The following is a 45,371-nucleotide window of genomic DNA, read 5'->3' on the forward strand; positions in this document are numbered from 1 at the left end:
TCCAAATATCCGCGCTGGGCCGCCTCAATTCCTTGCATACACCCAGTCTTAAGGACCACTGCGCGAAGTCCAGCAGGCGCGCCTTAAACCACCCAAATTGTTCAGCGCAGTCCTAGCGTTGCAGGCGAAAGACCGTGCCCGGTAATCTGTTCGGTATGCCTAAATTTTTGTTTCGGTGCGCCAAAATTGTCCGCCGAACTGCCGGAGCCGCCGCCGCCGCCGCCGCCGCCGCGGTTCTCTTCCAGGCTGCTGAGGGAGCTCGCCTCGGAGGGCTGCACCGTCCTCATTTCCACCCATGACCTGCACGCCCTGCGCCAACTCTGCGACGAAGCCGTGCTGTTGATGCGCAAGGTCCTGATGCACGGCCCGCCGGAAGAAAGCAGCCGTGCTTGCCGCATGATCGGGATCCGACGGGCGGTGCGTCGCTTGACGTTGCCACCGTCGCCGGGCAGGCTGGACGCCTACTTGCGAGGACTCCTTGACTGAACATCTTCACCTTTCGGGCGTATCCCACGGCTACGGGGACCGCCAACTCTTTGACGGCGTCGAACTTGTCATCACCTCGGGCGAACACGTGGCGATCGTGGGCGAAAACGGGGCCGGAAAATCAACGCTGCTGCGGATCCTGGCCGGGCTCGAGCCGCCCGACGCGGGCACCGCCGCCAGGCACGGCCGCGTAGGCTACCTCGCCCAGACCCACGGCCTGCCGCCGTCGTTCACAGTGGGCAACGCGATCGACGACGCCCTGGCGGCACTGCGGGGCATCGAGGCGGAACTGGCCCGGCTGGAAGTCGGGCTGGCCGGCGCCGAAGCGGACGTCCTGGAGAGCTACGGCAGGCTGCAGACGCAGTACCAGCTGAGGGAAGGCTATGCCGCGGATTCCAGGGTGGAGGCGGCGCTGGACCGGCTCGGCCTGGGCGGGCTGGACCGGGAGCGGACGCTGGGATCGCTGTCCGGCGGGGAACAGGAACGGGTGGCGCTGGCCTGCGTGCTGGCCGATCCTGCGGACATCCTGCTCCTGGACGAACCCACCAACCATCTTGATGCCCGCGGCACCGCCTGGCTGGAGGCGCGGCTGGCAGCGCACCGCGGCACGGTGGTGGTGGTGTCCCACGACCGCGTGCTGCTGCGCAAGGTGGCCTCAACTATGATCGAAGTGGATGCCGAACGCCGCACGGTCAACCGCTACGGCAACGGTTACGAGGGCTACCTGCGGGAAAAGGCGGCGGAACGCCAGCGCTGGGTGCAGCAGTACCACGGTTGGCTGGATGCGATGGCTGCCGAACGGCTCCAGGCGGACACCGTGGCCGGGAAGATGGGCTACGCCCGCCAGCGCGACGGGGACAAGATGGGGTTCGACTTCAAGGCCGGCACCTGGCAGCGGGCAGCCAGCAGCAAGGTCCGCAATGCCCGGGAACGCCTGCGCCGGCTTGAGGCCAGCCCTGTTGACCGCCCGCCGGTTCCCCTGAGGCTGGCAACGGTTCTGTTGGCGGACGTTGCAGCGGGACCCGCCCTTGAAGCGAAGGGAGTGATGGTGCCCGGCCGCCTGGGACCAACGGATTTCCGGGCGGAGGCGGGCCAGAAGATCCTGATCACGGGACCCAACGGTGCAGGCAAGTCCACGCTGCTCGCCGTCCTCGCGGGCACGCTGGAACCGGCCGAAGGCGCCGTGATGAGGCCGGGCCGGATCGGCTACCTGCAGCAGGAGTTGGAACTCCCGCAGCGCCCGGGGCTGCGTCTTTTGCCTGCTTTTGCTGCTGGGCTGGGCGGCAACATCGATGAGCACGCCGAGGCGCTGCTGCGCCTGGGGCTCTTCCGGACTAGCGAATTCCACGTTCCAGTGGGAAGCCTTTCCGCCGGACAACAACGCAGGCTGGCGCTTGCCCGGCTCCTGCTGGGCGGTTTCGGGACGATGCTCGTGGATGAGCCCACCAACCACCTGGCACCCGTACTGGTGGAACAGCTTGAAGCCGCCCTTTCGGACTTCGCCGGGACACTGATCATGGTGAGCCACGACCGCGCGCTGGGGGAATGGTTCAGCAACTGTGCCCGGGAGGCCGGGAACGAGCGCGGCGCCGGGGCCGGGAACTGGCTCCGGTACGCCATGCGGGACGGCGCCCTGGCGTAGCGGTACTGGCTGGGGGCGTAGCCTCCGGAAACGGTGAGATTTGCGTTAAGGGATCGTTACGCCCTGCCCGCCGGGCCGAAACAACCGCGGAGCAGGATGGACGTGAGTCAGTGATTCCCACGCTCATGTAGCGCCCGTGCGGCTCTCCCGCGGGGGTGTACTCAGCCGGCCGAAAGGATCTGTCCCGTGATCACGAAGAACCTTTTCCTGCAGGGCGTCTTCCCCTTTGAGGGAGCCGGACTTGAAAAGCCGGTTCCCATCCACATGGGGCTCGCGCACTTCGTTCCGCACGGGGTCATCAACCAGACCCTTTATTTTCGCGGCGGCAACTCCTGTTCGGAGCTGATCACCATCGTCCTGATGCGCGACGGCGTGCCCATGCGCTATTTCCCCATCGGCGCCAAGAGCGACGTGCACGTGCCACTCAGGGTGGTGGAGGACATCGAGGGCGGGTCGGTGATCGAGCTGTTCCTCCTGGCAGCGGACGGCGTCAAGGGAGCCGTGGTCATAGACCTGGGCATGGTGGAACACTGATGACCACCGTCGCAGACAAGCCCCAGGACACGCACCAGCGCAAGCCCCAGTCGCGGCAGGGGAAGCCCGCCGCACGCCGCCGGCTCGTGGTGATCGGCAACGGGATGGCCGGGGCCCGTGCCGTGGAGGAAATCCTGGCGCGCGGCGGTGCGGAGCAGTTCACCATCACGATGTTCGGTGATGAGCCCTACGGCAACTACAACCGGATCATGCTCAGCCACGTCCTGTCCGGCGAGGAAAGCGACTCGGACATCTTCCTGAACTCCCTGCACTGGTACCAGGACAACAACATCACGCTGCACGCGGGCGTCCGGGTTGAACGGATCGACCGGTTCACCAAGTACGTCTTCGCCAACAACGGCCACGTCGTCCCCTACGACGTGCTGATCATTGCCACGGGCAGCCAGTCCTTCATGCCCCCGATGGATGGCCTCTACACTCCCAGCGGATCGGTCAAACCAGGGGTGTTCACCTTCCGCACCATCGATGACACGCGCAATATGGTGCAGCACGCGCAGTACGAGCACCACCACCGTGCCGTCGTGATCGGCGGCGGGCTGCTGGGCCTGGAGGCGGCCCGCGGCTTGCAGAGCCACGGCATTGACGTGGACGTGGTTCACTCCGGCGGGCACCTGATGAACGCCCAGATGGGGCCCGAGGGCGGAGCAATCCTCCGCCGGAGCGTGGAAGCCCTCGGCATCAGGGTGCACACCGGAAGCCGCACCACCGCCGTCCTCGGCACAGTCGGCACAGACAAGGTCTCCGGGGTCCGGCTGCGGGACCAGCCGGACATCGACTGCGACATGGTGGTGGTGGCCGCAGGCATCCGCCCCAACGTCGATCTCGCCGTCCTCAGCGGGCTGCCGGTGGAACGGGCCATCGTGGTCGATGACCAGCTGCGCGTCCTGGACGAGGACGACATCTATGCGGTGGGTGAATGCGTCCAGCACCGCGGGGAGGTGTACGGGCTCGTGGCACCGCTGTGGGAGCAGGCCGTCGTGCTTGCGGACCACGTCACCGGCGCGGATACCTCCTCGGCCTACCTCGGCTCCCGAACGGCCACCAAACTCAAGGTGGCCGGCGTCGAGGTGGCTTCAATGGGACTGCGCGGCCCGGAGCGCGAGACAGACGAACACATCGTCTTCTCCGAACCGAGCCGCGGGGTGTTCAAATCCATCGTCATCCGCGACAACAAAATGGTGGGTGCCACCCTGCTCGGTGACAGCCGCAAGGTCGCCTATCTGACGCAGGCCTTTGACAAGGGGCTGCCGCTGCCCGAGGAACGGATCTCGCTCATGTTTGACCTGGGCGCCCCCGCCGAAGACGAAAGTGTTGCTGAACTGGACGACGACGCCCAGGTCTGTAACTGCAACGGCGTCAGTAAGAAATCCCTCGTGGCCGTCGTCAAAGGCGGGTGCAACACCGTCGCGGGCGCCATGGATGCCACGCGGGCAGGCAAGGGCTGCGGTTCCTGCAAGCTGCTGGTCAAACAGGTGGTGGAATGGGCGGCCGACGGTGCCGTAGAGGAGGATCCGGCGGCCAGCTACTACGTGCCGGGCATTCCGCTGGACAAGCCGTCCCTGATGGCCGCCATCCGGAAGCAGGGCCTCCGTTCGGTGTCCGCCGTGTTTGCCGCCCTGGCGCCGGACAGCGGAGAAGGCGCGAAGTCGAAAATGGGCCTCGCCTCGCTGATGAAGATGATGTTGGCAGACCAGTACATTGACGAGCGCGATGCCCGGTTCATCAACGACCGCGTGCACGCAAACATCCAGCGCGACGGCACGTTCTCCGTGGTTCCGCAAATGAAGGGCGGCGTGACCTCTGTACAGCAACTGCGCCGGATTGCCGACGTCGCCGAAAAGCACAACATCCCCATGATCAAGCTGACCGGCGGTCAACGCATCGACCTCCTGGGCGTCCCCAAGGAGGACCTGCCGCAGGTCTGGGCGGACCTGGACATGCCCTCCGGTTACGCCTACGGCAAGAGCTTCCGCACGGTAAAAACCTGCGTCGGAAAGGACTTCTGCCGCTACGGCACCGGCGATTCCACCAAGCTGGGGATCGAAATCGAGTCTCGGTTCCAGGGCATCGAGTCGCCAGCCAAGCTGAAGCTCGCCGTCTCCGGCTGCCCCCGGAACTGCGCCGAATCGCTGGTCAAGGACGTCGGCGTGGTGGCCGTCGAGGGCGGCCGCTGGGAAGTCTACGTCGGGGGAGCGGCCGGCGCCCATATCCGCAAGGGCGACCTGCTGGCCACCGTGGACGATCCCGAGGACGTCAAGCTGCTGACAGGCCGCTTCATGCAGTACTACCGGCAGAACGCCAACTGGCTTGAACGGACCTACGCGTTCGTTCCACGGGTGGGCATTGAGCACATCCGTGCCGTGGTGGTTGATGACGCGGAGGGCATCGCCGCGGAACTGGACGCCGCCATGCAGGCCTCCGTGGACAGCTACGTGGATCCGTGGAGTGAACGCGATGATCCGCTCACGCCGGGCCAGTTCCGTGCGTCCCTGCCGCTCACGGTCCTGCCGCAGGTGCCGGTCCGATGAGTACGCGTCAGGTGAGTGCCGGCCTCCACAACCTCGGTCCCGTCGATCAGATCCCTTTCGGGGAGGGACGGGCTTTTGGGGTCGACGGCGAACAGGTGGCGGTCTTCCGGCTCCGCGACGGAACCCTGCGCGCACTGTCCGCCGTCTGCCCCCACCGGGGCGGGCCGATCGCGGACGGCACTATCGACCAGCGGGTGGTGATGTGCCCGCTGCACCAGAATGCCTTCGAGCTGGACACCGGGTGCTCCACTACCGGGGCCGAGCCGCTGCGCAGCTACGAGGTTCACACGGACGCTGAACAGAACATTGTTCTGCGAACTGGCCGGAGTGGCGTCATTAATTAGGGATGGCGTCCGTTTGGTGTTGCCCGCGTCACGCACACCCGCCCGGGTCTTGTAAGCTGGGCAGGCCGCGCGAACCTTCGACCTTTGTGAGGTTTGGTATGCATTGTTGCCCCTTGTTGGGGGCTCAACCCGAATTTCGTGTACCGAATCCACGGTCCGGTCCCGGCCATTCCCCGACCCAGAAGGAACAGTTGTGCCACAAAGTACTTCAGAACTTCAGAGCGCGCCGGCGCAATCCGCCGTCGTCGACTCCACCCTCAGCGCCGAGGGCTACAAAAAGACCCTGAGCGGCCGCCACGTCACCATGATCTCCATGGGCGGCGCCATCGGCGTCGGCCTCTTCATGGGTGCCGGCGGACGGCTGGCCTCGACCGGGCCGGCGCTGATCTTCTCCTATGCCATTGCCGGCATCATCGCCTACCTGCTGATGCGGGCGCTGGGCGAGCTCATCATGTACCGCCAGACCTCGGGCTCCTTCGTCAGCTATGCCGGCGAAATGTTCGGCAAGAAGGGCGCCTTCCTGTCCGGCTGGATGTACTTCATCAACTGGGGCATGACAGGGATCGCGGAACTGATCGCGATCGGCCTGTACTTCCAGTTCTTCTTCCCCAACGTGCCCGTCGAGGCGTCCGCCATTGCGGCGCTGGCGCTGCTGGTGGCCGTGAACCTGCTCAGCGTCAAGGCGTTCGGCGAGTTTGAATTCTGGGCGTCCTGCCTCAAGGTCGGTGCCATCCTGATCTTCCTCGCCGTCGGCACCTTCATGGTGGTCACAAACGCCAAGGTGGGCAGCGGCCACGCCTCCGTAGCCAACCTCTTCGACGGCGACGGGGGCATGTTCCCCAAGGGTGCCCTCGTGATGGTGCTCGTGCTGAACGCCGTCATCTTCGCCTACAACGGCATCGAACTCGTCGGCATCACCGCCGGTGAGATGCAGAATCCGAAGCGTGAAGTGCCCAAGGCGATCCGCGCCGTCGTGCTCCGCATCGTAGTCTTCTACGTCGGTTCAGTCCTGCTCCTGGCCATGCTGCTGCCGTCCGACCAGTACAAGGCCGGCGTTTCGCCGTTCGTCACCGTGTTCGGCCAGATGGGCCTTGGCTGGGTGGGTGACGTCATGAACATGATCGTCATCACCGCCGCGCTGTCCTCCTGCAACTCGGGCCTGTACTCGATCGGCCGCGTCTTCCGCACCATGGCCAACAATGGGCATGCCCCGCAGTGGCTCACCAGGATGTCCTCGCGCCACGTCCCGTACGCAGCGATCCTCGCCATCGCCGCGTTCTACCTCGTGGGCATCCTGCTCAACATCTGGCTGGGCGGCTCGCACGCCTTCGACCTCGCGCTCAACACGGCCTCCATCGGCGTCATCTTCACCTGGGGCGCCATCTTCGCCAGCCAGATCGCACTGCGCCACCAGAAAGGCCGGATCTCCAGCCTGCCCATGCCGGGTTCACCCTGGACCAGCTGGGCCGGCCTGATCGCCCTGCTCGCCATCACGGTGCTGATCGGCTTCGACACCATGACGGACAAGGCGAGCGGCGAGGTGTTCCACCTGGGGCTGTGGACCCTGGCCACCATCCCGTTCTTCGCCCTGGTGCTGTGGCTCGGCTGGCAGAAGGTCAAGAATAACGAGCCCAAGAGCGAGCTCTTCAGCTAGTCGTCTCCGTTTCCCCGTCGGTTGCTCCGTAACTGCCGTTATGAGCGTGAATAAGGGCAGTTACGGAGCAACCAACGACGGCGGGCCCCCGGTGCGGGGGCCCGCCGTCGTTGGTTGCTCCGTAACTGCCGTTATGAGCGTGAATAAGGGCAGTTACGGAGCAACCAACGACGGCGGGCCCCCGGTGAGGGGGCCCGCCGTCGTGGTCTCGCCGCGGCTTAGCCGCCCGGTCCGCTGCGGACACGGCAGCGGCGCCGGAGATCCCCCAAGGGAAGTCCAGCGCCGCGGCCTGGTGAAGATCTGCAGGATCAGTCCTTCTTGAAGGTGTCCTTGACGTCCTCGCCGACCTTCTTGGCGTCGGCTACGACCTGGTCCTTCTGGCCCTCGGCCTTGAGGCGGTCATTGTCCGTGGCATTTCCGGTAGCTTCCTTGGCCTTGCCGCCGAGGTCCTCCGCCTCGTTCTGAATCTTGTCTCCGATACCCATGGTGCGCGCCACCTTTCGTTTCCGGTTGTAATTCAATGCACTTTCACACTAACACAAAGCATGCTTACTATCTCGAGGGGGCGGCCGGCCCAGGCGGTGCCGGCTCAGGGCCTCCGGGCTTCTGCACGGGGTGAAATATTCCGGGGAGCCCGGCTAGGCTCGAAGCCATGGACCATAAAACCAGTCTCACGCAGCACATCAAGGCCCCGGCGGACAGGGTGTGGGCGGTCGTTTCGGACATCCCGGGATCGGCCGCGACGCTGTCCGCCATCGATTCCGTCCAGATGCTCACCGCGGGCCCGTACGCCGAGGGCACGCGGTGGAAGGAAACCCGCACCATGATGGGCCGGTCCGAAACAGTGGAGCTGTGGGTCGCCCAATGCGAGCCCCCCTCTGCGGGTAGGGACGGCGGAGCCCGCGGCGGCACCACGGGCGGCAGTACCACGGTCAAGGCCCGCCAGGCCGGCGCCGACTACACCTCGCGGTTCGCCCTTGCGGAGCGCGACGGCGGGACGGACCTGACGCTCACGTTCGGCGCCGAGGTCATCAAGCCCACGCGGCTGAGCAGGATCATGATGGCGGTGTTCGGCCCGATCGGGATGCGCATCACCCGCAAGGCCCTCGCCAGGGATCTGGCGGAGATCGCAGCCAAGGCCGAGTCCCTGTGATGACGCGGGCCACCCCTGCCGCCAGGACAGCCAGGGCGGCCAAGGGGGCCAAGGCAACCAAGGTCACGCCGCCACGCCTGGCGCCCGTCCTGCTGGGGGAGCTGACGGACGATCCGGCGCCGGACCTCCAGCGCGGCGAGCGGTACGACGGCGTCCGGTACAGCCGAGCGTCCGCCGACGGCCTGGAGCTCAGCGGCACGGACTTCGCCGAGTGTGAGTTCGCCGGGATCTCCTTCAACGAGACGCAGCTGCGCGGCGCCACGTTCCGCGACTGCATCATCGCGGAGCTCTACGCCCCCGTGTTCATGGCAGCCCGGGCCACCCTGCGGGACGTGGAGTTCGGCAATCCGCGCTGGGGCTCCGCCGAACTCTACGAAAGCGGCTGGCAGTCGGTGCGGATCGACGGCGGCAAGCTGGACTACGTCAACCTGCGCGGCTCCAGGCTGACGGATGTCCAGATCAGCGACTGCATCATCAACGAACTCGACCTCGGCTCCTGCGCGGCCACCCGGGTGACGCTGAAAAACTGCACCATCGGCACCCTGGACCTCAGCGGCGCCAAGCTGAGGGACTTCGATCTCCGCGGCACCGATTTCCGCACCATCAGCGGCCTGGACAGCCTGTCCGGCCTCGTCGTCGACGATTACCAGCTGACCCTGCTCGCGCCCCTGCTGGCGGGACATCTGGGCATAGTGGTCGCGTAATCACGGGGGCATCCGGTTGACCCCGTTGCCCTGCCGTGTAATCTTTATAGAACGAACGGTCGGTAATGAACTTGCGCTACTTAACTGAAGGCGTGTTGCCGCCGCGGACAACAGTGCTGTTTATCGCGTGAAGGGTGTACCCATGGCATCAGCAGTTGCAGGACCACAGGCATTTCTCGTTGGCGGTGCCCGCACCGCCGTGGGCCGTTACGGCGGTGCCCTCTCCGCGGTCCGCCCCGATGACCTCGCCGCCCTCGTGGTCGGCGAAGCAGTGTCCCGCGCCGCCCTGGATCCGGACAGCATCGACGAGGTGATCCTCGGCAACGCCAACGGCGCCGGCGAGGAAAACCGCAACGTGGCCCGGATGGCGACCCTCCTGGCCGGCCTTCCGCTGCACATCTCCGGCATCACCGTGAACCGGCTCTGCGCCTCCGGCCTGAGCGCCATCATCATGGCCAGCCACATGATCAAGTCCGGCGCCGCGGACATCGTGATCGCGGGCGGCGTCGAATCCATGAGCCGGGCCCCCTGGGTGCAGGAAAAGCCCCGGACCGCCTTCGCCAAGCCCGGCGAAATCTTCGATACCTCCATCGGCTGGCGCTTCGCCAACCCGCAGTTCAAGAAGGGCGGGCTCTCCCGCGACGGCAAGATGACGTACTCCATGCCGGAAACGGCCGAGGAAGTCGCCCGGGTGGACGGCATCTCCCGCGAAGACGCCGACGCGTTCGCCGTCCGCTCGCACGAACGCGCCCTCGCCGCCATCGCCGCCGGCCGTTTCGCCGACGAGATCGTCCCCGTGACCGTCAAGTCCCGCAAGGGCGAGACGGTCGTGGATACCGACGAGGGCCCCCGCGCCGGGACCACCATGGATGTCCTCGCCGGGCTCCGCCCCGTCGTCGCGGGCGGCTCGGTGGTCACGGCGGGCAACTCCTCCACCCTCAACGACGGTGCCTCCGCGATTATCGTGGCCTCCGAGGCCGCGATCCGGAGGCTCGGCCTCACGCCGCGCGCCCGCATCATCGACGGCGCCTCCGCCGGCTGCGAGCCCGAGATCATGGGAATCGGCCCCGTCCCGGCCACCCAGAAGGTGCTGGCCCGGACCGGGCTGAACGCCGGTGACCTCGGCGCCGTCGAACTTAACGAAGCGTTCGCCACCCAGTCCCTCGCCTGCATGCGCCGGCTCGGCCTGGACCCGGAGACTGTGAACCGCGACGGCGGCGCGATCTCCCTGGGGCACCCGCTGGGTTCGTCCGGCTCACGGATCGCCATCACCCTGCTGGGCCGGATGGAGCGCGAAGACGCCAGGATCGGCCTGGCCACCATGTGCATCGGCGTCGGCCAGGGCACCGCGATGCTGCTGGAACGCGTCTAGTGGCGGCCCCCGAGGCAGGAATCAGCAAGGCAGGGCCCACCACGGCCGGGCTTAACCCGGCGGACTTCGGCACGCTGAAGGTCCAGGAGCTTCAGGACAGGGTGGTGGTGCTGCTCAACCGTCCCGAGGTCCGTAACGCGATCGACCAGCAGATGGTGGACGAGCTCCACGCGGTCTGCGCCGCCCTGGAGCAGAACCCCAGGGTGCTCATCATCGCCGGGACGGACGGGGTCTTCGCTTCCGGCGCGGACATCGCCCAGCTGCGCGAACGCCGCCGCGACGATGCCCTGCACGGTATCAACTCCGGCATCTTCGTCCGGATCGCCAAGCTGCCCATGCCGGTCATCGCCGCCCTGGACGGCTTCTGCCTGGGCGGCGGGGCCGAGCTGGCGTACGCGGCCGACTTCCGGATCGGCACGCCCGGCGTACGGATCGGGAACCCGGAGACCGGGCTGGGCATCCTCGCCGCGGCGGGCGCCAGCTGGCGCCTCAAGGAGCTGGTGGGGGAGCCCGTCGCCAAGGAGATCCTGCTCGCCGGGCTCGTGCTCCGCGCCGAGCAGGCCCTGGCCGTGCACCTGATCACCGAAATCCACGAGGCCCCCGAGCTGATGGACGCCGCCCATGCGCTGGCGGACCGGATCGCGCGGCAGGACCCGCTGGCCGTGCGGATCACCAAGTCCGTGTTCCATGCCCCGGCGGAGGCGCATCCGCTGATCGACCAGCTGGCCCAGGGCATCCTCTTCGAGTCCCAGGCCAAGTTCGACCGCATGCAGGCCTTCCTCGATAAAAAGGCCGATAAGAAGGCCGGCAAAAAGTCCGACGAGACATCAGACCGGAAGAAGCAGACATGAGCAACCCTGAAGTTTCGGACAAACTCCCGGCCAACCTTCCGGCCGCCAACCTTCCCGACTTCGTCGGAGTCCTCGGCGGCGGGCGCATGGGCGCCGGCATCGCCCACGCCTTCCTGATCAAAGGGGCCAACGTCCTCGTGGTCGAGCGCGACGAGGCCTCGGCCGAGGCCGCCCGCGAACGCGTGGAATCCGCAGCCGCCAAGAGCATCGAGCGCGGCGCCGTCGACGGCAACCTGGACGAAATGGTGTCCCGGCTCGCCGTGACCGTCGACTACGACGACTTCACGGACCGCCAGCTGGTCATCGAGGCCGTCCCCGAGGACTGGGAGCTGAAGGTGACAGCGCTGAAGGGGATAGAGGAGCGCCTCGCCGCCGACGCCTACCTCGCGTCCAACACCTCCTCGCTGTCCGTCGACGGACTGGCCCGCGAGCTGAAGCGGCCCCAGAACTTCCTCGGCCTGCACTTCTTCAACCCCGTGCCGGCGTCAACCCTCATCGAGGTCGTCCTCGGCGAGCAGACCTCCGAACCGCTGGCCCGGGCGGCCCGCGGCTGGGTCGAGGCGCTCGGCAAGACCGCCGTCGTCGTCAGCGACGCCCCCGGCTTTGCGTCCTCACGCCTCGGCGTGGCGATCGCGCTGGAGGCCATGCGCATGGTCGAAGAGGGCGTGGCGTCCGCCGAGGACATCGACAACGCCATGGTGCTCGGCTACAAGCACCCCACCGGCCCGTTGCGGACCACGGACATCGTCGGCCTGGACGTGCGCCTGGGCATCGCCGAATACCTGGCCTCCACGCTGGGCGAGCGCTTCGCCCCGCCGCAGATCCTGCGGGACAAGGTGGCGCGCGGCGAGCTCGGCCGCAAGACGGGCAAGGGCTTCTTCGACTGGACCGCCTGACGCCGTTCGTCCGCACCGTGGAGCTCTGACGCCTAGGCTGGTGCCGTGACATCCATCGAACCCATCACCTTGACCGGCAAATACGTGGTCCTGGAGCCCCTGAGCCAGGCCCATCACGACGGCCTCGTGGAGGCGGTCCGCGACGGGGACCTCTGGAAGCTCTGGTACACCGGGGTCCCGGCGCCGGAGGGGATGGCCGCCGAGATCGACCGGCGGCTGGAACTCCAGGAGCGCGGTTCCATGCTGCCCTTCACCGCCAGGCTGATCGATCCCGCCACCGGCGGACCCGGCAGCGTGATCGGCATGACCACGTATATGAACATCGATGCCAACACGCCACGGGTGGAGATCGGTTCCACGTGGAACGCGGCCTCCGCACAGGGCAGCGGCAGCAACCCGGACTCGAAGCTGCTGCTGCTGCGGCACGCCTTCGAAACCCTCGGCTGCCCCGCCGTCGAATTCCGGACCCACTGGCTCAACCACCAGTCCCGCGAGGCGATCGCCCGGTTGGGCGCCAAACAGGACGGCGTGCTCCGCAGCCACACCCGCACCGGCGACGGGGCGCTCCGGGACACGGTGGTGTTTTCCATCCTCGAGCATGAGTGGCCGATGGTCCGCAACGGCCTGGAGTTCAGGCTGGCCAAGGTCCGCTGAGGTGGCCGGTATCCCGGCCCGCTGTCCCGGCGGCCGGTCACGGAGAACATCCGCGACCGGCCGCCGATCAATGGATCAAGGCTCAGTACACCCCTGCCGCTTTCAGTGCGGCGTAGTACGCTTTGTAGCCCGCCGCATTCGGGTGGTAGGCGTCCGACGCCAGCGGAACCGACGGGTTGTTGATCCACGGGTCCCCCGATCCGATGCCGTGGCCGGCGAACGCGCCGGTCACATCGACGTACTGCGCCCCGGTCGCCGAGGCGGCCTGGAAGATGGACCCGTTGAGCGCATCAACGAACTGGTTGGCCTGGTCGGGGAGCCCCTGGGCGGACTCAAACAGATGCGGGTAGCCGGTCACGACAATCTTCGCGCGGGGGGCTTCGGCCTTGACGGCAAGGACCAGCCGGGCCACCCGCGAGGACAGTTCGCCGGTGCTGAGCAGGTTCTGGGCAGAGGCCAGCGACTGCTGGCAGGCCGGGCTTTCCAGCGCAGCCCCGCACAACACGGCGATAGCGCCTACGTTGAGGTCGTTACCGCCGGCGGTGATGGTCACCAGCTCGGTGCCCTTTTTGAGGCGGCGGAGCTGCGTCGCCGCGATGTCCGCGGTGGTGTTCCCGCTGCAGGCCGCATTGGTGGTCAGTTTGATGCTCTTTGCCTGGTCGGCAAGTTCCGCATAGCTGTTCTCGCTGCGGAAGCAGGCGTCGAGGTACGGACCTGCGCCCTGACCTGCGGCATAGGAATCGCCCAGGGCCACGTAACTGGTCTTTGAAGCGGCCTCCGCCGGGACAGCGGCCGCCCCCAGGACCATTGCCAGGGTGGCGAGGCCGGCCGCGATCGTCGAGCGCTGGCGCCGGAGTTTCAAAGTGCTCATGTGTTCCCCCATTTTTTCGAGTGAGAAAGCCGGTCCGGCGACCCGTGCCGAAACGCGGGCCCCGGGCCACCCTATGCGCGCGCCCGGGGCCGCGCCCCGTGCCAATGGTCCCGACTTGCAATTCTTTCGTGTGCGCGTGCAGTGAGCGTGTGGTTAGCTTTCGTAAGTGGAAGAGTCCGGGAAAACCGTGGGCTGGGACGGGGCCGTCAACGCCTGGCACGTCGCCGGTGATGTCTACCGCATGGGCCGCCGCGAGTGGCTCACCGAGGCCGGCTGGCAGCAGACGTACGACGGCGGCATCCGCACCGTCGTCGACCTCCGCAATGATGACGAGCGGCAACGCCGGGAATCCGATCCGCCGGTGAGTCCCGCGGTGCTGGCGGCGTTCGACGTCGTGCTGGCCCCCACGGAAGACCCCGGCAGCAGCGAGTTCCGCGCGATCTGCGGGCCGTACCTGAACAACCCGGCGTCCTACGCCGACAACGCCCGGCTCTTCCCGGAAAAGCTGGCCGGCGTCTTCAAGGCAGTCGCGGCAGCGCAGGGCGGCGTCGTCATCCACTGCTCGGCCGGCCGGGACCGCAGCGGCATGGTCGCGGCGATGCTCCAGGACCTCGCCGGGGACACCGACGACGCCATCGTGCTCGGCTACCAGCGCTCGATGCGGGGCATCAATGAATACCGCCGGCTGGCGGCAGTCCCGCATCCGCATGAACGGTATTTGCCCGATGAGGTCCTGGTCCCCCTGCTGGAATTCCGCGGCGGAAGCCTGCTGAAGTTCGTCCGCTCGCTGAAGACCGGCGAATACCTGCGCCGCCACGGGGTGACGGACACGGAGCTCACTGCCATTCTGCGCAAACTGGGGCGGCTACAGTAGCCGGGTGAAGACTACGAAGTTCCAGCACTCGGTCCAGGCTGCCGCGGCTCTCGCGATCGCGCTGGCCGGATCGTTCGCTGCCGTTCCGGCCTGGGCCGAAGCCGGAGCGGACCCGACGCCGTCCGCTGCGTCAAGCGCGGCGCCTTCCCCGGCGCCGTCGGTCAGCGCGGCCGGACTGGCGGAGGCCATCGGGCGGGACCTCGGCATGAGCCTCGAGGAATTCAACGCCGCCGGCGAGCAGGCCAGGCGCGCCGCCGACGCCGTGCCCTCCTTGCGCGGCCTCGCCGGCTATGTGGGGATCAGCCTGAAGGACGGGAAGATCGCTGTCGAAGGCGTCGGCACCGGGCTGCAGGCGCGGGTGGACCAACTGAACCGGGCCGCACCGGCGGACTTCGTGCTCGTGGCCCCGGCGGCCGCCACCCCTGGTTCCGTGCCCGCCACGCCTGGTTCCGGCCCGGTCAAGTCTGCCTCCGCTGTACCCCCGGCTGCCTCGGCCGCGGAGCTGGTGGCGTCCAGCACCGAGCAGCTGTTCCAGGCGTACATCCGTGACGTCGGCCCCGCCGGGCTGCAGGCCGTGGCCTACGCCGACGGGCATTTCGTCATCCGGACCGGCGGGATCAATACTCCCGAAACCGGGCTGCCGGCCGTCCTGGATCCACAGCTTCCGACGGCCCCGGCATCGACGGCCCCTGCCGGGACGGCGCAGTCGGCGCCCGGCAAGATTTCGCCGGCAGAATTCGTGGCCCGTTACGCCAACGTCCGGCTGCAAAAGGGCGCCCCGATTCAGACCGAAGAGGACCTCTTCGGCGGACAGGGCTACGTCATCGACCAGCTGGCCATCTGCTCGGCCGGCTTCGGCGCCTTCAGTCCGGCCGGGGAGCCGCTGGTGCTGACGGCGGGGCACTGCGCCGGAGACGGGCCGGCGAAAAAATCCGCGGACATCGAGACCCCGAGCGCCTCCACCGCGGGCGGCGCGACGACCGCCCTGACGCGCCCGCTCGCCCCGCTGGGGACCTTTGGATTCAGCCAGTTCGGCGGCCTGAACAACTCCTGGATCACAGGCACCGAGGCTGCCCCCGGCAACGTGGGTACCGACGTCGCCGTCATCGGGGCGCTGCGGGCCGGAGTCAACGTCCAGCCTGCCGCAACGAAGTGGGACAGCGTCGCCAGCCCGGGTCCGACGTCCGTGAAGATCATCGGCACGGTGGCACCCTTCCAGGGCCAGGCAGTCTGCCGCTCCGGGCGCACCACCGGCTGGTCCTGCGGCACGGTGAGCGAGCTGGGGACCTACGTCGTGGGCGGCAGCACGGCCGACCCTGCCGATCTCCGGGCCTTCAGCGGCTTCCTCTCCAAGGATGTCCAGTCCAGCGGGGGGGACTCCGGCGGGCCGTGGGTCAGCGGCAACTACGCCGTCGGCACCCACAGCGCCGGGGACGCTGCGGGATCCGCCGAGAACTTTGCCATTGCCACGACACTAGAGGACTCCCTGGCCCGGATTCCCGGCGGCGTGCAGCTTCAGCTTTTCCTGAACAAACCCGAACTGGTCGCGCCTGCGAATGCCACGTTCACCGCCGGAACGCCCGTCACGGGGCGCGTCCCCGCAGCCCCGGCCTCGGCCGTTGCCGCCAATTCGAAAGTGCACATCACCGTCGCGGGCCAGCCGCCGCTTGAGGTGCCGGTGGATGCCGCGGGCAACTGGACATTCCCTGCACCGTTGTCCACCGGCCGGCTCCAGTTCTCCGCCGAGACAGTGAACGGCTTCAGCCGGTCAGGGCAGGCCTCCCTGTCCGTCAACGTCTCGGACCTGCCAGCACCGGTGATAAACCAGCCGTCGGAGGGCGCAGAACTGACCGGTGCCGGCAGCATTGACGGCACCGGAACGCCCGGACTGACGGTGCAGCTGTCCGGGAGTATCACCGCATCCGCGGCGGTCGGCCCGGACGGCAAGTGGAGCATCCCGCTGTCCGGCCAGGCGGTCTACGGCAAACTCTCGGTCACAGCCGTGCAGACGGCCCGCAACCATGAAGACAGCCCCTCGGCCACCCGAAGCTTTACCGTGATGCCCCCCGCGCCGGCCGTCTCCGGCATTCCGGACGGGCTGCGCTTCGGCCACGACGGCCTCCCCGCGACGATCTCCGGCAGCGGCGTCGACGGCGCCGACGTGACCGTCCTCGTCGACCGGGTGCCGGCAGGTACCGCGCAGACGGCGGGGGGACGCTGGAGCGTGCCGTTCCCCGCCGGCCTGGCCGCGGGCCCGCATACGGTCTCGGTCAGCCAGGCGGTCGACGGCGTTGCTTCCGTTCCGGCGACGGCGGCGTTCACCATCGACCCGGCAGCCGTGCAACCGGCAGCCGTGCACCCGGCGGGCGACACGGGCGGTTCCGGGCGGTTGGCCAACACCGGGGCCGGATCCCTGCTGCCCGCAGCCGGGCTCGGCGCCGGTGCCCTCCTGCTCGGCGGAGCCCTGCTGGCCGTCCGCCGCCGCCGGGTGGTTCTTCGCTGACAACTCGCGCTGGAAGTCGTCGATGACTGCAACGTGGCCCTTTTCGGCGAGGGCCGGGTAGTTGATGTGGCAGCTATCCTCGAAGGTATTGACGAAGGCCGGGTATGGCGAAGTCGACCTTGCCGTAGCCGGCAGGTTCGATCAGGCCGGCTGCGATGAGCCGGTTCCGGTACTTTGAGACCACATTGGGTTTGGATTTGATGATGTGCCCGATCTGGGCGGCCGCTGATGGGCCGTCCTGCTGGGCCATGGCATCGAGGAACTCGCGGTCCTTGTCGGAGATGTCCGAAAGCGCGGACTCGACTACAACCAGGGTATTCCGTCGCCGTGCGGCCGCAATGGCGGCGCGAACGCTGTTCTGGTCCAAGGTCCAGCCGGCCTTGCCGGCCGCCATCCAGAGGTAATAGCCAACGAGCTGAATGAGGAACGGGTAGCCTTCGGTGGCCTCCGCCGCCTCGCTGACCAGCTCCGGGGAGACGTCGATGCCCCCTTCGCTGAAAAGTTCCCGGTAGGACGCGGTGACTTCGGCGGTTGCTGCCTCATGAAGATTGATCCTGTCCGCTCGCCGCAGGAAGGTGGCCACACCTTCATTCAGCAGATCGGACACGGCCGCCGGGAGGCCAGCGAAGATCAGGCCGATTGGCAGCCCGTCGCGGATGAAGTGTTGCACGTCCGCGGCGAGCTGTGAGATTTCAGTCCGGTCGACGGCATGGATCTCGTCAATTGTGATGACCAGGCCTGTACCCTTCGCTTCCAGCAGCCGCAGCAATTCCTCCCCTGTCCGGCGCCAGTCTGGAACGCGTTCCTGGGGGAGCTGGGTTGTCAGCCCGAACCCAGCCGCAGAGAAGGCGGTGATCTTCCGTGTGGGCGGGCCGCCCCCGAACTCGTCGACAAGGCGGAGCATATCGTCGCCGATCTTGGCCAGGAAACCAGGATTGGCGGTCCGGGAGATCACCGCCCAGCCGTGGTTTCTCGCGATCGCTTCTGCGGCGCTCAACATGACGGTCTTGCCGATGCCCCTGGACCCGGTGATGATGGTGAGGAGGCCGGGAGCACCCGAGCCCTGCTGCAGGCCGTACTCGAATTCGTCCAGGAGCCCGGCCCGCCCGATCAGGTCCGGCGGGGTGGCTCCGGCGGTCGGTTTGAACGGGTTCTGCACCGAGGCCCCCGGGTGAAAGTAGGTGAAACTGGTGAAAGTGGTGAACTTCGGCCAGACTACCACCCATTTCATTCCCGATTAATGGCTGCGGCGGAGCGGCCCAACTGAGAGCCGACGGGGGAGCGCGCCGGTCGGGCCAGCCTTCCTCATCCTTGCTTCGTTGTACTGCTGCGCTTCACGCGGGCGCATAGTGCAGTGCGAGAAGCGGGACATGCGCATCCAGGCCGCGGCTATGCCCACGCCATCGTGCATATTGATGACGGCCCTCCCGGTCGCGTCTTGCAAGCCGAGGATTGCGAAGCAATCGGGGCGGGACAGTCGTGCCAAGGCCGCCCATCACAACATGGGTGTCGTACCCCATCAGGCTCGCCACCAGGAGGATCGGTGTGGCCGCCGCCCAGGCCTGCGGCGAGCACGTCGTCGGATAGGGCACGGGCTCGGCGAGCTGTCGTTGTGGTGAATCCTGACTCGACGCATGCCACAAAATGTCTGCTGACCGAAGACGGAGTCTTGTACGTCACTAACGCCGATAAAGGTTCCGTACTGAAAGTCTCTGACTGGCCAGGGCCACTGGGAATGCCGCTGTCCCCGCTTCGTTGAGCGGGCTACTGGAAATCCGCCAGCCACAGGTCCGGGCCGAAAACCTCATACTGGACGTCCCTGGGCCGGACGCCGCCGGCCACCAGCGCGCTCCGGACCGACTGCAGGAAGGGCAGCGGCCCGCAGAGGTAATACTCGGCGTCGTCGGGCAGTTCCACGGCGCTGACATCCATAAAGCCGGAGAACCCGGACTCGGAGGACTTTCCGCCCTCGGCGGCATACAGGAACCACGTTTTCAACGTCCCGTCTGCCAGTTTCGCGAGATCCTCCGTGACCTGCGCCCGGAGCGGGAAGGACTCCTCGCTGTCATCGGCATGCAGCAGCATCACCTGGCGCTGGGAGCCGGACTTCACCAGGTGGGACAGCATTCCGGCCATCGGCGTGATCCCGATTCCCGCGCTCGCCAGGACCAGCGGCCGGTCCGTGTACTCCAGCACCACATCGCCGAAGGGTGCCGAGAGCACCACCTCGTCGCCCACCTGGACACCGTCGTGGAGCAGCGTGGACATCTCGCCGTCCGGGGTGCTGAGCCCATGGACCCTCTTCACGGCGAACTGCCGGTGCAGCCCGTCGTCGGCCCTGGTCAGGCTGTACTGCCGGGGCTGCTGCACGCCGTCGGGCATCGGCATCCTGATGGTCACGTACTGCCCCGGCAGGGACGGCTTGACGTCGCGCTCGTCGGTGCGTTCGACGACGAACGAGACCACGTCCTCCGTCTCCTGGATCCGCTGGGCCACCCGCCACGTCCGCCAGATCGTCTCGGGACTCAGGTGCACGGCGTTGTACAGCCCGCGTTCCTTGTTGATGAGCATGTTCGCCATCAGCCAGTAGACCTCGTCCCAGGCGGCCGCGACCTCGGGCGTGACGGCATCCCCGAGGACGTCCACGATCGCCCACATCAGGTGGTCGTGGACGATTTGGTACTGGTCCGGGCTCAGTCCCAGCGAGACGTGCTTGTGGGAGATCCGCGAGAGGAGGTGGTCCGGCACCTGGTCAGGCTTGTCCACCAGCAGCCCGGCGAACGCCGCGATGGATCCGGCCAGTGCCTGCTGCTGGCGGCCGTCCGCCTGGTTTCCCCGGTTGAAAAGCCCGTCCAGGAGGTCCGGCCGCGCGTCGAACATGTGTTCGTAGAAGCGCTTGGCGATCTCCTCGATGCGCTCGCCCACGGCAGGCAGCGTGGCCTTGATCACGGGTAGCGAGGTGTCTGAGAGCATGGCGGTTCCCTTCCAGTGCGGCCGTGCCGGTCGGTGTTGGGTGGCTTAGCACCGCCAATCTAACAGCCGCGGCCCGGGTGCCTTCCGGGCCGATCGGCCCTACCCAGACCCGAGTTCGCCGGAATGATGCCGGGTCGCCGTGCGGCTACGGCGACCCCGCAGGTCTTGGGCGAACCCGGCGGTGTCCGGTCAGGACTTCCGGTCCAGCAGCAGGTTGGTGATCCGCAGCGTGCACAGCCGCTGCCCGGCGTCGTTCGTGATCAGCACCTCGTGGGTGGTGAGGGTGCCGCCGAGGTGGATGGGGGTGGCCGTGATCGTGATGGTCCCCTCGCGGGCGGACTTGTGGTGGGTCGCGGAAACATCCACGCCCACCGCGGTCTTGCCCAGCGTGCTGGCGTGGATCACGGCGGCCCAGGAGCCCACGGCCTCGCCGACGGCCAGGGACGCGCCGCCATGCAGCAGCCCGAACGACTGCCGGTTGCCTTCCACCGGCATGGTCGCCACGACGCGTTCCACGGACTCCTCGACGATCTTGACGCCCATCTTCTCGTCCAGTTCGCCGAGCGTGATTTTCCACGGCTCTGTGGTGCGGGGCTCGGGCGTCATGGCGTCTCCTCTGTGGCCGGCCGGCCGGTCGGTGCCGCGGCTAGTGTGCCGCGCGCATCATTCCTGTACTGTAGACATATTACCGAACGGACGGTCAGTAATGCGCCGGCCGTGTTGATCTTGCCCCCGCTGGAAGGACCCGTCAACGATGACCACCACCGCAACTGCTCCGGAACCCACTGTAGACACCGTAGAAATCGTTCCCAGCTTCATCCGTGATTCCTGGTGGACCCCCGACGCCGCCGCCGCAGCCGGCGCCGCACCCGTCCTGGATGCCAGCACCGGCGAACTCCTGGCCAGGGTGAGCACCGCGGGGCTGGACCTGGCCGCCGTCGTGGATTACGGACGCACCACCGGGCAGGCCGAGCTCGGCAGGCTGACCTTCCACCAGCGCGCCCTCAAGCTCAAGGAGCTGGCGCAGTACCTGAACGCGCGCCGCGACGAGTTCTACGCGGTCTCGGCGCAGTCCGGCGCCACCAGGATCGACTCGATGATCGACATCGACGGCGGCATCGGCGTGCTGTTCACCTTCGGCTCCAAGGGCCGCCGCGAACTGCCCAACTCCCAGGTGGTCGTGGACGGGCCCATGGAGGTGCTGTCCAAGGACGGCTCGTTCGCCGGTGAACACATCTTCACCCGCATCCCGGGCGTGGCCGTGCAGATCAACGCCTTCAACTTCCCGGTCTGGGGCATGCTCGAGAAGCTCGCCCCGGCCTTCATCGCCGGCGTCCCCACCATCGTCAAGCCCGCCACCCCCACCGGCTATGTCGCAGCCGCCGTGGTCAAGGCGATCATCGAATCCGGCATCCTGCCCAAGGGCTCGCTGCAGCTGATCTCCGGCTCCGTCCGCACGCTCCTGGACCACCTCGACTACCGCGACTACGTCTCCTTCACCGGCTCCGCCTCCACCGCCGACACCCTGAAATCCCACCCGAACGTGGTCAAGGGCGGCGTCCGCTTCACCTCGGAGACCGACTCCCTCAACGCCGCGATCCTCGGCCCGGACGCCGTCAAGGGCACGCCGGAGTTCGACGCCTTCATCAAGTCCCTCGTCACCGAGATGACGGCGAAGGCCGGCCAGAAGTGCACCTCGATCCGCCGCGCGATCGTGCCGCAGGACCTGGTGTCCGACGTCGTGGCCGCCGTGGGCGACCGGATCAAGGAACGCGTGGTCCTCGGCGACCCCCGCGCCGAGGGCGTCACCATGGGCGCCCTGGCCTCCCGGGAGCAGCTCGCCGACGTCCGCGCCGCCGTCCAGGCCATGCTCGACGCCGGCGGGGAGCTCGCCTACGGCACCCTCGACTCGCCCAGGGTGACCAGCGCCGACGGTACCGTCGGCGTCGTCGACGAGGGCGCCTTCATGTCGCCCGTCCTGCTGAGCTGGGCCGATCCGGAAGCCGAGGAGCTCCACTCGCTCGAGGCGTTCGGCCCGGTGTCCTCGGTGGTCGGGTACACGGACCTGCCCGACGCCGTCCGCCTCGCCGCCCGCGGCGGCGGCTCGCTCGTCGCCTCGGTCTGCACCAACGATCCGGCCGTGGCGCGGGAGCTGGTGACGGGCATCGCGGCCCACCACGGCCGTGTCCTCATGCTCAACCGCGAGGACGCCCGCAGCTCCACCGGCCACGGCTCACCGGTCCCGCACCTGGTCCACGGCGGACCCGGCCGCGCCGGCGGCGGCGAGGAACTCGGCGGCATCCGCTCGGTCATGCACCACATGCAGCGCACCGCCATCCAGGGCTCGCCCAACATGCTGACCGCCGTGACGGGCATCTGGCACACCGGGGCCGACCGCAACTTCACCCTGGACACCGAAGGCCAGCACCCGTTCCGGAAGCCCCTGGGCACGCTGCATATCGGCGACGCCATCCGCTCCGGGCTGCGCGAGGTTTCGCTGGAGGACATCACGGCGTTCGCCAACTCCACGGGCGACACCTTCTACGCCCACACCAACGAGGAGGCCGCCGCCGCGAACCCGTTCTTCCCGGGCATCGTGGCGCACGGCTATCTGCTGCTGGCCTGGGGCGCGGGACTGTTCGTGGAGCCCGCTCCGGGCCCCGTCCTGGCCAACTACGGCCTGGAGAACCTGCGCTTCATCACCCCCGTGGCCGCGGGCGACTCCATCCGGGTCACGCTGACGGCCAAGAAGATCACCCCGCGCGAGACCGACGAGTACGGCGAGGTGGCCTGGGACGCCGTCCTGACCAACCAGGACGACGAGATCGTCGCCACCTACGACGTCCTCACCCTCGTGGAGAAATAGACGCTCCCTCACGTCCTGCACGTTGCGGGCGGACGCTCCCTCACTTGCTGCACGTTCCGGGCGGACGGTCCCTCACTTGCTGCCCCCAAACCCGGGTGTCATGTCTCAGGGCGTGTGGTGGACGGTTTGTCTTTGGTTCGTCTGCTGGTGGTGGAGCGGGCCCGACGTCGGGTGTTCCTTTCGTGGTCTGTGTGGCTGATGACGCGCAAACCGCCCCACGAGGCGCCGCGCACCAGGCGCCGCGCGGGAGGCCCGGGCCAGGCGGCCACGGCATGACGGATCCTGATATCCGGATTGTCGAGAAATAGACGCTCCCTCACGTCCTGCACGTTGCGGGCGGACGCTCCCTCACTTGCTTCTTGAGTTGCCACGACCGTGCCGCGTTTGCCAGATGAATCGCCTCGAAAAGAGACTAGCTATCCTAAGGCGGGGGAGGTGCCAGGCCGGCGAAGGGTTTGAGCCGGTTTTTGAATTCTTCCCTGTCTGACCCGGGAATCAGACCGTTGGCGCCGTAGCTGATGCTCAGCGTGTCCGGCTGCCCGCCCGCTCCGGGAGGTGGCCGGAGGCCTTCCTCAAAGCGACCCTGGGTATCCTTCGATAGATCCTGGAACATGAAGGACAGCCACTGTCCGGCCGGTCCCTCGGCGGATCCGGAAACTATGACCTGGGTTTCCGGAGTGGCACCGCCCAGCTCGCGGACGCGGTCCTCATCGGTCCAGAGGTCGTAACGGTCGAGAACGGGGGCTGAATATCCGTGCCGGCCCAGGACACCTCCGATGATCTCGAGGGCCCGCTGCTTGCCGGCCCACGTCGTCGGCACACTGGTGCTTTGTGAGGGAGGTGCGTTGATGAGTGTCAGGATTGACTCCCCGCCGAAGTCGTTTTGCGTGCGCTCGTGAAACGGGTCGACGTCGTCCTGTCCGGCCGGTCCGGGGGCCCACTCCAGCTCAAGCTCCCTGGCCAGTGCCGCCCGGATATCCGCGACCATTTCCATCCCCGCGGCATAGCCCTCCTCGGCAGTGGGACCGCGAAGGATTTCGTCAGGATCGAGACCGGCAACACCCGGATAATCGCGCCAGTACACGGTGCGCTCTTCGCCGTCCTCGTCCTTGACCACGGTGGTCCGTCCGACGGCATTTGTCATCATAAAGTGGGCCAGGCCGGCTGCGGGAACCGCCAGGACGGCCACCAGGACAACAACGGTTGCCGCAATCCACCAACGCCTGCGGGGGCGCCGGGTGCCTGTCACCTCGTCCATCCGCCCAGCCTACCTACACAAGTTCCCGGGGTAGCGCCGGGGGCCCGCCGGTGATGCCTTCGGCAGCCAATTCGCAGGCTCTTTCTGGCCCGCTCCGGCGTAAAATCTTCATCGTAGGAGGTAGAAAAATGACCCTAGTATTGAACAGTGCCACAACCGTTCTGCCCGTTGACGACAAAGAGCGCGCCCGCCGTTTCTACGCGGAAACTCTCGGACTCCCGCATCGTGGCGTGGCGGAAGATGGCAGCGAAATGTTCGGCAGCGACGGCGGCCCGATGCTGCAGTTGATGCCGGTGACGGATGGCAAGCACTCCGAGCACACAACCCTCAGCTTTGAGGTCCGCGATATCGAGCGGACCGTCGAGGAGATGGAAGCGAAGGGTGTGAGGTTCCAGGACTACGACCTCCCGGACCTCAAGACCGAGCACCACATCTGCACAACCGATTCGGAGAAGTGCGCCTGGTTCATGGACTCGGAGCACAACATCCTGTGCGTCCACGAGAACATCACCTCGCCGGCTGACTACCAGGTCTGACCGGATCTGCACCGGAATCTGATCGGCGGAAGTGTCGGCGGAAGTATCGAGGCGCCCCGGCTCAGCGGGGCGCCTTCCCGCTGTCTAAGGCAGGGGTGCCGGGGCGGCGTCCGGGGCGGCGCCTTCCCGCCGATCCTGCGGCCGGGACCAGGGCGTCACGGGCCGGACCTGGAGCACGCCGTCGACCGTCACGTCCACCCGCTCATTGAAGAAGCACACGAGGCCGTGGATCTGGGCGGCGTCGCGGAAGCGGCGGTCATAGCTCCACGCGACGTTCCTTCCGCTCTCCGGGACGGGATACGTCCAGTAACGGGCTTCGCCCTTGTAGGGGCAGACGGTCCGCTTGGGGCTCGCCTCCATCAGGTCCAGGCGCACATCCTCCGGCGGGATGTAGTAGCGGACCGGGAGCATCGTCTCGTAGAGGAGTTGCGCGCCGTTCGTGCTGGCGAGCGTCACGCCGTCGAGCGCCACCTCCACCTTGAGGGAGGAGGCCCGGATGTCCACCCGGTGGAACGGGTCGCGGGGGTGGCCGATGATCTCCTCGTCATCCTCCAGCCAGTCAAAGGCGCCGAAGTCCAGGACCACATACCCGGCGAGGTGTGGATCGTCCGGGCGGAACGCGGCGCGCGGCGCCGTCGCCGTTGCCGTCACGACGTCGAACTCCTCGCCGGCCGAGGTGTGCTTGCCGAAGCCGGTGCGGGGGTCCAGCAACGGCGGGACGTCCACGGACAGCGTGACCCCGAGCTCGTGGACCTCGGCCCCCGAGCCGCCCGGCGCTGCGAGTTCCGCCAGCAGTTCCGCCTCCGGAACCGCAAAGATCGGGGTAATCCGCCGCGGCTCCCAGACCAGGAGCGCGTTGAGGGTGTCGACGACGGTGTTCCCGCTGAGTCGCGCCCGGACCCGCTTGGCGGTGGGCTGGTAACGGAGTTGCGAAAAGGTTCCGAAGAGGACATCGGATAGTTTCGTGGCCATGCATTCAGGGTGGCCTCCGCGCCCCCGCGCCGTCAATGGCCGTGCAGCACCGGCGCTCCCTTGAATCCTGCGGGATTTTCCCGCTGGCGGCCCGTGCGGTGGGGGCGTACCGAATCCCTGGATCCGCGGGACATGCCCATTGCTGGGCCTGACGAATGGACATATCACCATCATGCCCAACGGTCGCGGGCAGCGGAGGGCATGTCCAGCGGGGGTGCGGCCGCAGCGGAGGGCATGTCCAATGGCGCGGCCGAAGGTGGGACATGCCCACGGGTCGGAAAGGGTGCAGGACGTGCGGGAGGGTCGCCGGGAAGGGTGCAGGACGTGCGGGAGCGTCGCCGGAATGGGTGCAGGACGTGCGGGAGGGTCGCCGGGAAGGGTGCAGGACGTGCGGGAGCGTCGCCGGAATGGGTGCAGGACGTGCGGGAGGGTCGCCGGGGAGGGTGCAGGACGTGCGGGAGCGTCGCCGGAATGGGTGCAGGACGTGCGGGAGGGTCGCCGGGGAGGGTGCAGGACGTGCGGGAGCGTCGCCGGAATGGGTGCAGGACGTGCGGGAGGGTCGCCGGGGAGGGTGCAGGACGTGCGGGAGCGTCGCCGGAATGGGTGCAGGACGTGCGGGAGGGTCGCCGGGGAGGGTGCAGGACGTGCGGGAGCGTCGCCGGAATGGGTGCAGGACGTGCGGGAGGGTCGCCGGGGAGGGTGCAGGACGTGCGGGAGCGTCGCCGGAATGGGTGCAGGACGTGCGGGAGGGTCGCCGGGGAGGGTGCAGGACGTGCGGGAGCGTCGCCGGAATGGGTGCAGGACGTGCGGGAGGGTCGCCGGGGAGGGTGCAGGACGTGCGGGAGCGTCGCCGGAATGGGTGCAGGACGTGCGGGAGGGTCGCCGGGGAGGGTGCAGGACGTGCGGGAGCGTCGCCGGAATGGGTGCAGGACGTGCGGGAGGGTCGCCGGGGAGGGTGCAGGACGTGCGGGAGCGTCGCCGGAATGGGTGCAGGACGTGCGGGAGGGTCGCCGGGGAGGGTGCAGGACGTGCGGGAGCGTCGCCGGAATGGGTGCAGGACGTGCGGGAGGGTCGCCGGGGAGGGTGCAGGACGTGCGGGAGCGTCGCCGGAATGGGTGCAGGACGTGCGGGAGGGTCGCCGGGGAGGGTCAGCGGGGGATGTGCAGGCCGTTGAACGCCATGGTGATGACGTCGTCGGCCAGCTTCTCCGGCGACAGCGACCCGCCCGGCTTGTACCACTCCACGATCGAGTTGATGGTGCCGAACAGCAGGCGCGTGACCGTGCGGGGGTCGATGTCCTGGCGCAGCGAGCCCTCGTCGCGGGCCGCGGAAATCAGGGCCGCGACCTTGTGGTCGAAGGTGCGCCGGCGCTCCATCGCGTCCCGTTCAATCTCCGTGTTGCCGCGCAGGCGCAGCAGCAGCGTGACGAACGGCAGCCGGTCCACGAGGACCGCGATGGTTTCCCGGAGCACGAACTCCAGCCGGGCTTCGGCCGTGCCGGTGAGCGCCTCCGGCCGCTCCAGGACCGCCTCGAGACCGCCGAGGGCCTGTTCCAGGGCAAGCTTCAACAGATCGCCCTTGGACGGCACATGGTGGTAGATGGCGGACTTGGAGATGCCCAGGTTTTCGGCCAGGATGCCCATCGAGGTGGCGTCGTAGCCGTGCCGGTTGAAGACGTCGACGGCGATGGTCAGCACCGACTGCTGGTCATAGCCGGGACGGCCGCGCTTGGTGGGTATTACTGTGCTGGGCATAGCCGCTAGTTTCTCACGATCACGAGGTCAGCCCGCTCAGGCCTTGGGGCGCATGTCGTAGATCCGGCGCAGCTTGCCGTTGGAGCGCTCCAGCGAGCCCGGGTCCACGACGTCGACAGTGCAGGAGGACCCGACGTGGATCTTGATCTGCTCGGTGAGGGTGCGGGCGGCTGCCGCGCTTCCCTCGGGGGTGACGGATTCGCGGCGCTCGATCCTGACGGTCAACTGGTCCATCCGCTGGCCCTCGGGGCGGGTGAGCTCCAGCTGGAAGTGCGGGCTCAGCTCCGGGATGCGCAGCGCGATTTCCTCGATCTGCGAGGGGAACAGGTTCACGCCGCGCAGGATGATCATGTCGTCGCTGCGGCCGGTGATGCGGCCCATGCGGCGGTGCGCCGGGCGGGCGGTGCCGGGCAGCAGGCGGGTCAGGTCCTTGGTGCGGTACCGGATGATCGGCAGGGCTTCCTTGGTCAGCGAGGTGAACACCAGCTCACCGTGTTCGCCGTCGCCGAGGACCGAGTCCACGCCGACGGCGGGGTTGAACGCGTCGATGATTTCGGGGCGGAAGTGGTCCTCCCAGATGTGGCTGCCGTCCTGCGTTTCCACGGCTTCGCCGGCGACGCCCGGGCCCATGACCTCGGAGAGCCCGTAGATGTCACAGGCCTTGATGTTCATGGTCACCTCGAGCTCGTGGCGCATTTCCTCCGTCCACGGCTCGGCACCCAGGACGGCGTACTTCAGCGAAGTGGAGGCCGGGTCGATGCCCTGCTTGACCATGGCGTCGGCGATGGTCAGGAGGTAGGTGGGGGTGGACAGTATGACGTCGGGCTCGAAGTCCTGGATGAGCGTGATCTGGCGTTCGGTCTGGCCGCCGGAAATCGGGATGACGGTGCAGCCCAGGGCCTCGGCGCCGGCGTGGGCGCCCAGGCCGCCGGTGAACAGGCCGTAGCCGTAGGCATTGTGGACCTTCATGCCCGGGCGGACGCCGGAGGCGCGCAGCGAGCGGGCCACGAGCTTGGCCCAGTCGGCCAGATCCTGCTTGGTGTAGCCCACCACGGTGGCGCGGCCGGTGGTGCCGGAGCTTGCGTGGATGCGGGCCACCTCGTGCTGCGGCACGGCGAACATGCCGAAGGGGTACTCCAGACGGAGGTCTTCCTTGGTGGTGAAGGGGAACTTGCCAAGGTCGGAGAGCTCGCGGAGGTCAGTGGGGTGGACCCCGGCCTCGTCGAACTTGCGCTTGTACAGGGGGACGCGGTCATAGGCGTACGCCAGGGTGTGCTGCAGGCGGCTGAGCTGCAGCGCCTCCAGCTCATCGCGGGAAATGGTTTCCTCGCGGTCCAGGACGGCATCACTGGGGGCGGCGACGGTTTCTTGGGTCATCTGGGGTTCCCTGTTTCTATTTCTTGGAGATGGTACGGCTGCGGCCGCGGAACTCGGCGATTAGTTCGCCCGGCAGGCTGCCTGCGGGGAGTTCGCCTGGGACGGTTGCGGCCGGAGCCGCGGGGGATGCAGAGGGGGAGGCCGCCGGGTCCGCCGGGCCAGCGGGGTCCGCGGCGTAGATCTGGACGTCGTAGAGCCCGCTGCGCCCCGTGCTCGCGCGGCGGTTGGCGACGGCGGTGAGTATCTGGCCGCGGAAGGCCGGCTTCAGGAAGTTGATGTCGACGCCGGAGGCAACGGTGATGGAATCGGCGTCAGTCCCGGCTGCGCCGGGCTGCGGGGTCGCCGGGTTGCAGGCGAGGGCGAACGCGGTGTCGCCGAAGGCGAAGATCATTCCGCCGTGGGCCATCCCGAAACCGTTCAGCATTTCCTGGCGGAGCGTCATGCGCAGGGTGGCATGCCCGTCGTCCAGTGCGAGCACTTCGATGCCCATCCATTCGGAGGCATAGTCGTCCTGCAGGATGGGGTGGGTGCCACCGGAAATGCTCACTTCAGCCATGCGTCATTGCCTCCAGCTTTATTTACCGAATGTTCATTAGGTAATCCCATTTGGGTGCCTTCTGTCAAGACCCGGTGAGCCCTTCATCCCCAGCCGACTGGTGAAATGCCCTCCTTACATCGACGTCGGGGACCTCGTCGGAGACCTGTCCTTGGCAAGGAACACACGGCCGGCATTCACGCTCCGGAAGCTCCGGAAGCTCCGGGAGTCCCGCCTGTCGGCCCCAAGGCCGGGTGGGGTTTTCCGTAGTGGCGGCACGCCGTGCGGGTGGTGGCACGTCGATATCCAGTAGCGGCCACTCGTGACCGGCCCGGCTCCTCACCCTAGGGTGGACTCACCGGCACCTCTCTGCAGGCACAACCGGATGAAATCCCGGCGTTCGGGCGGACAGAGATCCGGGCCGTACTGCCAACGCGAAAGGATGGACATCATGGGTATCAGCCTGAAATCAGCCACGGGTAAGCTCCGGGCCTTCACCTCATCTGTCGCCGCGGACGGCAGTTCCTTTGTCCCGGGGCCCACGGGCGGATACCCGGATCAACCCCCTGGGCGGCGGAGGGGGACCAGCCGCGGGAACCAGTGCCGCGCCGGAACCGGGCCCGCATCGACCGGGCGCCGGTCCTGGACCGGTTCCGGATAGAGGAGTTGACCGGGGAACTTCAATCGCGGACCAGTTTCCTTGAATTCGTGAACCTGTTTTTGGTCCTGCTCCCGCACCGGGTCGATTACGCTATCAGCGCCCTGGACGGTGAGGACCGGGAAGCGGCCTGCGCCGCCGTCCTGAGCCTGGCCTCGTCTGCCGCGATAACCGGTGGCCGCCGGCTCGAACTGGTTGCCTGTCTGATCGACGACGATCTCCATGCCGGCCGCGTGAACCGGGCACGGGAGACGGGCCGCCGTCTCGTCCCGGACGCCGCGGACTTGGCATCAGCCCTCTCCCCCTTGGCAGCGGGCACTTTGGCTGCGGGCAGCCGAATCATTTAGGCGCCCGTCTGGACGGTGGAAACACCGACGAATAGCGGCTTCCCTTGGCCGGCCGTGGCGCCGCGACGTGGCGCCACGCCGCCGCGGCGCAGGCCGGGGAAGGCACCCGCTGACAAAGGCACCTGGCCACCCGGGCAGCAGGCTCCTCCACGGGTGAACCACCCGGCCGGACAAGTGAAAGCCCGGACAAGTGAAAGTATGGTGGGACGGAGCAGCAACACATCACTACAAGGGCGGCCATGGCCAAGGGAATCTACGTCAGCGCGACCACGCCGGGCTCCGGCAAGTCGCTCATAGCCCTGGGCCTGGCGGACATGCTCCACCGGCATGCGGACCGGATCGGTTTCTTCAAGCCGGTGGTCGCCGGCCCTGACGCCGCCTCCGATCCCATGGTGGCGCTGATGAAGGCCCGCTTCGGGCTCGAGGAGGACCGCTGCCGCGGGGGGCTGACCTTCGCCGAAGTCCGCGGGCTCCTCGCCGTGGGAAAACGCGAGGAAATCGATGCCCGCTGCGTGGAGATCTTCGCCGGTATCGCCCGGCACTGCGACGTCGTGATCGTGGAGGGGACCGACCTCACCGGCCAGGATGCCGCCGTCGAGTTCGACCTCAACGCCCGGCTGGCGAACAACCTGGCGGTCCCCGTCGTCGCCGTCGTGGGGGCGAAGGGGCGCACCGTGGCGGAGGCCGCCGACGCCGTCGAGGTGGCCCGCAAGGAGCTCCTCGCCGAACGCTGCACGCTCCTGGCCATCATGGTCAACCGTGCGGATCCGGCGGACCTGGAGGGCATCGCGGCCGCGGTCCGGCCCGGCGCGACCGGCCGGCCGGTCTACGTCCTGCCGGAGCTGGAGGAGATCGCGCGGCCGACGACGGGCGAGGTGGCCTCCGCCCTGGCCCTGGGCCAGGTGGCCGGGCTGCCCGATCTGGAGCGCGATGTGCGCTCGGTCAGGGTGGCCGCCATGAGCGTCGCCAACTTCCTGGGCGTGCTCGACGACGGCGCGCTCGTGATCGTTCCGGGTGACCGTGCGGACGTACTGGTCGCCTGCCTCGCCTCGTCCTGGTCGCCGGAGTTCCCGGTGCCCTCCGCGCTGATCCTCACCGGCGGGCTGGCCCCCGACGCCAACATCTATTCGCTGCTGGCACAGGCCCCGTTTCCGGTCTTTGCCGCCACCGAGGACACCTACGCCACGGCCCGGCGGGTCTCCGAGGTGCGCAGCGAGATCTGGTCCGGCCACCGGCGGAAGGTGGCCTCGGCCGTGGGCCTGTGGTCCAGGCGCGTGGACGAGGCCGAACTGCTGGAGCGCCTGCACCTGCCGCGGCCGGAGCGGATGACGCCGCTGCGGTTCCTGCATGAGCTGATCGAGCGGGCCCGCTCGCAGCGCCGGCACATCGTGCTGCCGGAAGGGAAGGACGTCCGGATCCTGCGGGCCGCGGAAATCCTGCGCCGCCGCGACGTCTGCGAGCTCACGGTGCTGGGCCGCGAGGGCGACGTCCGCGAGGTCGCCTCCACCCAGGGCATCGACCTCTCCGGGATCAGGATCGTGGACCCGGCCACCTCGGAACTCCGCCACGGGTTCGCACAGAAGTACGCGGAGCTGCGGGCACACAAGGGCGTGGACCTGGCCAAGGCCCTCGAGGTGATGCAGGACGAGAGCTATTTCGGCACCATGATGGTCCAGCTCGGCGTGGTGGACGGGATGGTCTCCGGCGCCGCGCACACCACGGCGCACACCATCCGCCCGGCGCTGGAATTCGTGAAGACCCGGCCGGGCGTCACGATCGTGTCCTCCGTGTTCCTGATGCTGATGCCGGACCGGGTGCTCGTCTACGGCGACTGCGCCGTGAACCCGGAGCCGGACGCCGAGCAGCTGGCGGACATCGCCGTCGCCTCGGCCGAAACGGCGGTCCAGTTCGGGGTGGAGCCGCGCGTCGCGATGCTCTCCTACTCCACCGGCGGCTCCGGCTCCGGCGAGGCCGTGGACAAGGTCCGGCAGGCAACCGGGCTGGTGAAGGCACGCCGGCCGGACCTCCCCGTGGAAGGCCCCATCCAGTACGACGCCGCCGTCGACGCCGCCATCGCCGCGTCCAAGATGCCGGGCTCGTCCGTGGCCGGGCAGGCGACCGTGTTCATCTTCCCGGACCTGAACACCGGCAACAACACCTACAAGGCGGTGCAGCAGTCCTCCGGTGCGGTCGCCGTCGGGCCCGTCCTGCAGGGGCTGCGCAAGCCCGTCAACGATCTGTCCCGGGGCTGCACCGTGGAGGACATCGTGAACACGGTGGCGATCACCGCCATCCAGGCGCAGACCGCGGAAACGCCGGAAATCCCCGAAACACCCGTGGAAGCCAAGGCTTAGGAGGCCCCATGCTCGTGCTCGTGATCAACTCCGGCTCATCCTCGCTCAGGTACCAGGTGCGCGACGTCGAGGCCGGCAGCGTGCTCGCCGAAGGCCTGGTCGAGAAGATCGGGATGGGCAACGGCGGCGAAGGCGACGGCGAAATCGAGGGCCCCCGGGACCATGCCGAGGCCCTCGAGCAGGTGGGGGCAGCGATCCATGAGGCGCTGGGGGACCGCGTGCTCGACGCCGTGGGCCACCGCGTGGTGCACGGCGGGGAACGCTTCGCCGAGCCGGTCCTGGTCGACAACGAGATCACCCGGGCGATCGAACGGCTCAACCCGCTGGCGCCGCTGCACAATCCGGCCAGCGTGCTGGGCATCCGCGCGATCACCAGGAAGTGGCCGGAGCTGCCGCAGGTGGCCGTGTTCGACACCGCCTTCCACCGCACCCTGCCCGAGCATGCCTGGCGCTACGCGGTGCCGGACTCGCTCTACACGAACCACGGCATCCGCCGCTACGGCTTCCACGGCACCTCGCACGCGTACGTGGCGCAGCGTGCCGCGGCGCTGCTGGGCCTTCCGCCGGAGGAGTTCGACGGCGTGATCGCCCACCTGGGGAACGGCGCCTCCGCCACGGCCATCCAGGGCGGCAGGTCCGTGGACACCTCCATGGGCTTCACCCCGCTGGAGGGCCTGGTGATGGGCACCCGCTCCGGCGACCTGGACCCGTCCATCCTGGTGTTCCTGGGCCGGGCTGGCTGGTCCCCGGAGGACCTGGACTCCATGCTGAACCGCCAGTCCGGGCTCAAGGGCCTCGCCGGGAACAACGACATGCGCTCGGTGGTGGAGGCCGCGGAAGCCGGCGACGCGAAGGCGGCGATGGCGCTCGCCGTCGCCTCCTACCGGCTCGCGAAGTACATCGGCGGCTACCACGTCGCGGTCGGCGGGGCCAAGGCGATCGTCTTCACGGCCGGGATCGGGGAGAACTCGCACCAGTTCCGGGCGCTTGTGGCGGACCGGCTGGGCGCGCTCGGCGTGGTGCTTGACGCCGGGGCCAATCGGGTCCGTTCCGCGGAGCCGCGCGTGGTTTCCACCGCCGGCTCGGCCATCCCGGTGCTGGTGGTGCCCACCGACGAGGAGCGTGCGATCGCTGAGGCCACCGCCGCCGTCGTCAGCCGTTCAGTCGTCAGCCGTTCATCGGTTGCTCCGTAGCGGCCCTTTTGACGGCTGAAAACGGCCGTTACGGAGCAGCCGATGGGTAGTGTGGGGCCATGAGGGAACTTCGGCTGCCCCTGCCCCTGCGCCTGCCACTGCGCACGGACCGGCTGGTGCTGCGCCGTTTCGAGGCCGGGGACCTGGAGGCCTACCACGCGTACCATTCGCTGCCGGAGACCGCCCGGTTCCTGCCCGGCGACGCCAAGAGCTACACGCAGTCCATGGAGCTGGTGGGCCGCTACGCCAACTTCGCGTTCGGCAGGGAAGGCGACTGGGTCTGCCTGGCCGTCGAAGCCGCGGACGCGCCCGGGCTGCTCGGCGAGGTGGTCCTCAAGTGGCTCCCCGGCCGCGGGCAGGCCGAGATCGGCTGGAGCCTGGCCCCGGCAGCCCGCGGAAGAGGCATCGGCACGGAAGCGGCAGGGGCACTGCTGCGGCTCGGTTTCGAGGAGCTGGGCTTCCACCGGATCGAGGCCAGGCTCGACGCCCTGAACACCGCCTCGGCCGCGCTCTGCGAACGCCTCGGCATGCGGCTGGAGTCAACGCAGGTGGACAAATGGCACTACAAGGGCCGGTGGGCCACGGAAGTGGTCTATGCCGTCCTCGCCCAGGAATGGGCCCGGGAATGGAAGGCCCGGCAGGCCCAGTCACCGGCGACCTGACGAATATGGCCGCAATGGAGTCCCTCTTGGCGGCCATTTCCGGCAATCGGGTGCCTGCCTGGCTACCGCGGAGCTGCGTCGGGCCAGCCCACACCCGGCCCCGCCTCGAACCCCGCCTCACACCCGCATCGAGTGCTCCGTACCGGCCCTTATGGGGACTCAATAGGGCCATTACGGAGCAATCGATGCGGGTTTCGAGGCTACTTCAGGCCGGCGCCGTGCTCGCACTCCGGCAATATGACGGAAATGGCCGCAATCGGGCCCGCATTCCGGCCAGATGCGTCAATCGGGTGTCCACGGCGAGGTCACGCCCCAAACCCGCATCGAGTGCTCCGCAACGGCCCTTATGGGGACTCAAAAGGGCCGCTGCGGAGCAACCGATGCGGGTTTCGAGGCTACTTCAGGCCCGCGCCGGGAAGCAGTTCGGTGGCGCCCAGGGAATCGGCGACGAACGCGTAGTCCCAGGCCCGCTCCTTCCACTGCACGTACCGGCCCGAGGCGCCGCCGTGGCCGCCGTCCATCTCGATCTTCATCACGATCGGCTCGCTGCCGGTGGTCAGTTCGCGCAGCCGCTGCACCCATTTGGCCGGCTCCACGTACAGCACCCGCGTGTCATTGAACGAGGTCACGGCGGCGATCTTCGGGTAGGCAACGGCCCGGACATTCTCATACGGGGTGTACGACTTCATGTACGCGTACACCTCCGGGTCCGTGATCGGGTTGCCCCATTCCTCCCACTCCAGCGCGGAGAGCGGCAGCTCGGGGTCCAGGATCGTGGTCAGGGCGTCCACGAACGGCACCGCGGCCACGATCGCCGCGTACTTTTCCGGCGCGAGGTTGGCGACGGCGCCCACCAGCAGCCCGCCCGCGGAACCGCCCATCGCCGCGATCCGGGCCGGGTCCACCCAGCCGGACTGCGCCAGCCAGTCGGTGGCCGCGATGAAGTCCGTGAACGTGTTCTTCTTGTGCAGTTTCTTGCCGTTGTCGTACCAGTGCCGGCCGAGTTCCCCGCCGCCGCGGATGTGGGCGATCACGAACACGACGCCGCGGTCCAGCAGCGAGAGCCGGGGGATGCCGAAGCCCGGATCCATGCTCAGCTCGTAGGATCCGTACCCATACACGAGGCCGGCCGCCGTGGAGTCGCGCGCCACGGAGGCGTGCCGCATCACGGAGAGCGGGATCCGGGTCCCGTCCGCCGCCGTCGCCCATTCCCGCGTGGCCACATAGTCCGACGGCGAGTAGCCGCCCAGCACCGGGCTTTCCCTGCGCAGCAGCAGTTCACCGCTGGGCATGTCCCCCGTGGGCAGCACGAAGTCGTACACCCGGGACGGCGTGAAGTAGGAGGTGTAGCCGATCCGGATCACGGGGGCCTCGTAGTCGGAGCCCCCGACGCCGGCCGTGTACAGCTCCTCGTCGAAGGCCGGCTCCACAGGGGCGCCCTGCTCCGGTGTGCCCAGCCCGGCCAGCGCCAGGACCTGCACCCGCTCGATCGTGTCCTGGCGGACCGAGACCACGAGGTGCGTGGAGGTGACGCCGGCGCCGTTGACGCGGACGTCGTCGGAATGCGCGACGACGGTGGCCCAGTGCTGCTCGGCCACCGGCTTGGCGAGTTCGGCCGGATCCACGAGCGAGACCATGGAGTTGATGGCGTCCCTGTTGTGGGTCAGCAGGATGGTCTCTGTTTTGTCGCCCCCTGGGCCAGTGAGGAGGAACGGCTCGGCGTCGTACAGGATGCGTTCCTCGCGGGAAATCACCGTGGACAGGCCCGCCCCGGGCGCGTCGAAGCGCAGCAGCCGGGTCTCGGAAAATTCGGAGCAGCCGATGCTCAGCACGAGGTGGCGCCGGTCGGCGGAGAGCTCGAAGCCCAGCCACAGGGCGACGTCGTCCTCCTGGTAAATCACCTCATCCTCGGTGACGGGCGTGCCCAGCACATGGGACTTCACCTGGTAGGGGCGCCAGGCATCGTCCACCACGGTGTAGAAGATCCGGGTGCCGTCGGGGGAGAAGGAGACGCCGTAGAAGACGTTCTCGATCACGTCGGGCAGCATTCCGCCGGTCCGCAGGTCCTTGATCCGCAGGGTGAAGCGCTCGTCGCCGGCGTTGTCCACGGCGTAGGCGTAGAGGGTCCCGTCGATGGTCACCGCGGAGCCGCCGACGGCGAAGAACGGCTTGCCCTCGGCCTCGACGTTGCCGTCCAGCAGGACGTCCTCGCCGGGGATTTCGACGCCGACCTCGACGGCGGGGGGAGTCCAGTCCGCGACCCGGTCGCCGGTGTCCCGGGCCTGGACGCGGCAGTGGATGCCGTATTCCTTGCCCTCGACCGAGCGGGAGTAGTACCACCAGCCGTCCTTGCGGCTGGGCACGGAGAGGTCGGTCTCCTGGGTGCGGCCCTTGATTTCCTGGAAGATCGCCTCGCGCAGGGGTTCCTGGTGGGCGGTCACGGCTTCCTGGTAGGTGTTTTCGGCCTTCAGCAGCTCCACCACGTCCGCGGATTCCTTGTCGCGGAGCCACTCGTAGTTGTCCTCGAAGGAGTCGCCGTGGTGGGTGCGCACGGTGGGAACCTTCCGGGCGACGGGAGGCTGCGGGGAAGGCTGCGTGGGAGTCTGGGTCATGGACCCAATATATAAAGCTATTCCGCGGCGGGCGCCCCGCGTTCGCTACCGGCCCATACAACAGGCTGGCGGGTCCTTCAACAGCCAGTGCCGTTCATAACGCGTGGTTTTCCGATATGACGCTAAATGTTGCCTGCGTCACATCCTCTCCCTAGGCTGGGGGAGGCCGCAGCGTCGCGGCCGGTTACGAAATGCACGAACAGGGGAAGCATTTGAACGACAAGCTGAGAGTTCTTGTCCGGCTCGACCTAGATTGCGGACAGGCAGAAGTGTCAGCCCAGGGGCACGTGACGGCGAGAAGCCTCCAGGCCCTGTATGTGGTCGTGAAGCGGGCCAACCACCTGCGGGAAGGCCTGCGCCTGGTGGTGGATGTAAGCCACGCCCGCGTGGAACCGGCCGCCATGGAGGAGCTGCGGGCCTGCTCGGATTCCCACCACCTGCCCGCCGCCATTGATCCGATGCAGTCGGAGTGCCGGCTCAGCATCGTGGCTCCCGCCGACGCTTTCGGCGCCGAGGTTTTCGACGCCGGAGCCGGCGCCCCGGTTGGTGCCGGAACTCCGGGCCGAATTCGGGCTGGGTCCCGGTCGGCAGTGCGTGCCCGGGCGGCAGTTCGCGCACGGGAGGCCCTGGGGCTGGCAGCCTAGGACGGCAGCCTGGCGCCCTGAGGCTTGGCGGCCAGGCTGGCGACTAGGCTGGCGGCGCCGTCCGGGGCTACTTTGAGGCCCGGAACCGGCGATTTCGCGCCGGAATGCGGCGTGTCGGTGTCAAAGTGCCCCCGTTGGGCCGGCCAGCCGGGTGGGACTCGCTTGTTTGGATCAGGGCGCCATGGAACCAGCAGCCAGCCGCCTGGGGACCCGGCCGTTGGCCTCAGTCGCCGCCCTGCAGCCCGTTGGCCGTTACGTACTCGCCGAGCCGGTTTTCGCGAAGCGCGGCGGCCACGGCCGCGATCGCTGCCGCGTCCGGCAGCACGATCGACCGGCCGTCCCGGCTCGTGCCCGTCCCGGCCGTGGGGAGCGTGAAGAACACGGCGTTTTCCGGACCCATGCTGCGCAGGCTGAGGCCCAGGCTTTCGAGGTTCTGCGAGGTGAAGCCGGGATCGAGCCACACATACGGCAGCACCGTGGTGACCAGCTGGCGGACGGCGGTGCGGCTGGTCAGGGCGCCGTCCTTGACCGCCTTGGCCAGCACTGCCCGCAGGAAGGTCTGCTGGTTGCGCACCCGCTGGTAGTCGCCGTCGGGGAAGGCCTTCCGTTCGCGGACGAATTCCAGTGCGGCGGCGCCGTTGAGCTGGTTCACGCCGGCCGGAAAGTCGTGCTTCGAGTCATGCGTGGAGGTGAACGGGCGCTTGACGTCCACCTCGATCCCGCCGAGCGCGTCGGTGAGGCCCTTGAAGCCCGCGAAGTCCATCATGACGGTGTGGTCGATGTGGGCACCGAGCAGGGCTTCCACGGTCCGCACCACCAGCGGCATCCCGCCGAAGCTGAGGGCATCATTGATCTTCGACGCCCCGCGGCCGGGGATGTCCACCCAGAGGTCCCGCATGATCGAAATGCCGTAGGCCTTCTGCCGGTCCGCGGGGAGGTGGAGCAGCACCAGGGCGTCCGACCGCTGGTCACCGAAGCCGCCGGCGGCCGCCCGGGCCTCCTCCTCGCGGAAATTGCCCCGGCTGTCGCTGCCCACCAGCAGGATGTTAAGCGCGACGGCGGGAGGTTCCGGCGTTTCGGTGGGCGTGGGCGTTGCCGCCGGAGCGGCGGTTTCAGCTGGCGGGGCGGTTTCGGCCGGAGCGGCGGTTTCGGTCCGCGGCCGCCCGAGGACGTACGCGGCGACGACGACGGCGAGCACCAGCAGGCCCGCCGCGACCGCAGCCACCAGGGCCCGCCGTCGTCGTCTGTTCCCGGGCTGTCCAGGCGGCTGTCCAGACGCGGCCGGATCGGGCGGGATTCCCATGAGCGGACGCTACCACCGCCGCAATGTGCAGCACAGAGGCGCGGGACCCCTGTGCGCGGACGCAGCCCCGGCCCAGCCGATAAGCGCGTCCAGTCCCTGACGCGGCTCGAGCGTGAGCAGAAGAATGCCGCCGGTGGCCCGGACCTGCCCGAACGCCGCCTCCACGTTCGCCTCAGCAGCAGCACCGAACGGAAAGGACGTGAAACTGACAACGGCTGCAGGGCGCCTGCCCAGGCTTGCGCTGTAATGTGCCAGGGTTTCGGCTCCCAGCCCAGGTTAACGCCCGCCAGGATCCCGGACGCGGGAACCAGGGCAGAGCCCGCCGGGACCCCGCATACCGGGGGCAGGGCCGGCGGCAACCAGCATTCCGGTGGCCAGCGCGGCCGTAAGCGATGTCCTTCGCGCGCGTTTCTATGGAGCCGAGGCGGACAGTGCCATGAGCTCGTTTGATTCCTGGGCGCTTCGGGCCGCGTCCTGCTGCCCTGTTCTTCGAACGGCGAGGATGGTCACGTCATCGGGGTTGGTGTTTCCTGCCGCAAGCTTTTGCACGGCATCGACGACGTCTTTTGCCGAGGTCGCGGCGGTCGCCAGCAGGGCTATTTCATCGATCGCGGCGAGGGTGCCGTCGTACAGGTCCAGCACTCCGTCACTGAAGCTGACAATCATGTCACCGGGGTTCAGATAAACCTCGAACGAGGTCCAGGTGGCCTCCGGAAGCAGCCCCACGGGCAACTCCCGGGACGCCAGACGTTCCCAGGTGCCGTTGGCGCGGATGAGGAGTGTCAGGCCATGGCCGGCATCGGAGAACAGCACGCGTCCGTCTGCGGCCCGGAGCCGGGCGTGAAAGAGCGTGGCGAAGGATGCCGCCCGGCTCAGCTCGGTAGCAAAGCAGTCAGACGTCAGGGTCAGGGCCTTCACCGGGTCCTCGCTGTTCCTGGCGCTGCGGATGACCGCCCGCGTTGTCGCGGCGATCATGCCGGCGCCGGCGCCCTTTCCCATCACGTCGCCGAGGGTGAACCCCAGGCCCCCGTCAATGGTGTACCAGTCGAAAAAGTCACCGCCGACCGCCTTGGACGGAATGCAGGCGCCCGCCGTCTCGTACCCGGGAAGCGGGGCAGAGGCCTTGGGCAGGAGGAAACGCTGGATCCGGGCTGCCCGGTGCAGTTCCTCGGCAGCGGCAGCTGCCTGTGCACGGGCGAGCCCCAGACGCAGGCGGGCCCTGGAGGCCAGTTCATTCACCACCCCTGCCGTCAACGCGAAAACGAGGGTGCTGTAGAGGCCGCGGAGCAGCTCGTTGGGGTTATCAGCATGCACGGCACCGAGGGCGAACGGGACCAGGATTGCCACAGACGCGCCGAGGACTCCGAGGAGGACATAGCGCCGTCCTTCCATCGCGGCGAACCACAGGACGGGCAGAATCGCGAGGGAAGCGTAGATGGAATGGCTTTCACCGGTCGCGTGACGAAGGAATCCGGCAGCCAGGAAGTCCAGGGTAGGGACGATGGTGGCGAATCGCAGCAGCGAGGGACGGCCGAAGACGGCCGCCAGCAGGGTTGCCGCCGATATCAGCACGCCACCGCCTATCAGCGCGGGCCAGTTGCTGACGGTCAGCGTTGAAATGGAACTGCTCATGATCGCGGATGCGACGAAGAGCACTGCGATGGGGGTCTGTTTGAGCAACGGTGAGATCTCATCAAGTCCCGGCAGTTTTCCAGCAGGGCCCAAAGCCATGATCGCGGAATCCCCTCGTTAGCGTGCTCGTGCGTCTTTGCCGGCGGCGGCACTGTCCGGGCAGGGCCCGGGTTCCACACCTGCACGATCTTACAGAACACCGGGGCTGCTGGTGCACTCCCGATAGGAAGGGATCCATAACCAGAAGACGGCAACCAGTGCAGGGGATTGTCCGCTAGCGGTGCGCCGGCCGGATAGGATCGGCCGGGGGCCTCACACTGGGTCGGGTATCCCCGCCGAGGATGGACAGATGACAGGGACACATTGCCGTGACGACGAAGCCCCGTCAGCCACACCCTGGCGAAGCGGAGCGTTGTGAAGCATAGGGGTGGGAGTCGTCCTGCCGCGGCTCGCGATGCCCGAGTGCCAAGCGGCAGGCTCCATCAGGTGTTCCTGCTGGTGCTGCTGGCCCTGCTTGTTGCCGGCCCCGCGTCGGCTGCGGACGCCGGCCCGACGCGGGGCTCGGTTGCTGGCGTTCCGTCCGGTTCCGCGGGTCCGGCTGCCGACGGCGGCGGCCCTCTCCTCGGCGCTGACCTGGAATGGGCCGAGGACACTGCGGCCGGGTTCTCCGAAAGGTTGGGTTCCTCACCCGGCATGTTGGGACACGACGTCACCCTGCCGGTACTGGAAGCCGAGAAGGCCCATGTCCGGGGGTTCGTGGACCAGGCCGGATCCCTGGGCGCCCATGCCCTGCTGACGGTAAGGCCGGCCCTTCCGCTTGAGAGGATCGATGCGGGCACCGCTGTAGCCTTTGCACAGGAGATCAGCCGGCTCACGGAGGGGCTTCCCGGGAAAGTCTTCATCCGGTTTGCCCCGGACATGAACTCGAGCTGGGTGAGCTGGGGCCAGCAACCGGCCGCCTACGCCGCCGCCTTTCGTGCAGTGGCGGCCGCGTTCAGTTCAATCGACGACGCCGGCACGGTAATGGTTTGGCAGCCCTTCCTGGCCAAGGATTACCCGTTCGAGCGGAGCCGCAACGCTCCTGGTTCCGGATCTGACGGATACCGGCTGCTGGACACCAACGGGGACGGGAACTGGGACGGGGCTGATGACGGCTACTTGCCGTACTACCCCGGCGATGATGCCGTCGAGTGGGTGGGGCTGGGCGCCTACCATGACGACACCCGGGGCGGAGCTGCCGTGAACTCGCTCCCTGCCTCCGGGGAGCTGGCAGACATGCTGACTGGGCAGGAGGGCGGCGGTTCGTACGGTAATTTCTACGCCGACTACGTCGAGGGCCGCGCTAAACCCTTGATGCTCCAGACCGCAGCATTCTTCAGCCCGGCCGTGGGTGGCCCGGAAGAGTCCGATATCAAGCTTGCCTGGTGGAACCAGGTTCTTGCAGAGGCCTCGGCAGAGCGGTTCAGGGACGTCGGGGCCGTGGTCTGGGACGAGAGACGGAGCACCAGGGACACCGGTGTGGCCGCCATCGATTGGCGGTTGACCGGACAGCCGGCGATCGCGGCTGCCGCCGGAGCCCGATTGGACGGCTCGGCCCTGGCAAGGGGGCCCGTGACCGCCATTAGGGAATCCAACGGTCCGGTGGCGGGCGTCGGCCACGTCCTCTCCGGCTGGGCGGTATGGGCCGTGGCCGCTTCCGCGGCCCTGGCACTGTTCCTGCTGTGGGCAGGTCCCCGGCGGCCAGGCCGCGTTGCGGGATGGTTGTACGCGGACCCCTCCTCCCGGGATTCACGGGTGGACCTCCTGCGCGGGCTCGCCATTGTGTTTGTTGTGGTGAACCACGTGGGCATGACGTCGCTTTTTCAGCTGTTCACCCAGGAGGCTGTGGGCTTCGTGTCCGGCGCGGAGCTCTTTGTCCTTTTTTCCGGGCTGGTCCTGGGCATGGTGTTCGGTCCGAGGGCCCGGGACAACTTTGCGGACGTGGTGGACCACGCCTCGAAGCGCGCGGGAAAACTCTATGCCACCGCGCTGGCGGTACTGGTCGGCGTCTTCCTGATTTCGCTTGTACCGACCGTCAATGCCGATGCCCTGACGTCGTTCGTGGACCAGGGAACGGGCGGCGCGGGACACGGGGGAGCGGGGCGCTCCTATGACCTCTATGCGGGAATGGACTCCCTGCTGCACTTCCCGGTGCCCCCGGAGGTGATCCCGGGAATCCTGCTGCTGCAGTTCGGGCCGTGGCAGTTCAACGTCATGGGCCTTTACGTGATACTGCTCCTCGCCAGCCCCCTCGCGATGGCAGCCTTGTCACGGGGCAGGACGCTGTGGGTACTGGCGGCATCCGCGGCGCTCTACGTGGCAGGTGCCGTGTTCAGGATCCGGCTGCTGCCCTCGCAGTTCGAGGACTCCTTTCCGCTGCTGGTGTGGCAGATCCTCTTTGTGCTCGGCCTAACGGCCGGATACCACCGGGCGGCGATCATTGCCTGGTTGCGCGGAAGGACCTGGGCGGTGGCAGCCTGCACGGCAGCCGCGGCCGCACTGGCCTTCCTGTCCTGGGGTAATCCCTATCTTGCCAACGGGTTTGACGTCCGGCTGGCCCTCATGCCCGACGCAAGCTACCGCGCCCTGTACGATGCCCTCTTCGGCCGGACCTATCTGCGCCCGGGGCGGCTGTTGAACGTCGTGGTGCTCGTGGTGGCTCTGTACGCCTTCCTGACGGCCTATTGGAAGCCTGTGGAGCGCGCGTTGGGGTGGTTCCTGATCCCGCTCGGACGCGCCACACTGTACGTTTTCATCATGCATGTGGCGCTGATCGGTGTCATTTCCAATATCCCCGCGCTGCAGGACGGCCGTATCCTGGTCAACACGGCCGCCTACCTGGTGCTGCTGGCCGTGCTGTGGGTGATGGTGCGGACGCGCTTCCTGTTCCGCATCATTCCCACCTGAGAGCCGCCGAGCTGAGCCGCCGCGCTGGGAGCCGCCGCAACCGACGGTCCGCCTACCCTCTGGGACGTGCGTCTATTTCGGGCGGGCGGCCAGAGCCTGATTCAATGCCTGCGCGGACGCGCTGCTGCTGTTGATGCGCCAGTCCGTTTCCTTGTTGAAATGGAACCATGTCACGGCGGTGACATCACCCTGCGCGGCGAGGTAGCTGATCAGGGACAAATTCCAATCCGCTTTGGATCCGCCCTGCTCGGCAGAGGACGTTTCGGCGATCATGATCTGCTTGCCGGGTGCCAGTGTGCGCAGCTGCGACAGCCCGCCGGCGAACAGCTGCGACGGGGAAGTCCAAGTGCTCCATGATGCCGACGTTCCCCAGTTGTAGCCATCCAGGGCCACCGTGTCCACGTAGGAAGCCCCGGGGTAGAGACCCTCCAGCGCTGCGGAGCCCCAGTAGGGCACGTTCGGGTTCCACACCCAGGAGATGTTGGACGCGCCTGTGGACGCGACGACGTCGTGGACGTGGCGCCAGGCGGCCACGTAGTCTCCGGCGCCGTTGCCGTTGACCTGCTCCGACCACGGATACCAGTTGCCATTCATCTCGTGGCCGAAGCGCAGCATCACGGGGTGGCCCCAATTCGCCAGGGCCTGTCCCCACTGACGCAGGTAGGGATCGAAGTCACCGGCTGTGATCCTGTCGAGGGAGTAGGCCGGCTGGACGGTGCCGCCGCCCCAGGCCCATGGCTCCCAGGTCAGCAGGACCGTCGCGCCGCGCGTGCGGGCGGCATCCAGTTCCGCAAGCGGGGGAGCCTGGTTGAAGTCCTTGTAGGACAGGATGATGGACGGGGCCTCACCCGCCAGGGCGGTGACTTCCTCGAGTTCAGCCGCCGCCAGCGGTCCCCCCGGCGTTCCGACGCCGAACCGCAACGGAGCCGTGCTGGGCGCAGCGCTTGCAGGGGCAGGCACGGTGGAGGCGGCGACCGGGCCGGACGTTGTGGGTGATGGCGAGCCGTAAGTGAGGGTGAACGGCGCGGAGGCGCCGGTCTTGGCTGCCGTCGCCTGGACCGGGACCACCGGATCGGCGGATTGGGGGATGACGAGGGCTGCCGTGAAGTATCCCGAGGCGCTGGCCGTGAACGCCACGCTGCTGGGGCCGGCCGTGACCACGCCGGACGTTTTCTTGGGAAATCCAGTCCCCGTGACCATAACGGAAGTTCCGGCAGGCCCGGTGTTAGGGCTGAGACTGATGGACGCGACAGCGGCCTGCACCGGCCCGGCGCTGACCGGCAAGTAGCAAGCCAGCAGGGCGAGGACGCCTACCACAAACCTGAACAGCTTCATCAAGCCTCCGAATGCGTTACGGCCGCCGCGGCTTCGGGCGGAATTCCCGCAGCCACCGTGGACAGGAAGTCCGGACTTCGGACCACCTCATGTAAGTGTCCGGCAAGGGCAGGTATGTCGGGCGGCGATCCTGCACATGATCCGCGCAGGATTTGTGCAGGATCGCCGCCGTGCCTGGTATCTAGGTTCCGGTTGAATCCCGTGACAGGACCCACGAGTTGGTCCCGTCCTGCCGGATGAACGTCACAGTCGTGACGAGGGCCCGGATCAAGGCCATTCCCCGCCCCGACTCCGCGTCGTCGTCCGGCATTCCCGGCTCAGCCTCGT

35 protein-coding genes and 2 pseudogenes are annotated in these 45,371 nt (G+C 67.9%); 21 read left to right on the top strand and 16 right to left on the bottom strand.

Annotated features, from left to right (window positions below; translation table 11 throughout):
* Nucleotides 1-240 precede the first annotated feature (240 nt).
* The 6 genes and pseudogenes from J9611_RS21825 to J9611_RS09665 form a co-directional block, all read left to right on the top strand.
* Nucleotides 241-486 (top strand): annotated as a pseudogene (locus J9611_RS21825) (hypothetical protein); the annotation flags it as partial.
* Complete coding sequence (locus J9611_RS09645) at nucleotides 479-2,128, top strand: ABC-F family ATP-binding cassette domain-containing protein (protein ID WP_211879659.1); 1,650 nt, start codon at nucleotides 479-481, stop codon at nucleotides 2,126-2,128. The pseudogene J9611_RS21825 and the gene J9611_RS09645, both read left to right, overlap by 8 nt.
* A gap of 186 nt (nucleotides 2,129-2,314) precedes the next feature.
* Nucleotides 2,315-2,662: a molybdopterin oxidoreductase gene (locus J9611_RS09650; RefSeq protein ID WP_211879661.1), complete on the top strand. Its 348-nt coding sequence runs from the start codon at nucleotides 2,315-2,317 to the stop codon at nucleotides 2,660-2,662.
* The gene (gene nirB / locus J9611_RS09655; protein WP_211879662.1) at nucleotides 2,662-5,211 is read left to right on the top strand and encodes a nitrite reductase large subunit NirB; all 2,550 of its coding nucleotides are present in this window, start codon (nucleotides 2,662-2,664) and stop codon (nucleotides 5,209-5,211) included. The genes J9611_RS09650 and nirB overlap by 1 nt, the downstream gene beginning before the upstream one ends.
* On the top strand, nucleotides 5,208-5,555 hold the full coding sequence (locus J9611_RS09660; protein WP_211879663.1) for a Rieske (2Fe-2S) protein: 348 nt from the start codon (nucleotides 5,208-5,210) through the stop codon (nucleotides 5,553-5,555). Before nirB ends, J9611_RS09660 begins: the two co-directional genes overlap by 4 nt.
* Nucleotides 5,556-5,748: 193 nt before the next feature.
* A complete protein-coding gene (locus J9611_RS09665) occupies nucleotides 5,749-7,209 on the top strand; it encodes an amino acid permease (protein WP_211879665.1) in 1,461 nt (486 codons plus the stop codon).
* A 308-nt stretch (nucleotides 7,210-7,517) separates the two neighbouring features.
* Here J9611_RS09665 and J9611_RS09670 read toward each other — a convergent pair whose 3' ends face one another.
* Complete coding sequence (locus J9611_RS09670) at nucleotides 7,518-7,694, bottom strand: CsbD family protein (RefSeq protein ID WP_211879668.1); 177 nt, start codon at nucleotides 7,692-7,694, stop codon at nucleotides 7,518-7,520.
* Between the two features lie 167 nt (nucleotides 7,695-7,861).
* Here J9611_RS09670 and J9611_RS09675 point away from each other — a divergent pair, with 167 nt between their 5' ends.
* From J9611_RS09675 to J9611_RS09700, 6 genes are all read left to right on the top strand, one after another.
* Complete coding sequence (locus J9611_RS09675) at nucleotides 7,862-8,362, top strand: SRPBCC family protein (RefSeq protein ID WP_211879670.1); 501 nt, start codon at nucleotides 7,862-7,864, stop codon at nucleotides 8,360-8,362.
* Nucleotides 8,362-9,066, top strand: coding sequence for a pentapeptide repeat-containing protein (locus tag J9611_RS09680; protein WP_211879672.1), 705 nt, complete (start codon nucleotides 8,362-8,364; stop codon nucleotides 9,064-9,066). The genes J9611_RS09675 and J9611_RS09680 overlap by 1 nt, the downstream gene beginning before the upstream one ends.
* A 142-nt stretch (nucleotides 9,067-9,208) precedes the next feature.
* Nucleotides 9,209-10,438 carry a thiolase family protein gene (locus J9611_RS09685; protein ID WP_211879674.1) on the top strand — a complete coding sequence of 410 codons (1,230 nt, stop codon included), beginning with the start codon at nucleotides 9,209-9,211 and terminating at the stop codon, nucleotides 10,436-10,438.
* A gap of 20 nt (nucleotides 10,439-10,458) precedes the next feature.
* Nucleotides 10,459-11,289, top strand: coding sequence for an enoyl-CoA hydratase/isomerase family protein (locus tag J9611_RS09690; RefSeq protein ID WP_211879712.1), 831 nt, complete (start codon nucleotides 10,459-10,461; stop codon nucleotides 11,287-11,289).
* Nucleotides 11,286-12,185 carry a 3-hydroxyacyl-CoA dehydrogenase family protein gene (locus J9611_RS09695; protein ID WP_211879676.1) on the top strand — a complete coding sequence of 300 codons (900 nt, stop codon included), beginning with the start codon at nucleotides 11,286-11,288 and terminating at the stop codon, nucleotides 12,183-12,185. The genes J9611_RS09690 and J9611_RS09695 overlap by 4 nt, the downstream gene beginning before the upstream one ends.
* 45 nt (nucleotides 12,186-12,230) lie before the next feature.
* Entirely contained in the window at nucleotides 12,231-12,839 is a 609-nt protein-coding gene (locus J9611_RS09700; protein WP_211879678.1) for a GNAT family N-acetyltransferase, read from the top strand.
* Between the two features lie 82 nt (nucleotides 12,840-12,921).
* Here the strand turns inward: J9611_RS09700 and J9611_RS09705 are convergent, their stop codons facing one another.
* Nucleotides 12,922-13,710: an SGNH/GDSL hydrolase family protein gene (locus J9611_RS09705; RefSeq protein ID WP_211879680.1), complete on the bottom strand. Its 789-nt coding sequence runs from the start codon at nucleotides 13,708-13,710 to the stop codon at nucleotides 12,922-12,924.
* 166 nt (nucleotides 13,711-13,876) lie between these two features.
* On the opposite strand from J9611_RS09705, the gene J9611_RS09710 reads away from it, so the two are divergent.
* Nucleotides 13,877-14,584 carry a tyrosine-protein phosphatase gene (locus J9611_RS09710; protein ID WP_307857063.1) on the top strand — a complete coding sequence of 236 codons (708 nt, stop codon included), beginning with the start codon at nucleotides 13,877-13,879 and terminating at the stop codon, nucleotides 14,582-14,584.
* Nucleotides 14,585-14,588: 4 nt separating this feature from the next.
* A complete protein-coding gene (locus J9611_RS09715) occupies nucleotides 14,589-17,087 on the top strand; it encodes a hypothetical protein (protein ID WP_307857064.1) in 2,499 nt (832 codons plus the stop codon).
* Between the two features lie 73 nt (nucleotides 17,088-17,160).
* Here the strand turns inward: J9611_RS09715 and J9611_RS09720 are convergent, their stop codons facing one another.
* From J9611_RS09720 to J9611_RS09730, 3 genes are all read right to left on the bottom strand, one after another.
* Nucleotides 17,161-18,318: an ATP-binding protein gene (locus J9611_RS09720; RefSeq protein ID WP_246527614.1), complete on the bottom strand. Its 1,158-nt coding sequence runs from the start codon at nucleotides 18,316-18,318 to the stop codon at nucleotides 17,161-17,163.
* A 533-nt stretch (nucleotides 18,319-18,851) separates the two neighbouring features.
* Nucleotides 18,852-20,060 (bottom strand): globin domain-containing protein, encoded by a 1,209-nt coding sequence (locus J9611_RS09725; protein WP_211879681.1) that lies wholly within the window; start codon nucleotides 20,058-20,060, stop codon nucleotides 18,852-18,854.
* Between the two features lie 189 nt (nucleotides 20,061-20,249).
* Complete coding sequence (locus J9611_RS09730; protein WP_211879683.1) at nucleotides 20,250-20,666, bottom strand: PaaI family thioesterase; 417 nt, start codon at nucleotides 20,664-20,666, stop codon at nucleotides 20,250-20,252.
* A 148-nt stretch (nucleotides 20,667-20,814) separates the two neighbouring features.
* On the opposite strand from J9611_RS09730, the gene paaZ reads away from it, so the two are divergent.
* A complete protein-coding gene (gene paaZ, locus J9611_RS09735) occupies nucleotides 20,815-22,926 on the top strand; it encodes a phenylacetic acid degradation bifunctional protein PaaZ (RefSeq protein WP_211879685.1) in 2,112 nt (703 codons plus the stop codon).
* A 421-nt stretch (nucleotides 22,927-23,347) separates the two neighbouring features.
* Here the strand turns inward: paaZ and J9611_RS09740 are convergent, their stop codons facing one another.
* Entirely contained in the window at nucleotides 23,348-24,184 is an 837-nt protein-coding gene (locus J9611_RS09740; RefSeq protein ID WP_211879687.1) for a hypothetical protein, read from the bottom strand.
* Nucleotides 24,185-24,312: 128 nt separating this feature from the next.
* Between J9611_RS09740 and J9611_RS09745 the strand changes: the two genes are divergently transcribed.
* Nucleotides 24,313-24,720 (top strand): VOC family protein, encoded by a 408-nt coding sequence (locus J9611_RS09745; RefSeq protein WP_211879689.1) that lies wholly within the window; start codon nucleotides 24,313-24,315, stop codon nucleotides 24,718-24,720.
* An 84-nt stretch (nucleotides 24,721-24,804) separates the two neighbouring features.
* Here J9611_RS09745 and J9611_RS09750 read toward each other — a convergent pair whose 3' ends face one another.
* From J9611_RS09750 to J9611_RS09770, 5 genes are all read right to left on the bottom strand, one after another.
* On the bottom strand, nucleotides 24,805-25,692 hold the full coding sequence (locus tag J9611_RS09750) for a DUF427 domain-containing protein (RefSeq protein WP_211879691.1): 888 nt from the start codon (nucleotides 25,690-25,692) through the stop codon (nucleotides 24,805-24,807).
* Nucleotides 25,693-26,840: 1,148 nt separating this feature from the next.
* The gene (locus tag J9611_RS09755; RefSeq protein WP_211879692.1) at nucleotides 26,841-27,446 is read right to left on the bottom strand and encodes a TetR/AcrR family transcriptional regulator; all 606 of its coding nucleotides are present in this window, start codon (nucleotides 27,444-27,446) and stop codon (nucleotides 26,841-26,843) included.
* Nucleotides 27,447-27,482: 36 nt separating this feature from the next.
* Nucleotides 27,483-28,823 (bottom strand): phenylacetate--CoA ligase PaaK, encoded by a 1,341-nt coding sequence (paaK, locus tag J9611_RS09760; protein WP_211879694.1) that lies wholly within the window; start codon nucleotides 28,821-28,823, stop codon nucleotides 27,483-27,485.
* A gap of 16 nt (nucleotides 28,824-28,839) precedes the next feature.
* Nucleotides 28,840-29,379 (bottom strand): hotdog fold thioesterase, encoded by a 540-nt coding sequence (locus J9611_RS09765; RefSeq protein WP_211879696.1) that lies wholly within the window; start codon nucleotides 29,377-29,379, stop codon nucleotides 28,840-28,842.
* A gap of 537 nt (nucleotides 29,380-29,916) precedes the next feature.
* The gene (locus tag J9611_RS09770) at nucleotides 29,917-30,240 is read right to left on the bottom strand and encodes a hypothetical protein (protein ID WP_211879698.1); all 324 of its coding nucleotides are present in this window, start codon (nucleotides 30,238-30,240) and stop codon (nucleotides 29,917-29,919) included.
* A gap of 362 nt (nucleotides 30,241-30,602) precedes the next feature.
* Between J9611_RS09770 and pta the strand changes: the two genes are divergently transcribed.
* From pta to J9611_RS09785, 3 genes are read left to right on the top strand one after another with little or no spacing between them, the layout of a single operon-like run.
* Entirely contained in the window at nucleotides 30,603-32,717 is a 2,115-nt protein-coding gene (pta, locus tag J9611_RS09775) for a phosphate acetyltransferase (protein ID WP_211879700.1), read from the top strand.
* An 8-nt stretch (nucleotides 32,718-32,725) separates the two neighbouring features.
* The gene (locus J9611_RS09780) at nucleotides 32,726-33,910 is read left to right on the top strand and encodes an acetate kinase (protein ID WP_211879702.1); all 1,185 of its coding nucleotides are present in this window, start codon (nucleotides 32,726-32,728) and stop codon (nucleotides 33,908-33,910) included.
* Nucleotides 33,911-33,969: 59 nt separating this feature from the next.
* Nucleotides 33,970-34,572, top strand: a complete 603-nt coding sequence (locus J9611_RS09785; RefSeq protein WP_246527615.1) for a GNAT family N-acetyltransferase — start codon at nucleotides 33,970-33,972, stop codon at nucleotides 34,570-34,572.
* 395 nt (nucleotides 34,573-34,967) lie between these two features.
* Here J9611_RS09785 and J9611_RS09790 read toward each other — a convergent pair whose 3' ends face one another.
* On the bottom strand, nucleotides 34,968-37,184 hold the full coding sequence (locus J9611_RS09790; RefSeq protein WP_211879704.1) for a S9 family peptidase: 2,217 nt from the start codon (nucleotides 37,182-37,184) through the stop codon (nucleotides 34,968-34,970).
* Nucleotides 37,185-37,471: 287 nt separating this feature from the next.
* Between J9611_RS09790 and J9611_RS22475 the strand changes: the two genes are divergently transcribed.
* The gene (locus tag J9611_RS22475; RefSeq protein ID WP_307857065.1) at nucleotides 37,472-37,828 is read left to right on the top strand and encodes a hypothetical protein; all 357 of its coding nucleotides are present in this window, start codon (nucleotides 37,472-37,474) and stop codon (nucleotides 37,826-37,828) included.
* A gap of 223 nt (nucleotides 37,829-38,051) precedes the next feature.
* On the opposite strand, the gene J9611_RS09800 is transcribed toward J9611_RS22475, so the two are convergent.
* Nucleotides 38,052-39,131, bottom strand: a complete 1,080-nt coding sequence (locus J9611_RS09800; RefSeq protein WP_211879706.1) for an LCP family protein — start codon at nucleotides 39,129-39,131, stop codon at nucleotides 38,052-38,054.
* 411 nt (nucleotides 39,132-39,542) lie between these two features.
* Nucleotides 39,543-40,862, bottom strand: coding sequence for a PP2C family protein-serine/threonine phosphatase (locus J9611_RS09805; protein WP_211879708.1), 1,320 nt, complete (start codon nucleotides 40,860-40,862; stop codon nucleotides 39,543-39,545).
* A gap of 363 nt (nucleotides 40,863-41,225) precedes the next feature.
* Between J9611_RS09805 and opgC the strand changes: the two genes are divergently transcribed.
* Entirely contained in the window at nucleotides 41,226-43,709 is a 2,484-nt protein-coding gene (gene opgC / locus J9611_RS09810; protein ID WP_307857066.1) for an OpgC domain-containing protein, read from the top strand.
* A gap of 72 nt (nucleotides 43,710-43,781) precedes the next feature.
* Here the strand turns inward: opgC and J9611_RS09815 are convergent, their stop codons facing one another.
* Complete coding sequence (locus J9611_RS09815; RefSeq protein ID WP_307857067.1) at nucleotides 43,782-44,909, bottom strand: glycoside hydrolase family 26 protein; 1,128 nt, start codon at nucleotides 44,907-44,909, stop codon at nucleotides 43,782-43,784.
* A 316-nt stretch (nucleotides 44,910-45,225) separates the two neighbouring features.
* A pseudogene (locus J9611_RS22480) lies at nucleotides 45,226-45,371 on the bottom strand (ATP-binding protein); the annotation flags it as partial.

Source organism: Pseudarthrobacter albicanus (genome assembly GCF_018224015.1).
In the GTDB taxonomy this organism is placed as follows: domain Bacteria; phylum Actinomycetota; class Actinomycetes; order Actinomycetales; family Micrococcaceae; genus Arthrobacter; species Arthrobacter albicanus.

Coding starts and splice junctions, on each gene's coding strand:
- J9611_RS09685 (WP_211879674.1), top strand. CDS start 9,209: ATGGCATCAGCAGTTGCAGGACCACAGGCATTTCTCGTTGGCGGTGCC.
- J9611_RS09755 (WP_211879692.1), bottom strand. CDS start 27,446: ATGCCCAGCACAGTAATACCCACCAAGCGCGGCCGTCCCGGCTATGAC.
- J9611_RS09695 (WP_211879676.1), top strand. CDS start 11,286: ATGAGCAACCCTGAAGTTTCGGACAAACTCCCGGCCAACCTTCCGGCC.
- J9611_RS09805 (WP_211879708.1), bottom strand. CDS start 40,862: ATGGCTTTGGGCCCTGCTGGAAAACTGCCGGGACTTGATGAGATCTCA.
- J9611_RS09725 (WP_211879681.1), bottom strand. CDS start 20,060: ATGCTCTCAGACACCTCGCTACCCGTGATCAAGGCCACGCTGCCTGCC.
- pta (WP_211879700.1), top strand. CDS start 30,603: ATGGCCAAGGGAATCTACGTCAGCGCGACCACGCCGGGCTCCGGCAAG.
- J9611_RS09740 (WP_211879687.1), bottom strand. CDS start 24,184: ATGGACGAGGTGACAGGCACCCGGCGCCCCCGCAGGCGTTGGTGGATT.
- J9611_RS09705 (WP_211879680.1), bottom strand. CDS start 13,710: ATGAGCACTTTGAAACTCCGGCGCCAGCGCTCGACGATCGCGGCCGGC.
- J9611_RS09680 (WP_211879672.1), top strand. CDS start 8,362: ATGACGCGGGCCACCCCTGCCGCCAGGACAGCCAGGGCGGCCAAGGGG.
- J9611_RS09720 (WP_246527614.1), bottom strand. CDS start 18,318: ATGAAATGGGTGGTAGTCTGGCCGAAGTTCACCACTTTCACCAGTTTC.
- J9611_RS09675 (WP_211879670.1), top strand. CDS start 7,862: ATGGACCATAAAACCAGTCTCACGCAGCACATCAAGGCCCCGGCGGAC.
- J9611_RS09770 (WP_211879698.1), bottom strand. CDS start 30,240: ATGGAGATCGTCGTCGATCAGACAGGCAACCAGTTCGAGCCGGCGGCC.
- J9611_RS09785 (WP_246527615.1), top strand. CDS start 33,970: ATGAGGGAACTTCGGCTGCCCCTGCCCCTGCGCCTGCCACTGCGCACG.
- J9611_RS09730 (WP_211879683.1), bottom strand. CDS start 20,666: ATGACGCCCGAGCCCCGCACCACAGAGCCGTGGAAAATCACGCTCGGC.
- J9611_RS09815 (WP_307857067.1), bottom strand. CDS start 44,909: ATGGTCACGGGGACTGGATTTCCCAAGAAAACGTCCGGCGTGGTCACG.
- J9611_RS09780 (WP_211879702.1), top strand. CDS start 32,726: ATGCTCGTGCTCGTGATCAACTCCGGCTCATCCTCGCTCAGGTACCAG.
- J9611_RS09670 (WP_211879668.1), bottom strand. CDS start 7,694: ATGGGTATCGGAGACAAGATTCAGAACGAGGCGGAGGACCTCGGCGGC.
- nirB (WP_211879662.1), top strand. CDS start 2,662: ATGACCACCGTCGCAGACAAGCCCCAGGACACGCACCAGCGCAAGCCC.
- J9611_RS09745 (WP_211879689.1), top strand. CDS start 24,313: ATGACCCTAGTATTGAACAGTGCCACAACCGTTCTGCCCGTTGACGAC.
- J9611_RS09790 (WP_211879704.1), bottom strand. CDS start 37,184: ATGACCCAGACTCCCACGCAGCCTTCCCCGCAGCCTCCCGTCGCCCGG.
- J9611_RS09765 (WP_211879696.1), bottom strand. CDS start 29,379: ATGGCTGAAGTGAGCATTTCCGGTGGCACCCACCCCATCCTGCAGGAC.
- J9611_RS09800 (WP_211879706.1), bottom strand. CDS start 39,131: ATGGGAATCCCGCCCGATCCGGCCGCGTCTGGACAGCCGCCTGGACAG.
- J9611_RS09750 (WP_211879691.1), bottom strand. CDS start 25,692: ATGGCCACGAAACTATCCGATGTCCTCTTCGGAACCTTTTCGCAACTC.
- J9611_RS09660 (WP_211879663.1), top strand. CDS start 5,208: ATGAGTACGCGTCAGGTGAGTGCCGGCCTCCACAACCTCGGTCCCGTC.
- paaZ (WP_211879685.1), top strand. CDS start 20,815: ATGACCACCACCGCAACTGCTCCGGAACCCACTGTAGACACCGTAGAA.
- paaK (WP_211879694.1), bottom strand. CDS start 28,823: ATGACCCAAGAAACCGTCGCCGCCCCCAGTGATGCCGTCCTGGACCGC.